General features: G+C 73.4%; 46 protein-coding genes, 1 tRNA gene, 1 other RNA gene, 1 pseudogene and 1 riboswitch. Of the genes and pseudogenes, 37 read left to right on the top strand and 12 right to left on the bottom strand.

Annotated features, from left to right (window positions below):
- Positions 1-145: 145 nt before the first annotated feature.
- From AC07AL_RS31895 to AC07AL_RS31870, 6 genes are all read left to right on the top strand, one after another.
- On the top strand, positions 146-1,282 hold the full coding sequence (locus tag AC07AL_RS31895; RefSeq protein ID WP_478319096.1) for a S41 family peptidase: 1,137 nt from the start codon (positions 146-148) through the stop codon (positions 1,280-1,282).
- Between the two features lie 43 nt (positions 1,283-1,325).
- The gene (gene smpB, locus AC07AL_RS31890; RefSeq protein WP_350881115.1) at positions 1,326-1,802 is read left to right on the top strand and encodes an SsrA-binding protein SmpB; all 477 of its coding nucleotides are present in this window, start codon (positions 1,326-1,328) and stop codon (positions 1,800-1,802) included.
- An 85-nt stretch (positions 1,803-1,887) separates the two neighbouring features.
- Positions 1,888-2,269: a transfer-messenger RNA gene (ssrA, locus tag AC07AL_RS31885) on the top strand.
- Between the two features lie 128 nt (positions 2,270-2,397).
- Positions 2,398-4,701, top strand: coding sequence for a HelD family protein (locus tag AC07AL_RS31880; protein ID WP_478319094.1), 2,304 nt, complete (start codon positions 2,398-2,400; stop codon positions 4,699-4,701).
- Positions 4,702-5,024: 323 nt separating this feature from the next.
- Complete coding sequence (locus AC07AL_RS31875) at positions 5,025-6,497, top strand: NAD-dependent malic enzyme (protein WP_063349178.1); 1,473 nt, start codon at positions 5,025-5,027, stop codon at positions 6,495-6,497.
- A gap of 509 nt (positions 6,498-7,006) precedes the next feature.
- Entirely contained in the window at positions 7,007-7,288 is a 282-nt protein-coding gene (locus tag AC07AL_RS31870) for an HU family DNA-binding protein (protein ID WP_030059737.1), read from the top strand.
- Between the two features lie 105 nt (positions 7,289-7,393).
- Here the strand turns inward: AC07AL_RS31870 and murA are convergent, their stop codons facing one another.
- Positions 7,394-8,734 carry a UDP-N-acetylglucosamine 1-carboxyvinyltransferase gene (gene murA / locus AC07AL_RS31865; protein ID WP_363587206.1) on the bottom strand — a complete coding sequence of 447 codons (1,341 nt, stop codon included), beginning with the start codon at positions 8,732-8,734 and terminating at the stop codon, positions 7,394-7,396.
- Between the two features lie 299 nt (positions 8,735-9,033).
- On the opposite strand from murA, the gene AC07AL_RS31860 reads away from it, so the two are divergent.
- The 6 genes and pseudogenes from AC07AL_RS31860 (at position 9,034) to AC07AL_RS31835 (ending at position 16,368) form a co-directional block, all read left to right on the top strand.
- Complete coding sequence (locus AC07AL_RS31860) at positions 9,034-9,618, top strand: YqgE/AlgH family protein (protein ID WP_063349180.1); 585 nt, start codon at positions 9,034-9,036, stop codon at positions 9,616-9,618.
- A gap of 61 nt (positions 9,619-9,679) precedes the next feature.
- On the top strand, positions 9,680-9,964 hold the full coding sequence (locus AC07AL_RS31855; protein ID WP_063349181.1) for a DUF3039 domain-containing protein: 285 nt from the start codon (positions 9,680-9,682) through the stop codon (positions 9,962-9,964).
- 129 nt (positions 9,965-10,093) lie between these two features.
- Positions 10,094-11,704 (top strand): beta-N-acetylhexosaminidase, encoded by a 1,611-nt coding sequence (locus tag AC07AL_RS31850; protein WP_478319092.1) that lies wholly within the window; start codon positions 10,094-10,096, stop codon positions 11,702-11,704.
- Positions 11,705-12,014: 310 nt separating this feature from the next.
- Positions 12,015-12,881: an FAD binding domain-containing protein gene (locus AC07AL_RS31845; protein ID WP_363587211.1), complete on the top strand. Its 867-nt coding sequence runs from the start codon at positions 12,015-12,017 to the stop codon at positions 12,879-12,881.
- A gap of 71 nt (positions 12,882-12,952) precedes the next feature.
- Positions 12,953-13,397 (top strand): annotated as a pseudogene (locus AC07AL_RS31840) ((2Fe-2S)-binding protein); the annotation flags it as partial.
- Between the two features lie 643 nt (positions 13,398-14,040).
- Positions 14,041-16,368 carry a xanthine dehydrogenase family protein molybdopterin-binding subunit gene (locus AC07AL_RS31835; protein WP_079135849.1) on the top strand — a complete coding sequence of 776 codons (2,328 nt, stop codon included), beginning with the start codon at positions 14,041-14,043 and terminating at the stop codon, positions 16,366-16,368.
- 96 nt (positions 16,369-16,464) lie between these two features.
- Here AC07AL_RS31835 and AC07AL_RS31830 read toward each other — a convergent pair.
- Positions 16,465-16,536 (bottom strand) — tRNA-Cys (locus AC07AL_RS31830).
- Positions 16,537-16,621: 85 nt separating this feature from the next.
- A riboswitch (guanidine-III (ykkC-III) riboswitch) is annotated at positions 16,622-16,688 on the top strand.
- 43 nt (positions 16,689-16,731) lie between these two features.
- Here AC07AL_RS31830 and AC07AL_RS31825 point away from each other — a divergent pair.
- Both AC07AL_RS31825 and AC07AL_RS31820 read left to right on the top strand, forming a co-directional pair.
- The gene (locus AC07AL_RS31825) at positions 16,732-17,046 is read left to right on the top strand and encodes a DMT family transporter (protein WP_350881126.1); all 315 of its coding nucleotides are present in this window, start codon (positions 16,732-16,734) and stop codon (positions 17,044-17,046) included.
- 116 nt (positions 17,047-17,162) lie between these two features.
- On the top strand, positions 17,163-18,620 hold the full coding sequence (locus tag AC07AL_RS31820; RefSeq protein ID WP_478319090.1) for an MFS transporter: 1,458 nt from the start codon (positions 17,163-17,165) through the stop codon (positions 18,618-18,620).
- Between the two features lie 3 nt (positions 18,621-18,623).
- Here the strand turns inward: AC07AL_RS31820 and AC07AL_RS31815 are convergent, their stop codons facing one another.
- Positions 18,624-19,916, bottom strand: a complete 1,293-nt coding sequence (locus AC07AL_RS31815) for a polysaccharide deacetylase family protein (protein WP_478319089.1) — start codon at positions 19,914-19,916, stop codon at positions 18,624-18,626.
- Between the two features lie 404 nt (positions 19,917-20,320).
- On the opposite strand from AC07AL_RS31815, the gene AC07AL_RS31810 reads away from it, so the two are divergent.
- Genes AC07AL_RS31810 through AC07AL_RS31800 form a run of 3 tightly spaced genes read left to right on the top strand, consistent with a single transcriptional unit; the run spans position 20,321 to position 24,815 of the window.
- Positions 20,321-20,965 (top strand): class F sortase, encoded by a 645-nt coding sequence (locus AC07AL_RS31810; protein ID WP_478319087.1) that lies wholly within the window; start codon positions 20,321-20,323, stop codon positions 20,963-20,965.
- On the top strand, positions 20,962-22,278 hold the full coding sequence (locus tag AC07AL_RS31805) for an alpha/beta hydrolase (protein ID WP_363628101.1): 1,317 nt from the start codon (positions 20,962-20,964) through the stop codon (positions 22,276-22,278). Before AC07AL_RS31810 ends, AC07AL_RS31805 begins: the two co-directional genes overlap by 4 nt.
- A complete protein-coding gene (locus AC07AL_RS31800) occupies positions 22,275-24,815 on the top strand; it encodes a phosphatidylglycerol lysyltransferase domain-containing protein (protein ID WP_400810313.1) in 2,541 nt (846 codons plus the stop codon). Before AC07AL_RS31805 ends, AC07AL_RS31800 begins: the two co-directional genes overlap by 4 nt.
- Before the next feature lie 74 nt (positions 24,816-24,889).
- Here AC07AL_RS31800 and AC07AL_RS31795 read toward each other — a convergent pair whose 3' ends face one another.
- Positions 24,890-25,330, bottom strand: coding sequence for an SsgA family sporulation/cell division regulator (locus tag AC07AL_RS31795; RefSeq protein ID WP_478319085.1), 441 nt, complete (start codon positions 25,328-25,330; stop codon positions 24,890-24,892).
- A 310-nt stretch (positions 25,331-25,640) separates the two neighbouring features.
- Here AC07AL_RS31795 and AC07AL_RS31790 point away from each other — a divergent pair, with 310 nt between their 5' ends.
- From AC07AL_RS31790 to AC07AL_RS31780, 3 genes are all read left to right on the top strand, one after another.
- A complete protein-coding gene (locus AC07AL_RS31790) occupies positions 25,641-27,473 on the top strand; it encodes a DEAD/DEAH box helicase (protein ID WP_363587210.1) in 1,833 nt (610 codons plus the stop codon).
- A gap of 466 nt (positions 27,474-27,939) precedes the next feature.
- Complete coding sequence (locus tag AC07AL_RS31785; RefSeq protein ID WP_350881140.1) at positions 27,940-28,590, top strand: IclR family transcriptional regulator; 651 nt, start codon at positions 27,940-27,942, stop codon at positions 28,588-28,590.
- Between the two features lie 35 nt (positions 28,591-28,625).
- Positions 28,626-29,432 carry a S16 family serine protease gene (locus tag AC07AL_RS31780; RefSeq protein WP_363620104.1) on the top strand — a complete coding sequence of 269 codons (807 nt, stop codon included), beginning with the start codon at positions 28,626-28,628 and terminating at the stop codon, positions 29,430-29,432.
- A gap of 32 nt (positions 29,433-29,464) precedes the next feature.
- On the opposite strand, the gene AC07AL_RS31775 is transcribed toward AC07AL_RS31780, so the two are convergent.
- Positions 29,465-30,025, bottom strand: coding sequence for an Lrp/AsnC family transcriptional regulator (locus AC07AL_RS31775; protein WP_350881144.1), 561 nt, complete (start codon positions 30,023-30,025; stop codon positions 29,465-29,467).
- A gap of 203 nt (positions 30,026-30,228) precedes the next feature.
- On the opposite strand from AC07AL_RS31775, the gene AC07AL_RS31770 reads away from it, so the two are divergent.
- Entirely contained in the window at positions 30,229-30,759 is a 531-nt protein-coding gene (locus AC07AL_RS31770) for a VOC family protein (RefSeq protein WP_363628103.1), read from the top strand.
- Positions 30,760-30,766: 7 nt separating this feature from the next.
- On the opposite strand, the gene AC07AL_RS31765 is transcribed toward AC07AL_RS31770, so the two are convergent.
- Positions 30,767-31,327 (bottom strand): hypothetical protein, encoded by a 561-nt coding sequence (locus AC07AL_RS31765; protein WP_478319084.1) that lies wholly within the window; start codon positions 31,325-31,327, stop codon positions 30,767-30,769.
- A gap of 144 nt (positions 31,328-31,471) precedes the next feature.
- Between AC07AL_RS31765 and AC07AL_RS31760 the strand changes: the two genes are divergently transcribed.
- The 4 genes from AC07AL_RS31760 to AC07AL_RS31745 all read left to right on the top strand — a co-directional run bounded on the left by AC07AL_RS31760 (position 31,472) and on the right by AC07AL_RS31745 (position 37,166).
- Entirely contained in the window at positions 31,472-32,176 is a 705-nt protein-coding gene (locus AC07AL_RS31760; protein ID WP_350881149.1) for a response regulator transcription factor, read from the top strand.
- Between the two features lie 17 nt (positions 32,177-32,193).
- Entirely contained in the window at positions 32,194-33,609 is a 1,416-nt protein-coding gene (locus AC07AL_RS31755) for a sensor histidine kinase (protein ID WP_363628196.1), read from the top strand.
- A gap of 335 nt (positions 33,610-33,944) precedes the next feature.
- Positions 33,945-35,540, top strand: coding sequence for a glycoside hydrolase family 18 protein (locus tag AC07AL_RS31750; RefSeq protein WP_478319082.1), 1,596 nt, complete (start codon positions 33,945-33,947; stop codon positions 35,538-35,540).
- A 225-nt stretch (positions 35,541-35,765) separates the two neighbouring features.
- Positions 35,766-37,166, top strand: coding sequence for a glycosyltransferase 87 family protein (locus AC07AL_RS31745; RefSeq protein WP_363587195.1), 1,401 nt, complete (start codon positions 35,766-35,768; stop codon positions 37,164-37,166).
- A gap of 107 nt (positions 37,167-37,273) precedes the next feature.
- Here the strand turns inward: AC07AL_RS31745 and AC07AL_RS31740 are convergent, their stop codons facing one another.
- Entirely contained in the window at positions 37,274-37,690 is a 417-nt protein-coding gene (locus AC07AL_RS31740) for an SsgA family sporulation/cell division regulator (RefSeq protein ID WP_063349195.1), read from the bottom strand.
- A gap of 446 nt (positions 37,691-38,136) precedes the next feature.
- Here AC07AL_RS31740 and AC07AL_RS31735 point away from each other — a divergent pair, with 446 nt between their 5' ends.
- Entirely contained in the window at positions 38,137-39,792 is a 1,656-nt protein-coding gene (locus tag AC07AL_RS31735) for an RDD family protein (protein ID WP_478319081.1), read from the top strand.
- Between the two features lie 128 nt (positions 39,793-39,920).
- Positions 39,921-40,691, top strand: coding sequence for an RDD family protein (locus AC07AL_RS31730; RefSeq protein ID WP_400986682.1), 771 nt, complete (start codon positions 39,921-39,923; stop codon positions 40,689-40,691).
- 42 nt (positions 40,692-40,733) lie between these two features.
- Here AC07AL_RS31730 and AC07AL_RS31725 read toward each other — a convergent pair whose 3' ends face one another.
- Positions 40,734-40,976 carry a hypothetical protein gene (locus AC07AL_RS31725; RefSeq protein WP_363587192.1) on the bottom strand — a complete coding sequence of 81 codons (243 nt, stop codon included), beginning with the start codon at positions 40,974-40,976 and terminating at the stop codon, positions 40,734-40,736.
- Positions 40,977-41,178: 202 nt separating this feature from the next.
- Between AC07AL_RS31725 and AC07AL_RS31720 the strand changes: the two genes are divergently transcribed.
- The 5 genes from AC07AL_RS31720 to AC07AL_RS31700 all read left to right on the top strand — a co-directional run bounded on the left by AC07AL_RS31720 (position 41,179) and on the right by AC07AL_RS31700 (position 45,851).
- Positions 41,179-41,925, top strand: coding sequence for an endonuclease V (locus tag AC07AL_RS31720; protein WP_363587191.1), 747 nt, complete (start codon positions 41,179-41,181; stop codon positions 41,923-41,925).
- Between the two features lie 97 nt (positions 41,926-42,022).
- A complete protein-coding gene (locus tag AC07AL_RS31715) occupies positions 42,023-42,448 on the top strand; it encodes a hypothetical protein (RefSeq protein ID WP_478319079.1) in 426 nt (141 codons plus the stop codon).
- A 44-nt stretch (positions 42,449-42,492) separates the two neighbouring features.
- Positions 42,493-43,890: a WXG100 family type VII secretion target gene (locus AC07AL_RS31710; RefSeq protein WP_478319078.1), complete on the top strand. Its 1,398-nt coding sequence runs from the start codon at positions 42,493-42,495 to the stop codon at positions 43,888-43,890.
- Positions 43,891-43,976: 86 nt separating this feature from the next.
- Positions 43,977-45,197: a S8 family serine peptidase gene (locus tag AC07AL_RS31705; protein ID WP_478319077.1), complete on the top strand. Its 1,221-nt coding sequence runs from the start codon at positions 43,977-43,979 to the stop codon at positions 45,195-45,197.
- An 87-nt stretch (positions 45,198-45,284) separates the two neighbouring features.
- Positions 45,285-45,851: a DinB family protein gene (locus AC07AL_RS31700; RefSeq protein WP_363587187.1), complete on the top strand. Its 567-nt coding sequence runs from the start codon at positions 45,285-45,287 to the stop codon at positions 45,849-45,851.
- Between the two features lie 6 nt (positions 45,852-45,857).
- Here AC07AL_RS31700 and AC07AL_RS31695 read toward each other — a convergent pair whose 3' ends face one another.
- Positions 45,858-46,298, bottom strand: a complete 441-nt coding sequence (locus tag AC07AL_RS31695) for an RNA polymerase sigma factor (protein WP_063349204.1) — start codon at positions 46,296-46,298, stop codon at positions 45,858-45,860.
- Positions 46,299-47,012: 714 nt separating this feature from the next.
- Positions 47,013-47,609 carry a hypothetical protein gene (locus AC07AL_RS31690; RefSeq protein ID WP_400810298.1) on the bottom strand — a complete coding sequence of 199 codons (597 nt, stop codon included), beginning with the start codon at positions 47,607-47,609 and terminating at the stop codon, positions 47,013-47,015.
- A 256-nt stretch (positions 47,610-47,865) separates the two neighbouring features.
- Between AC07AL_RS31690 and AC07AL_RS31685 the strand changes: the two genes are divergently transcribed.
- Positions 47,866-48,873, top strand: coding sequence for a hypothetical protein (locus AC07AL_RS31685; protein ID WP_363620079.1), 1,008 nt, complete (start codon positions 47,866-47,868; stop codon positions 48,871-48,873).
- Positions 48,874-48,954: 81 nt separating this feature from the next.
- Here AC07AL_RS31685 and AC07AL_RS31680 read toward each other — a convergent pair whose 3' ends face one another.
- Both AC07AL_RS31680 and AC07AL_RS31675 read right to left on the bottom strand, forming a co-directional pair.
- The gene (locus AC07AL_RS31680; RefSeq protein WP_363587184.1) at positions 48,955-49,545 is read right to left on the bottom strand and encodes an isochorismatase family protein; all 591 of its coding nucleotides are present in this window, start codon (positions 49,543-49,545) and stop codon (positions 48,955-48,957) included.
- Between the two features lie 289 nt (positions 49,546-49,834).
- Complete coding sequence (locus AC07AL_RS31675; RefSeq protein WP_363628114.1) at positions 49,835-51,151, bottom strand: nicotinate phosphoribosyltransferase; 1,317 nt, start codon at positions 51,149-51,151, stop codon at positions 49,835-49,837.
- Between the two features lie 141 nt (positions 51,152-51,292).
- Here AC07AL_RS31675 and clpS point away from each other — a divergent pair, with 141 nt between their 5' ends.
- From clpS to AC07AL_RS31655, 4 genes are all read left to right on the top strand, one after another.
- Positions 51,293-51,586: an ATP-dependent Clp protease adapter ClpS gene (gene clpS / locus AC07AL_RS31670; RefSeq protein ID WP_063351371.1), complete on the top strand. Its 294-nt coding sequence runs from the start codon at positions 51,293-51,295 to the stop codon at positions 51,584-51,586.
- Positions 51,587-51,709: 123 nt separating this feature from the next.
- On the top strand, positions 51,710-52,282 hold the full coding sequence (locus AC07AL_RS31665; protein ID WP_363620073.1) for a DUF2017 domain-containing protein: 573 nt from the start codon (positions 51,710-51,712) through the stop codon (positions 52,280-52,282).
- A gap of 187 nt (positions 52,283-52,469) precedes the next feature.
- Entirely contained in the window at positions 52,470-53,912 is a 1,443-nt protein-coding gene (locus AC07AL_RS31660; protein WP_478319076.1) for an amino acid permease, read from the top strand.
- A 100-nt stretch (positions 53,913-54,012) separates the two neighbouring features.
- A complete protein-coding gene (locus AC07AL_RS31655; RefSeq protein WP_478319075.1) occupies positions 54,013-54,444 on the top strand; it encodes a M67 family metallopeptidase in 432 nt (143 codons plus the stop codon).
- The last annotated feature ends 109 nt before the right edge of the window (positions 54,445-54,553 follow it).

The following is a 54,553-nucleotide window of genomic DNA, read 5'->3' as shown; positions in this document are numbered from 1 at the left end:
CCCCCCCCCCCCCCCCCCCCCCCCCCCCCCCCCCCCCCCCCCCCCCCCCCCCCCCCCCCCCCCCCCCCCCCCCCCCCCCCCCCGCCGCCGTTTCGCCCGTCGTTGCGGCCCGTCGGGCCCGGCGCGGTGTCTACACTCCGGTGCCATGCTGGAAACTCCGCGCAGGGCACGTCAGGTGGCCACCCTCAGCCTGGTGTTCGGCGTCGTGCTGATCGCCGGGGCCGCTACCGGCGCCTGGGGCGACCCGCCGCGGCGCCCGGCCGCCGGTGCCGCCCCGGTCGCGGGCGCCGCCCCGGGCCTCCCGGCGGACCCGGCCGGCACCGCCCTGTCCGAGCAGCAGGCCGAGCACCTGCTCGGGGCCAACGGCGACCGCTGGGGCGCCTACTACAGCGCCCAGGAGTATGCCGCGTTCAGCCAGGGACTGGACGGCCGCTACCTGGGCGTCGGGCTCTCGGTCGGCCGCGGCCAGGACGGCGTCACCGCGATCTCCCAGGTGGCGCCCGCAGGGCCCGCCGCCACGGCCGGGATCGAGGCCGGCGACCGGCTGCTGCGGATCGACCAGGACCAGGCCGACCACCTGCCGGTCACCGAGGTGGTGGCCCGGCTGCGCGGGCGCGACGGCGAGCGCGGGGTGGGCTCCGAGGTCACCCTCGCCGTGCGGCGCGGTGTCGGCGAGGTCCGCGAACTGCGGCTGCGGCGGGCCCTGTTGGACAGCCAGCAGGTCACCGCCGAGCAGTTGGAGAAGGGCGTGCTGCGGATCGCCGTGCGGGCCTTCACCAGCGGCGTGACCGATCAGGTGCGCGCCGCGCTGCGCGCCCCGCACACCGGTGTGGTGCTCGATCTGCGCGGCAACTCGGGCGGGTTGGTCGAGGAGGCCGCCGGCACCGCCGGGATCTTCCTGGACGGCGGCCCGGTCGGCTCGTACCAGGAGCGCGGCGAGACCCGGGAGTTGACCGCCCCGCCCGGGGGCGACCAGCGCACCCCGCTGGTGGTGCTGGTCGACGGCGGCACGATGAGCGCCGCCGAACTGCTCACCGGCGCGCTCCAGGACCGCAGCCGCGCCGTGGTGGTCGGCTCCCGGACCTTCGGCAAGGGCACCGTCCAGCAGCCCAGCCGGCTCGCCGACGGCGCCGTGCTGGAGCTGACCGTCGGCCGCTACTACACCCCGGCCGGCCGCTCCCCGGAGGGCACCGGCCTGACCCCGGACGTCCCGGCGGCGGCCGGCGAGGACGCCGACGCGCTCGCCCTGCGGGTGCTGGCCGGGCTCGGTACCCGGGCCTAAAGGGGCTGCCCCGAACCGGCCGAAGTGCGAGAATGGCCGCGCTATGGCAAAGGAAACCGGACAGAAGCTGATCGCGCAGAACAAGAAGGCGCGACACGAGTACACGATCCTCGACACCTACGAGTGCGGCCTCGTGCTCACCGGTACGGAGGTGAAGTCACTGCGCGAGGGGCGGGCCAACCTGGTCGACGGCTACGCCTACATCCAGAACCACGAGGCCTGGATCGACAACGTGTTCATCCCCGAGTACACCCAGGGGACGTGGACCAACCACGCGGCCCGGCGCAAGCGCAAGCTGCTGCTGCACCGGCTGGAGATCCGCAAGATCGAGAGCACGGTCCGCGACGCGGGCCACACGCTCGTCCCGCTCTCGCTGTACTTCAAGGACGGCCGGGTGAAGCTCGAACTGGCGCTCGCGGTCGGCAAGAAGCTGTACGACAAGCGGCAGACGCTGCGCGAGAAGCAGGACACCCGCGAGACGGCCCGTGCGGTGGCGGCCGCCCGGAGGCGCCAGCGTTAATCCGCTGGACCCTCACCCGCTGCCTCGCGTACTATGGCGGCAGCAACACGGACGGTCACCGTCCGGCTGTTTCTCAACAAAACATGGGGATGATCGGTTTCGACAGGGGATGTTGAAACAGGGGAAGCGAGCCGAGGAACGCGGCAATGATCTCGTTAACCACGTGTCGCAAAAAAATAATCGCCAACTCTAAGCGCGATTCCCAGCAGTTCGCTCTCGCTGCCTAATAAGCACCGATAGCGCTTGGGTGTCAGACCGGGGAGTTCCCGACCCGGACCCTGGCATAATCTAGGGAACTCAACCGTCCACCCGGGCTGCGAGGGTGGATGGGAAATCAAACAGCAGCTGGGCCTGTTGGCGGCTTGTCCGTGTGACTGCCAGGGCCGAGAAAATCACAGCGGACTGCGCTCGGAGAAGCCCTGAATTAACTCCACTGGACCCGGGTTCGATTCCCGGCATCTCCACCACCCCATGTTGACAGTGAAGGCCGTCCACCGCTTTGCGGTGGGCGGCCTTCACGTTTACCCCGGCTGGGGCGTAGGATCATCCGTCCGCTCGTTTTCCGGAGCCGGATTCCGCCGCTACCACCGAGGCCATGCAGAGCAACACGGACACCACCGCCGCCACCGACCGCGAGACCGCGCGCGAGCGCGAGATCGCCGGTGAGCAGCAGCACCTCGACACCGTCTACCGCCGGCTGGAGGAGAAACTCGCCGAGGCCGAGTACATCCTGGAGGACGCCGCCAAGCGGGTCCACGTCGGCACCCCCGGCGCGCTCGCCGAGCGCGACGCCCAGGTCTACCGGGCCGGCGCCCACCTCCAGCGCCTGAACAACGAGTTCGAGGACTTCCTGTTCGGCCGGATCGACCTCCAGCGGGCGGACGCCCCGGAGGAACACGGCATCCCCTCCGACACGCCGCTCGACCCGGCCGACCCGGCCGTCGCCGAGACCCTGCACATCGGCCGTCTGGGCGTGCTGGACGCCGAGTACGGTCCGCTGGTGATCGACTGGCGGGCGCCCGCCGCCGCGCCGTTCTACCGCGCCACCCCGGTCGAGCCGGGCCGGGTGGTCCGCCGCCGGGTGATCCGGTCCAAGGGGCGCCGGGTGATCGGCGTCGAGGACGACCTGCTGCGTCCCGACCTCACCCCGACCCTGAACGGCCGGGAGCTGGCGGTGGTCGGCGACGGCGCGCTGATGGCCTCGCTCGGCCGCGCCCGCAGCCACTCGATGCGCGACATCGTCTCCTCCATCCAGAAGGAGCAGGACGAGGTGATCCGGGCGGCCGCCGCCGGCGCCACGCTCGTCACCGGCGGCCCGGGCACCGGCAAGACCGCCGTGGCCCTGCACCGCGCCGCGTACCTGCTGTACCAGGACCGCCGCCGCTACGCCGGGGGCATCCTGGTGGTCTCGCCGACCCCGCTGCTGGTCTCCTACACCGAGGGCGTGCTGCCCTCGCTCGGCGAGGAGGGGCAGGTCGCCATCCGCGCGGTCGGCTCGCTGGTGGACGGCATCGAGGCGGGCACCTACGACAGTCCGGAGGCGGCCCGGGTCAAGGGCTCGGGCCGGATGGTCCAGCTGCTGCGCCGGGCGGCCCGGGCCGCGCTGGAGCTGGGCGCGCCGCAGGAGCTGAAGGTGGTCGCCCGCGGCGAGGTGCTCAAGCTGGACGCGGGCCGACTCAAGGCCGTGCGCGGCAACGTGATCGGCTCCGGCGGCACCCCGCTGAACCTGCTGCGCCCGCGCGCCCGCCGCCTGCTGCTGGACGCCCTGTGGCAGGAGGTTACCCGGCACCTGCCGAAGCCGACCGACCACTACGCCCGCGAGCAGCGCCAGGAGGAGAAGGAGTCCTTCGACGAGTACGTCTCGGACGAGGCGTCGTTCCTGGACTTCCTGGACGCCTGGTGGCCCGCCGTGACCCCGCGCCGGGTGCTCGGCACGCTCAAGCAGCACCGGCACATCAACCGGATCGCCCGCCGCGCCGTCTCCCCGGACGAGGCGAGGCTGCTGGCGGCGTCCTGGCGCCGGCTGTCCCCGAACGGCGAGGGCGCGCTGTCCGCGCACGACGTCGCGCTGGTGGACGAGCTCCAGGTGCTGCTCGGCGAGGCGGCCCGGCCGAAGGTGCGCGAGGTGGACGCGGTGGACCTGCTGAGCGGGCTGGAGGAGGTCACCACCTTCGCCGACCGCAGCTCCCGCCAGCGCGAGCGCGTCCCCGTCGAGCGCACCGAGTACGCGCACGTGATCGTGGACGAGGCGCAGGACCTCACCCCGATGCAGTGGCGGATGATCGGCCGCCGGGCCCGGATGGCGACCTGGACGATCGTCGGCGATCCGGCGCAGTCCTCCTGGCCGTTCCCGCAGGAGGCGCAGGCCGCGCTGGACGAGGTGCTGTCCGGCAAGTCGCGCCGCCGCTTCACGCTGACCGTCAACTACCGCAACCCGGCGGAGATCGCCGAGGTCGCGGCCAAGGTGCTGGCGCTGGCCGCGCCGGGCACCCCGTCGCCGACCGCGGTGCGCCGGGTCGGCGTCGAGCCGCGCTTCGCGGCCGTCGTGGACCCCGCCCCGGAGGCCTTCGGCGCGGCGGCCCGGGCGGAGCTGGAGCGGCTGCTGGGCGAGGTGGACGGCACCGTGGCGATCGTGGTGCCGATGGACCGCCGGGCCGAGGCGGCCGGCTGGGCCGAGGGCCTGGGCGAGCGGGCGGTGGTGCTGGGCAGCCTGGAGGCGAAGGGTCTGGAGTACGACGCGACCGTGGTGGCCGACCCGACCGGCATCGCCGGCGAGTCGGAGGCCGGCCTGCGGGTGCTGTACGTGGCGCTCACCCGGGCGACCCAGCGGCTGACCGTGCTGTCCGGTCCGGACGACCTGCCGGACGCGGCCGGCGTGCCCGCGCTGCTGCACGGCTGACGGCCGGTCCGCCGGACGAAGAAGGCCCCTCACCGGATGGTGAGGGGCCTTCAGACGTTAGTGACACCGACCCGCCATGCTCGCCTCGCGGCAAGTGGTCCCTCGAAGGGACGAAGGTTGGGCCCGGGGGCTTGGATCGAGCCGGTGTCCCGTCCAATGTAACGCATCGGCCCGGAGAGGCAAGAAGTTGTCGGGTCCGCACACTCAATGAACGTTATTTCTGGCTATCCCTTGGAAGGTGCGACGATCGAGGTCTAGCATGCGCAGGCGATGCCTTCAACAAAATGTTGAACCTGCCGCACGGACGGAAGAAGGAAGCGTCGATGGCGACGGTGCCCAGTGTCTCCAACTCGATCACGGTGCGGCTGGAGGTCCCGGCCCGGGGCAACGCCGTCAGTGCGATCACCACGGCCGTGGAGTCCTCCGGCGGTTCGGTGACCGGTCTCGACGTCACCGCCTCCGGCCTGGAGGCGCTGCGGATCGACGTGACGGTGGCGGCCTCCTCGGTCGCGCACGGCGAGGAGATCGTCGAGAAGCTGCGGGCGATCGACGGTGTGTCGATCGGCAAGGTCTCGGACCGCACCTTCCTGATGCACCTCGGCGGCAAGATCGAGATGTCGTCCAAGCTCCCGATCCGCAACCGTGACGACCTCAGCATGATCTACACCCCGGGCGTCGCCCGGGTCTGCATGGCGATCGCCGAGAACCCCGAGGACGCCCGCCGCCTCACCATCAAGCGCAACAGCGTCGCCGTGGTCACCGACGGCTCGGCGGTGCTGGGCCTGGGCAACATCGGCCCGGCCGCCGCGCTGCCGGTCATGGAGGGCAAGGCGGCCCTGTTCAAGCGCTTCGCCGGGATCGACGCCTGGCCGATCTGCCTGGACACCCAGGACACCGACGAGATCGTGGCCATCGTCAAGGCGATCGCCCCCGGCTTCGCGGGCATCAACCTGGAGGACATCTCCGCGCCGCGCTGCTTCGAGATCGAGGCCCGGCTGCGCGAGGCCCTGGACATCCCGGTCTTCCACGACGACCAGCACGGCACCGCGATCGTGGTGCTGGCCGCCCTCACCAACGCGCTGAAGGTGGTCGGCAAGGAGATCAGCGACATCCGGGTGGTGATGTCGGGCGCCGGCGCCGCCGGTACCGCGATCCTCAAGCTGCTGCTGGCGGCCGGCGTCGAGCACGCCACCGTGGCGGACGTGCGCGGTGTGGTCCACCAGGGCCGGGAGGACCTCAACGACAGCCTGCGCTGGATCGCCGAGCACACCAACCGCTCGGGCCGCACGGGCAGCCTCAAGGAGGCCGTGGCGGACGCCGACGTCTTCATCGGCGTCTCGGCCCCGAACGTCCTGGACGGCGACGACCTGGCCACCATGGCCGAGGACTCGATCGTCTTCGCGCTGGCCAACCCGGACCCGGAGGTCGACCCGGCCATCGCCCGGCAGACCGCCGCCGTGGTCGCCACCGGCCGCAGCGACTTCCCCAACCAGATCAACAACGTGCTGGTCTTCCCGGGTGTCTTCCGCGGCCTCCTGGACGCCCAGAGCCGCACCGTCAACACCGAGATGATGATCGCCGCCGCCCGGGCGCTGGCCACCACCGTCGCCGACGACGAGCTGAACGCCAACTACATCATCCCGAGCGTCTTCCACAAGGACGTCGCCAAGACGGTCGCCTCGGCGGTGCGCGAGGCGGCGCTGGCGGGCGTCCAGGAGAGCACGGAGCCGGCCCGTCCGACCCCGGGAATCGTCGGCACGCTCGACGCCTCCTCCTTCCCCACCGTCAAGCTCTGACCGGCGAGGCGGCCGACGTGTCGCTGATCGGTCAAATGTCCGAATAGCGGCCTTACCCGCCCGAGCCCGCCCCGAACCCTTGCGACACAAGGGCGAGGGGCGTGTTTGGGCTTGTCGTGCCTAGGGCGTACGGTAGCCCTGCACGGGGCAGGCGTGTCCGACAAGTACGGAACGTCCCCCTGGTCTTCCGGCGCGTCATCCCGACCGCCGCCCGGGCCCGGTCCGCCGGAGCCGACGGAGCGTCACACCTCCAACGGGTGGGGTTCGTTCGGGTGTCGTGGCCGGGGCCCGATTGGCTTTCTCGGGGCTGGTCGGGGCAGGATTCGTATCCAGGCAGGCGGACGGGCCTTCGACGGCACCGGCGCGCGGCATCGGGTACGGACCCGGCCTGCGACCACGCATTGCCTGCATGAGCACAGTGTGCGGACCTGCGGCCTATCCGGGTGCCCCCCGGTGGGAGTACCGATGGGCCCCCGCACACCGCAAGCGAACAGACCACAGGAGTACACATGAACCGCAGTGAGCTGGTGGCCGCGCTGTCCGAGCGCGCCGAGGTGACCCGCAAGGACGCCGACGCCGTTCTGGCCGCCTTCGCCGAGATCGTCGGCGAGGTCGTCGCCAAGGGCGACGAGAAGGTCACCATCCCCGGTTTCCTGACCTTCGAGCGCACCCACCGCGCCGCCCGCACCGCCCGCAACCCGCAGACCGGTGAGCCGATCCAGATCGCGGCCGGCTACAGCGCCAAGGTGAGCGCCGGCTCCAAGCTGAAGGAAGCCGCCAAGGGCGCCTGAACCACCCCTTGAACGCCCGAGAGGCCGGGCTCCCCTTCTGGGGAGCCCGGCCTCTCGTCGTGGGCCCGTGGGCCCGTGGGCCCGTGGCCCGGTGGGCCCTGCGGATCAGGCGTCGACCAGCTGCTCGGACGGCAGCTCGACGTGGGCGCCCAGGTCGCGCAGCTTGTCCATGAAGTTCTCGTAGCCGCGGTTGATCAGGTCGATGCCGTGCACGGTCGAGGTGCCCTCGGCCGCCAGCGCCGCGATCAGGTACGAGAAGCCGCCGCGCAGGTCGGGGATGACCAGCTCGGCGCCCATCAGCTTGGACGGGCCGGAGACGACCGCCGAGTGCAGGAAGTTGCGCGCGCCGAAGCGGCACGGGGTGGCGCCCAGGCACTCGCGGTACAGCTGGATGTGTGCACCCATCTGGTTGAGCGCGCCGGTGAATCCGAGCCGCGACTCGTACACCGTCTCGTGGACGATGGACAGGCCGGTGGCCTGGGTCAGGGCGACGACCAGCGGCTGCTGCCAGTCGGTCTGGAAGCCCGGGTGCACGTCGGTCTCCAGGGCGATCGCCTTGAGCTCGCCGCCCGGGTGCCAGAAACGGATGCCCTCGTCCTCCACCTCGAAGGCGCCGCCGACCTTCCGGAAGGTGTTCAGGAAGGTCATCATCTCCAGCTGGCGGGCGCCGCGGACGTAGATGTCGCCCCTGGTGGCCAGCGCCGCGCAGGCCCAGGAAGCGGCCTCCAGGCGGTCCGGCAGCGCGCGGTGGGTGTAGCCGCCCAGCTCGTCGACGCCGGTGATCAGGATGGTCCGGTCGGTGCCCAGGGTGATGATCGCGCCCATCTTCTGCAGCACGCAGATCAGGTCGACGATCTCCGGCTCGATGGCCGCGTTGCGCAGCTCGGTGACGCCCTCGGCGAGGACGGCGGTGAGCAGCACCTGCTCGGTCGCGCCGACCGAGGGGTAGGGCAGCTCGATCTTGGTGCCGCGCAGGCGCTGCTGGGCGACCAGGTAGGTGCCCTGCGGGTGCTTCTCGATGGTGGCGCCGAACTGGCGCAGCACCTCGAAGTGGAAGTCGACCGGACGGCCGCCGATGTCGCAGCCGCCCAGGCCCGGGATGAAGGCGTGGCCGAGGCGGTGCAGCAGCGGGCCGCAGAACAGGATCGGGATCCGCGAGGAGCCCGCGTGCGCGTCGATGTCGGTGACGTTCGCACTCTCCACGTGCGACGGGTCGAGGATCAGCTCGCCGTCCTCGTCGCCGGTCCGCACGGTGACCCCGTGCAGCTGGAGCAGTCCGCGGACCACCTTGACGTCGCGGATGTCCGGGACGTTGCGCAGTCTGCTGGGGCCCTGGCCGAGGAGGGCGGCGACCATGGCCTTGGGCACCAGGTTCTTCGCACCGCGGACGCGGATCTCGCCTTCGAGCGGGTTTCCGCCGTGGACCAGCAGGACGTCGTCGGTCATCGTTCTCGCAATCCGGGGTGCCAGAGGAGTGGGAAGGCTCCGGTAGAGAGCCGGTGGTGGACCGGTTGGTACGGGCGCGCTCGGGCCCCCGGCAAAACCGAGTCGGCACCGTAGAAGGGCGTCCACCATCCGTAGATGGTAGTGGGCGTGCCGATGGTTCCCGTGAGCCTCTCCCGTGATGGTCCTCTCTCCGGGCTCGCTCCCGCCCGCCGGAGGGGCCGTTCGGGTGTTTGTCCGGCGTGGCGGGGTTTCGATCGTTGAGGTGTCCGACCCCGGCCGTTCTGCGGGATCATGTGGGCATGACGGCGGCCCACTCGCACGCAGGACGGTCCCACACCGGCCGTCTGCTCGTCGCGACGCCCCTGCTCACCGACCCGAACTTCGCCCGGGCGGTGGTGCTGCTCCTCGACCACGACGTCGAGGGGGCGCTCGGCGTGGTCCTCAACCGGCCGACGCCGGTCGAGGTGGGCAGCGTGCTGGACGGCTGGGGGCGGTTGGTCGGGCAGCCCGCCGTGGTGTTCCAGGGCGGACCGGTGGCGCTGGACTCGGCGCTCGGCCTCGCCGTGGCGCCGGGGGAGCCGGGCACCGGCGAGCCGCTCGGCTGGCGGCGGGTGCACGGCGCGATCGGCCTGGTGGACCTGGAGGCGCCGCCCGAGGTGCTGGCCGGCGAGCTGGGCGCGCTGCGGATCTTCGCCGGGTACGCCGGCTGGTCGCCGGGCCAGCTGGAGACGGAGCTGGGGAGCGGCGCCTGGTACCTGGTGGACTGCGAGCCGGGGGACATCTCCAGCCCGGAACCGGAGCGGCTGTGGCGCTCGGTGCTGCGCCGCCAGCGCGGCCCGCTGGCGCTGCTCGCGACCTATCCGGACGACCCGACGCTGAACTGACGTACGGGCCGCCGTCGCGATACTGGCCGGGTTTCGCGGGGCGCCCATAGACTTGGCACCTATGAGCACTCTTGAGCCCGAGCGCGGCCTCGGCACCGGCACCCTGGTCGAGCCAGTCCCCCAGGTGTCCCACGGGGACGGCGACCACGAGCGCTTCGCGCACTACGTCCAGAAGGACAAGATCATGGAGAGCGCGCTCTCCGGCTCGCCCGTGGTGGCGCTCTGCGGCAAGGTCTGGGTGCCCGGGCGCGACCCGAAGAAGTACCCGGTCTGCCCGATGTGCAAGGAGATCTACGACGGCATCGGCAAGCCGCAGGGCGGCGACGACAACAACGGCGGCAAGTAGCACCGACCGCCGCGGGCCGGTGCCCGGCGCCGTTGCGCAGGGTGTGGTTGTGCACAGCGCCGTTTTGCATAGTGCCGCGTTTCCGAAGTGGTCTATGCCAGTCGTCCGGGGCGGGGGCAGGATGTCGGAATGGACCTCATTCCCGTGCCTTCGAGTGCCGTCCGCCGCCCGGACGAGGACTTCCCCCTCGACGACGCCACCACGCTGACCGCGCCGCCCGGGCTGGCCGACGCCGAGCGGTGGCTGCGCACCGCGCTGTCCGCGGCCACCGGGCTGCCGCTCGGCCCGGGCCGGCCGGGCGCGGGCATCGAACTGGTCCAGGACGACGCGCTGGCCGCCGAGGCGTACCGGATCACGGTGCGCCGCGGCCACGCCCTGATAGCCGCGGGCGGGCCGGCCGGTGCGCTGTGGGGGGCGCAGACCCTGCGGCAGCTGCTCGGCCCGGACGCCTTCCGCCGTTCCCCGCTGCGCGGCACCGGCTGGGTGCTGCCCGGTGCGGACATCGAGGACGCCCCGCGGTTCGGCTGGCGCGGTGCGCTGCTCGACGTCGCCCGGCACTTCCTGCCCAAGTCGGACGTGCTGCGCTTCGTCGACCTGCTGGCCGCGCACAAGCTCAACGTGCTGCACCTGCACCTGACCGATGACCAGGGCTGGCGGGTGGAGATCAAGCGCTACCCCGGCCTGACCGAGCGCGGCGCCTGGCGGGACCGCTCGATGGTCGGCTACCGGGCCGGCCAGCGCCGCGACGACCGCCCGCACGGCGGCTACTACACCCAGGACGACCTGCGCGAGATCGTCGCCTACGCGGCCGCGCGCGGGGTCACCGTCGTCCCGGAGGTCGACCTGCCCGGGCACACCCAGGCCGCCGTCGCGGCCTACCCCGAGCTGGGCAACACCGACGTGGTGGACACCGCGGCGCTCGGCGTCTGGACGGACTGGGGCGTCAGCCACAACGTGCTCAACGCCTCCGAGGACACCCTGCGCTTCTTCGAGGGCGTGCTGGAGGAGGTCCTGGAACTCTTCCCGTCCGAGTTCATCCACCTCGGCGGCGACGAGTGCCCCAAGGAGCAGTGGAAGGACAGCGCGGCCGCCCAGGCGCGGATCCGCGAGCTCGGCCTGGCCAACGAGGACGAGCTGCAGAGCTTCGTGATCCGGCACTTCGACCGCTGGCTGGCCGAGCGCGGCCGCCGGCTGATCGGCTGGGACGAGATCCTGGAGGGCGGGCTCGCCCCGGGCGCCGCCGTCTCCTCCTGGCGCGGGTTCGGTGGCGGGATCGCCGCGGCCAAGGCCGGGCACGACGTGGTGATGTGCCCCGAGCAGCACGTCTACTTCGACCACCGGCAGGCCGACGGCCCGGACGAGCCGATCCCGGTCGGCTTCGTGCGCACGCTGGAGGACGTGTACCGCTTCGAGCCGGTGCCCGGGCAGCTGGACGAGACCGCCGCCCGGCACGTGATCGGCACCCAGGCCAACCTGTGGAGCGAGTTCATGGACAGCGCCCGGGACATCGACTACCGGGCCTTCCCCCGGTTGGTGGCCTTCTCCGAGGTCGCCTGGTCCGACCTGCCCACCGATCCGGCCGAGCGCGACTACGCCGGCTTCCAGCACCGGCTGGAGGCGCACCTGAAGGTGCTGGACGCGCTCGGCGTGGAGTACCGCCCGGCGGACGGCCCGCACCCCTGGCAGCGCTGGCCCGGGGTGGCCGGCCGGCCGATCGAGGGCCCGCCGCCGGTGCGCTGAGCGCGACGGACTCGTTCCGGCGGGAACTTCTGAGTGGTCATCTGACGTCAAGAACAGATGAACATCTGCCCTGGTCCGGTTCGGGCCGGGGCAGATACCGCCCGGTATCCGTCCCAATCGGGCAGTCCCGTTCACCTGCCCCGAAATGATCATCGAGCATTGTGTGCCAGAGTTGCCCAACCCGGCCCGATCGCCCGTACCCTACGGGCCAGGCCGGGCTGCTGACGCGGACACCACGGCCGAAGGCCGCGGGCGGCAGCCGATCGATGAGCAAGTGGAGCACGGTGGGACCCAGGTGAACCGGACGATCATGCTGCCGGCCTCCCTCGACGAGGCCGTCGACGCGCTGGCCGCCACCCCGGCCGCGGTACCGGTGGCCGGAGCCACCGACCTGATGGAAGCCGTCAACGCCGGACGGCTACGCCCCGCCGCCCTGGTCGGCCTCGGCCGGATCACCGAACTGCGCGGCTGGCGCTACGAGGACGGCGGCACCGCCGTCCTCGGCGCCGGACTCACCCACGCCCGGATGGACCGCCCCGACTTCGCCGCGCTCATCCCCGCGCTCGCGGACGCCGCCCGCACCGCCGGCCCGCCGCAGGTCCGCAACGTCGGCACCCTCGGCGGCAACATCGTCACCGCCGCCCCGGCCGGCGACACCCTCCCGGTGCTCACCGCCCTGGAGGCCAGCGTCACCCTCGCCCGGGCCGGCGCCAGCCGCGAGGTGCCGGTCAGTCACCTGCTCACCGGCCTCGACCCGGTGCGCCCCGGCGAACTCCTCACCTGGGTGCGCGTCCCGCTGCTGCACGCCCCGCAGGTCTTCCTCAAGGCCACCGGCCGCAGCGGCCCGGCCCGCGCCACCGCCTCCGTCGCGCTGGTCCTCGACCCCGCCCGGCGCGCCGTGCGCTGCGCGGTCGGCGCCGTCGCACCGGTGCCGCTGCGCCCGCTGGAGGCCGAGGCCTGGGTCGCCGGCTGCATCGACTGGGACGGCAGCCGGGAGATCGACCCGGCCGCGACCGCCGCCTTCGGCGAGTACGTGGCCACCGCCTGCGTCCCCGACAGCTACGGCGCCGAAGGCGCCTGGGAGGCCGTGACCGAGGGGCCGAGCGCGGCCGCCGTTCGGCTGCGGCGTACCGTATCGGTGCTGGCCCGACGGGCACTGGGAAGGGCGCTGAAGTGACCACAGACCCCATCGAGACCCTCGACGCCGACCCGCTCGGCCTCACCCCGCAGGTCAGCCGCGAGCTGCGCCCGTGCGCCTCGTACACCTTGCGGGTCAACGGTTTCGAACGGCCCGTCACCGACGCCTGGATCGGCGAGAGCCTGCTCTACGTGCTGCGCGAGCGGCTCGGCCTGGCCGGTGCCAAGGACGGCTGCGAGCAGGGCGAGTGCGGGGCCTGCTCGGTGCAGGTGGACGGCCAGCTGGTGGCCGGCTGCCTGGTGCCCGCCGCGCTGGCCGCCGACAGCGAGATCAACACCGTCGAGGGCCTGTCGGCCGCCGGCGGCGCGAGCGACGTCCAGCAGGCGCTGGCCGAGTCCGGCGCGGTGCAGTGCGGCTACTGCACCCCCGGCATGGCGATGGCGGTGCACGACCTGCTCCAGCGCAACCACCGCCCGACCGAGGTCGAGGCCCGCCAGGCGCTCTGCGGCAACCTCTGCCGCTGCACCGGCTACCGCGGCGTGCTGGCCGCCGTCCAGAGCATCGCCGACGCGCGCGCCGAGGACGCCGAGGAGACGGAGGAGTCGGCCTCTCCGGCCGCCGCCCAGGCCGCCGCCCCGGTCGCGGGACAGCCCGCCGGACAGCCCGCCGGGGAAGCGGCCGCCGGACCGGAGCCGGCCGCCGAACCGCCGGTCTACGCCGACGCCGACGCCTGGATCGAGCACGTCCCGCAGCCGCCCGCCGAGCAGCCCCCGGCCGGCACCGACCAGCCGTACGGCGACGGCCAGGGCGGCTACGACACCGGCGTGTACGACACCGCCGTCCTGACGCCGGTCCAGGGCATCCCCGCCGAGACCACCGACGACCAGGTGTACTACCCGCCCCAGGGCTACCCCGAGCAGCCGTACCAGGGCACCCCCGCCCACGGGACCTACGTGCCCGGCGGCTACCCGCAGCAGAACGGCTACGACGCCGGGTACGACGCCCCGGTCTACGAACCCACCCCCGCGCACGGCACGCCGCTGCCCGGGGCCGCCTTCGACGGCACGCCCCCGCACGGCACGCCGTACGTCGCCACGCCCCCGCACGGCGCTCCGGCCGGCGGCACCGCCCCGGCCGGCGTCCCGTACGGCGCCACCCCCGCCCACGGCATCCGGCTCCCCGAGGACGACCACGCATCATGACGTCGCCTACCGACATCGGCGCAGCACTCCAGCAGGACGGCGGCGAGGGCGGCGCACCGGAGCCGTTCGGCCTGGGCAGCTCACCGCTGCGCAGCGACGCACTGCCCAAGGCGCTCGGCATCTACCCGTACGCGGCCGACCTGTGGGCCGAGGGGCTGCTCTGGGGCGCGGTGCTGCGCTCGCCGCACCCGCACGCCCGGATCAGGGGTATCGACACCGCGGCCGCGCTCGCGCTGCCCGGCGTGCACGCCGTGGTCACCGCCGCCGACCTGCCGCCCGGCCCGGACGGAACCCCGGACGGCGCCCCGGCCGGGCCGATCGTCGCCGACCGGCCGGTGCTGGCCGCGGGCGTGGTGCGCCACCACGGCGAGCCGATCGCCGCGGTGGCCGCCGACCACCCGGACACCGCCCGGCTGGCGGTCGGTCTGATCGCGGTCGACTACGAGCCGCTGGAGGCCGTCACCGACCCCGAGCAGGCCTTCACCGCCCCGTCGCTGCACCCGGACGGCAACCTGTTCCGCCACCTGCCGCTGCGCACCGGGGACCCGGACGCGGCCGGCGAGATCATCATCGAGGGCCTCTACCAGGTCGGCCGTCAGGACCCGGCCCCGCTCGGGGCCGAGGCCGGGCTGGCCGTGCCGCGCCCGGACGGCGGCGTCGAACTGCACCTGTCCTCCACCGACCCGCACGGCGACCGCGACCGCACCGCCGCCTGCCTCGGCCTGGAGCCCGACCGGGTCCGGCTGGTGGTCACCGGCGTGCCCGGGGCCACCACGGACCGCGAGGACCTCTCCTTCCAGGTCACCCTGGCGTTGCTGGCGCTGCGCACCGGCCGCCCGGTGAAGATGACCCTCACCCGCGAGGAGTCCTTCCACACCCACCCCTCGCGCCACCCCGCGCTGCTGCGCTACCGCCACCACGCCGACGCCGAGGGCACCCTGGTGAAGGTCGAGGCGCAGATCCTGCTGGACGGCGGCGCGTACGCGGACGTCTCCGCCGAGGCGCTGGCCGCCGCCACCGCGTTCTCGGTCGGCCCGTACGTCTGCCCGAACGTCTTCGTGGACGCCTGGGCGGTGCGCACCAACAACCCGCCGGCCGGGCGGATGCGCGGCGAGGGCGCGTTGCAGGCCTGCTTCGCCTACGAGTCGCAGCTGGACCAGCTGGCCGCCCGGATCGGCGTGGACCCGGTGGAGATCCGCCGCCGCAACGCGATGGCCACCGGCGACCCGATGCCCACCGGACAGGCCGTCACCTGCCCGGCGCCGGTCGGCGCGCTGCTGGAGGCCGTCGCGGCCGAGCCGCTGCCGGCCCTGCCGGTGGACGACCCGGACGCCGAGTGGCTGCTGCCGGGCGGGCCCGGTGGGGCCGGCGACCCGGCGGCGGTGCGGCGCGGGATCGGCTACGCCGTCGGCATGGTGCACATGCTCGGCGCGGAGGGCGAGGACGAGGTCTCCACCGCCACCGTGCGGGTCAGCGGCGACCACGCCACGGTGATCTGCGCGGCCGTCGACTCCGGACAGGGCTTCGCCACGCTGGCCCGGCAGATCGTGCAGACCGTGCTGGGCGTCAGCGAGGTGTACATCGCGCCGGCCGACAGCGACCAGTCCATCGCCGGTCCCTCCGCCCGTGGCCGGCACACCTGGGTCTCCGGCGGCGCCGTCGAGCGCGCCGCGCTGATGGTCCGCCACCAGCTGCTCCAGCCGATCGCCGCCAACTTCGGGATGTCGGTGGAACTGCTGCAGATCGCCGACGGAAAGATCACCTCGTACGACGGGGTGCTCGGCATGCCGGTCGCCGAGGCGCTGGAGGGCAAGGAGCTCTGGGCGACGGCCCAGTGCCGCCCGCACCCCACCGAGCCGCTGGACGAGTCCGGGCAGGGCGACGCCTTCGTGTCGATCGCGTTCTGCGCGATGCGCGCGGTGGTGGACGTGGACATCGAGCTGGGCGCCGTCCGGGTGGTCGAGATGACGGTCGCCCAGGACGTCGGCCGGGCGCTGAACCCGCGGCAGATCGAGGACCGGATCGAGGCGGGCGTGGCCCAGGGCGTCGGCCTGGCGCTGCTGGAGGACCTGCGCACCGAGGGCGGCGTGCTGCTGAACCCCTCGCTCACCGGCTACCGGCTGCCCACCGCGCTGGACACCCCGCAGGTGCGCATCGCCGCCCTGCTGGAGGAGCGGGACGTGGTCGCCACCTTCGGGGCCAAGGCGGTCAGCGCCGCCCCCGCGGTGGTCGCCCCGGCGGCCGTGGCCGCCGCCGTCCGGGCGGCCACCGGCCTGCCGGTCGGCCGGCTGCCGATCCGGCCGGAGGACGCGGTCGCGGTCTGACGGGCGGGGGCGGCGGCTTCGGCCGACCGCCCCGGAAATACCGGAAACAGGAATTGCCGGTCGACGGAATGTCGACCGGCAATTCCATTTCCGGCGAGGCCATGACGGGAATCGAACCCGTGTACACCGCTTTGCAGACGGTTCCCTAAGCCACTCGGGCACACGGCCAGTGAATTCATAGTGGCGGAATGCGCGGGGGGCCGTCAACGGCGGAATGTAAATTCTGTATGGCGGCTTGTGCTACGGTCGGAACCAGGTGGTCGGTTGCCCGGCCGCCCCGGACGAGCGCGTCGTACCCGGTGACGACAAGACGGCGCAGTTCAGCGGCAATCCGGCCGCTGTGGACTGCGGAGGTAGGCCGTCATGGCATGGCTCGTTCTGATCATCTCGGGTGTCCTGGAGACCGTGTGGGCGGTGGCCCTGGAGTCGTCCAAGGGCTTTTCCCGGCTCACCCCCAGCCTCGTCTTCGGTGTGGCCCTGCTGCTGAGCATGGGCGGGCTGGCGTACGCGATGCGCACCATTCCGATCGGCACCGGCTACGCGGTCTGGGTCGGCATCGGTGCGGTCGGCACCGCGCTCTACGGCATGGCCGTCCTGGGGGACGCGGTGACGGCGGCCCGGATCGGCTGCCTGCTGCTCATCGTCTCCGGCGTGGTCGGCCTGAAGGTGCTCCACTGACCGCCGCCTGAGCTTGGCCCGCCCTTCCCCCGACCCCGGTCCTAGGCCCAGCGACCTAGCTGGTCACCGACTCGGGTCAGGGGTCATGAAGGCAGACGGCCCTTACGATGTTACGTATGACCACTGCCTCCCCCACCTCGGTCGACTCCGCCTCGATACCCTCCGAACTCGACCCAGGTGGCGGGGTCCTCAGCGGCCGCTACCGCGCTCTGACGCTGGGGATCGTGTCGGTGGTCCTGGTGATCGCCTTCGAGGCGACCGCCGTCAACACCGCGATGCCGACCGCGGCCCGCCAGCTGAACGGCATCGGGCTGTACGCCTTCGCCTTCTCCGGCTACTTCACCACCACGCTGTTCGCGCTGGTCGTCTCCGGGCAGTGGTGCGACCGGCGCGGGCCGATGCAGCCGCTGTTCACCGGCATCGCGGTGTTCGGTGTGGGCCTGGTGGTGGCCGGGACGGCGCCGGGCATGTGGGTGTTCGTGGCCGGGCGGGCGATCCAGGGCCTGGGCGGCGGGCTGGTGATCGTCGCGCTGTACGTGGTGGTCGGCCGGGCCTACCCGGAGCGGCTGCGGCCGGCGGTGTTCGCGGCCTTCTCCTCGGCCTGGGTGCTGCCCTCGATCATCGGGCCGCTGGTCTCCGGCGCGATCACCCAGCACCTCGGCTGGCGCTGGGTGTTCCTGGCCGTGCCGGTGCTGATCCTGCTGCCGCTGGCCGTGATGGGCCCCGCGCTGACCCGCTCCGAGCGGGAGCACCCGGTGGCCAGGGGCTCGGACTTCGACCGCCGGCGCACCCTGCTGGCCGCGATGGCGGCGCTCGGTGCCGGCCTGCTGCAGTACGCGGGCGGGCGGCACGACCTGATCGGGCTGCTCCCCGGGATCGTCGGGGCGGCGCTGCTGGTGCCGGCCGTCCTGGGGCTGTTGCCCGAGCGGACCCTGCGGGCAGGGCGGGGGCTGCCGGCGGTGATCCTGCTGCGCGGACTGGCGGCCGGGGCGTTCCTCGGGGCCGAGGCCTTCGTCCCGCTGATGATGACCACCGAGCGCGGCCTCTCGCCGACGATGTCGGGGCTCACCCTGACCAGCGGCGGGCTCACCTGGGCGCTGGGCTCCTGGCTACAGGGGCGGCCGGGAGCCGAGCGCTACCGCGAGGCGATGATCCGGGGCGGGTTCGTGCTGACCACGGTGGCGATCGCGGGCGCCGCGCTGGTGCTGGTCCCGGCGGTGCCGGCCTGGGTGGCGGCGGTGGCCTGGGGCGTCGGCGGCATCGGGATGGGACTGACGGTCGCGAGCGTCAGCGTGCTGATGATGAAGCTCTCCGCGCCGGAGGACGCCGGGGTGAACTCGGCGGCCCTGCAGATGAGCGACGCGCTGGGCAACGTCCTGCTGACGGGCCTGGCGGGGGTGATGTTCGCGGTGCTGGGCGGCGGCTCGCTCGCCGCCGCCCACGAGGGCGCCGGGGCCACCGCCTCGTCCGGGGCCGCCGGCTCGCCCGGGGCCTTCGCGGTGATCCTGCTGGCCATGGCCGGCGTGGCGCTGCTGGGGGCGCTGCTCGCCGGCCGGGTCCGGGCCAGGTCCTGAGGGTCAGCCGGCAGCGGCGGCGGAGGGCACCGGCGGTGCCCCGGGGGTGCCGAGGAAGGCCTCCCAGCCGCCGGTCGGCGCCTGGCCCGGGGCGAGGCCCTGGAGCTTGCGCAGCACCGCCGGGTCCTGGGCGTCCAGCCAGTCCACCAGTTGGCGGAACGAGACCAGCCGGACCTCCGGCTTGTCCGCGATCGTCCGGAGCACGTCCTCGACGGCGTTCATGTAGATGCCGCCGTTCCACTCCTCGAAGTGGTTGCCGATGACGTACGGCGCCCGGTTGCCGTTGTAGGTGCGGTCGAATCCCAGCAGGTAGGAGTCGCGGGCCTGGGCCTGGAAGCCCGGGTAGAGCGCCGGGTCGGCCTTGGTGTTGGGGCCGCACTGGTTGTACATGATGTTGTAGTCCATCGACAGCACCTGGAAGGTGTGCCCGGGGAAGGGGATGGACTGCAGCGGGAGGTCCCAGAGCGCACCGCCCTGGATCTTCTGCGGCCACACCTGGGTGCCGTTGCCGCTGCTGTCGTAGCGCCAGCCGCGCTTGACCGCGGTGGGCAGCAGGTTGCGCTGGCCCTCCAGGCAGGGGGTGCGGCTGCCGATCAGCTCCCTGCGGTAGTCGAAGGGCAGGGCCGGCAGGTCGGTGAAGCCGGTGTTGGTGCGCCAGTTCGTCACGAAGTCCATGGCCTGCTGGATCTCGCTGTCCCACTCCTCCGGGGACCACTTGCCGACGCCGGTGGCGCCGCAGAAGTGGCCGTTGAAGTGGGTGCCGATCTCGTGGCCCTCCAGCCAGGCCGCGTGCACGTTCTCCAGGGTGTCGTGGATGTGCTGGTCGGTGAGGTAGCCGATCTCGGAGGCGCCGACCTTGTGCTGCGGGGGGCGGTAGAGGTCCTTCTTGGACTCGGGCAGCAGGTAGAGGCCGCTGAGGAAGAAGGTCATCGAGGCGTTGTGCTCCTGCGCCAGCCGGCGGAAGCGGGCGAACAGTCCGTTGTCGAGTTCGCCGGCGCCGTCCCAGGAGAAGACCACGAACTGCGGCGGCCGTTCGCCGGCCTTGAGCCGCTCGGGGGTGGGCTGGTGGGGCTGGGCCCCGGTGTCGGAGGTGGAGCCGTCGCCGATCAGGACGGCCTGCTGCTCGGCGGCGTCCGTGGGGCCGGCACTCTGGTCGACGGCCGCGCCGGTGGGAGGGACGGCCGAGCCGATCATCGGCTTCTTGCTGTCGGCGCTGTTGCTTCCGCAGCCGGTCGCCAGGGTGGCGGCGGAGGCCGCACCGGCGGCCAGCAGGGTGCGGCGGGAGAGAGCGGCCATGGTCACTCCGTTCATGAGGCGTTCGGCAGGCGTACAGGCGTGCGGAAATCCGGTCGGACAAGTGGGGTGATAGAACCCGTGACCGGGTCAGCATGGCAGCTGGGCTCGATCGGTCGGCCAGGCGCCACTGGCGGTCTTCATCGATCGCCCGATTGACGCAACCGGACCGACCCCCCGCGCCGTCGAAGCTCGTACCGAGGCGTTCCGGTGGCGCCGTCACCTGGGAAACGGCCGTCGCGTTCCGTCACCGGATGCCCACTGGGCGCACGGATTCGGGCGGTTGCCCTGCCGATCGGGGGGTGTCATTACGCCCATCGTGTGGACGTGCTTTAAGGTCCGATCCGATTGAATTGTTTCCCAGGAAACTCCCAGGATCGGGAATCCGTCGGTAGAGGGGAGCGCCCGTGGGCGTCCAGCAGAGCAGGAGCCCGTGGCCGGGCACCCTGGCGGCCGGTGCCGCGCTGGTGCTCGGTGCCTGGCTGCTGCACGACGGCGGGCAGGGCGTGCTGCCGCCCGCCCCCGGCAGCACGCAGACGCTGTCCGGCTTCGCCCCGGTCTCCGTCGTCCCGCCGCTGGGCCCCTCCGACCCCATCCGCATCCGCATCCCGGCCGTCCGGCTGGACGCCCCGGTCACCGCGCTCGGGCTCGACCCCGACGGCCACCTCCAGGCCCCGCCCGAGGCGGACCGCAACCTGGCGGGCTGGTACCGCGGCGGAGCCAGCCCCGGGCAGCGCGGCACCGCCATCCTGGCCGGGCACGTCGACAACAAGGCCGGCCCGGCCGTCTTCTACAACCTGGGGGCGCTCCGGCGCGGAGACCGGATCGAGATCGCCCGCGCGGACGGCGCCGTCGCCGTCTACCAGCTGTACGCCATCGAAGTGCACGACCGAAAGGACTTCCCGGACGACCGGGTCTACCGCCAGGCCGCCGACGCTCAGCTGCGGGTCATCACCTGCGGCGGCGCGTACAGCGCCGAGCACGGCTACGAGGGCAACGTCGTCGCCTACGGCTTCCTGGCCGACACCACCCGGCCGGGCAAAGCCGCATGACCACGCTGACCCTCGCCACCCGTTGGAACCCGATCGACTGGCCGCTCACCCACGGCCCGATCCCGTACGCCGTGCTCGCCGCGGGCTGGGGGTCGCTGGTCCTGCTCGCGTTCTCCCGCCACGAACGCTGGCGGGCCCCGCGCCTCTTCGGCGCCCTGATGCTGGCCGGAACGCTCACCGCCCTGGTGAAGCTCGGCGTCGACGGCTGGTGGCACCCCTTCCCGGAGGGCACACCGGACTTCGTCCTGCGCTGGATAGCCGTCGCGCTGTTCGCGATATCCCTGGTCTGCTTCCGCGCGCCGCTGCTCGCCGTCCGCCGCCGGCTGCTGGCGACCGGAGCCGCCGTCCTGGTGCTGCTGATGGCCGCCTCGCAGGTCAACCGGGGCTTCGACCAGTACCCGACCGCCCGGGCCATGCTGGTGCCCGGGGTCCAGGCGCTGACCACGGGCAAGGTGGCCAGCACCGTCGCCGCCACGCCCGGCAAGCCCGTCGAGGAGCTCTGGCACGCGCCGCCCGGCCTGCCCGCGAAGGGCACCCTCTCCACGGTGACCATCCCCGGCACCAAGTCCGGCTTCACGGCCCGCGACGGGTACGTCTACCTGCCGCCCGCCTACCAGGCCAACCCCCGGCCGCTGCTGCCCGTCGTGGTGCTGCTGCCCGGCCAGCCCGGCGCCCCGGTGGACTGGATCACCTCCGGGGCCATCCAGGAGACCCTGGACGCCTTCGCCGCCGACCACCAGGGCCTCGCCCCGATCGTGGTGGTCGCCGACCCCACCGGCAGCCCGTTCACCAACACGCTCTGCATGGACTCCCGGATCGCCAAGGCGCACACCTACCTGGCCACCGACGTCCCGGACTGGATCCACCACAACCTGCAGACCGCCACCGGCCGGGGCGCCTTCGCCATCGGCGGGCTCTCGCTCGGCGGCACCTGCTCGCTCCAGCTGGCCGTCAACGCGCCCGGGGTCTACGGCACCTTCCTGGACATCTCCGGCCAGGACGAGCCGACCCTGGGCGACCGCGGCGAGACCGTCGACAAGGCCTTCGGCGGCGACGAGGCCGCGTTCGACGCCGTCGACCCGGTGCACGTCATGGCCCGGCAGAAGTTCCCCGACACCGCAGGCATGTTCGTGGTCGGCGCCAACGACCCGGACTTCCGACCCATGCAGGAGAAGGCCTATGCGGCGGCACAGGCGGCCGGAATGAAGGTCGGCTACCAGACCATCCCCGGCTGGCACAGCTGGGTCGTGTTCCGCCAGGCCTTCGAACAGAACCTGGCCTGGCTCTCCCAGCAGACCGGGCTGATCCGGTGATCCGGCTCCCCGCGGCCCCCGCGCCGGCCAAGGAGCAGGAGTGGCCGTCGGACCGCGCGCCGGTCGCCGGGACGCCGGAGCCGCGCCCGCAGCGGGCCTGGCGGGCGACCCGGACGTTCGGCGTGTGGCTGCGCTCGGCGCCGCTCACCCTGGTGCTGCTGGCCGGGCTCTGGGCGCTCGGCGCGGCCACCGGCAGCCTGGCCCACGGGCCGTCCGAGCGGCTGCTCGACCGGGTCGGGGCCGGCGTGCCCACGCTCGCCGAGGGCCACTGGTGGACGCCGTTCACCTCGCTGTTCTGGTGCTCCGGCCTGGGCTCGTACGTGTTCACCAGCCTGCTGCTGGTCCTGGTCGGCCCGGCCGCCGAGCACCGGCTCGGGTGGCTGCGCACGCTCGCGGTGCTGGTCGGCGGGCAGCTGGCGGGCACCCTGCTCGGCACCGGGCTGATCGCGGTCGGCTCCCGGGTCGGCGAGCAGTGGACCGTCTCGGTGGCCGACCAGACCTCGGTCGGCCCCGGTGTCGGCCTGTTCGCGCTGGCCGGGGTGCTCGGCTACCGGCTCACCGTGCTCTGGCGCCGCCGGCTGCACCTGCTGGTGCTGCTCGCCCCGCTGGTCATGACGCTGTACGTGGGCCACCTGCAGAGCGTCCAGCGGTGCGCCGCCGCGTTCGTCGGGCTGGGCGCCGGCGCGCTGCTCGCCCGGGGCGGGCTGCACCTGCGCACCCACCGCTCCTCGCACTCCGAGACCCGGGTGCTGGTGGCGCTCTGCCTGGTCGCCGCCGCCCTCGGCCCGCTGATCGCCTCGCTGTACGACAACGCCAGCGGGCCGTTCAACACCTTCTCCGAGCTGTACTTCTCGCACCGGCTCAGCCCGGAGGAGGTGGCCGACTTCTGCGCGCTGTCGGCGCACGACTGCGCCCGCGCGCACGCCGTCGAGCGGATCTTCGACACCCCGGGCCGGCTGATGGCCGCGCTGTTCCCGGCGCTGCTGCTGGTCCTGGCCGAGGGGCTGCGCCGGGGGCTGCGGCTCGCCTGGCGGATCACCGTCGCCACCGAGCTGCTCTGGGCGGCGCTGCTGGGCTGGCTGTACCTCGACTCCGGCCCGGTCAGCGGCGACGTGGTCCAGTACTTCGTCGAGGCGCTGCTGCTGCCGCTGCTCACCCTCGGCCTGCTGCTGGCCACCCGGCAGCGCTTCCGGCTGCGGCTGGCCGGCCGGGCGGTGCTGCGGCTGGGCGCGCTGCTCGGCGGCGCCGCCCTGGCGGCCTCGGCCGCGTACGTGGGGCTCGGGCGCCTCGCGGCCGACCAGTTCGAGCCGGGGGCGAACATCCGCCGGCTGCTGCACGGGCTGCCCGCGCAGTTCCTGCCGCCCGCCTACAACGACCTGCTGCCGGACTACCCGATCGCGGTCGGCCCGGTGGCGCTGTTCCTGGAGACGTACTGCGGGCTGGCGTTCTGGGTGGTCGCGCTGACCGCGCTGCTGCTGGCCTTCCGCCGGCCGGTGCTGCACACCGACGCGGAGGCGGCCGCCCGGGCCAGGGCGCTGCTCACCGCGTACGGCGGCGGGACGCTGTCCTTCATCACCACCTGGGACGGCAACCACTACTGGTTCGACGAGGAGGGCCGGGCGGCCGTCGCCTACCGGGTGCACAACACGGTGGCGCTGACCACCGGCGACCCGTTCGGCGCGCCGGAGGCCCGGGCCCGGGCGGTGGCCGGGTTCGCCCGGTTCTGCGACCAGCGCGGCTGGACCCCGTGCTTCTACAGCGTCTCCCCGCAGACCCGGGAGGCCGCCGCGCAGCTCGGCTGGCGCTCGGTGCAGGTCGCCGAGGACACCGTGGTGGCGCTGCCCGAGCTGGCCTTCACCGGCCGCAAGTGGCAGGACATCCGGACCGCGCTGAACAAGGCCGGCAAGCAGGGCATCACCGCCGAGTGGTGGTCCCACCACGAGGCGCCGCGCGCGCTGCGGGACCAGATCCGGGCGATCTCCGAGGAGTGGGTCTCCGAGAAGGGCCTGCCCGAGATGGGCTTCACGCTCGGCGGACTGGAGGAGCTGGACGACCCGGACGTGCGGGTGCTGATCGCGGTGGACGAGCAGCGTGTCGTGCACGGGCTGACCAGCTGGATGCCGGTGTACGAGAACGGCGTGCCGGTCGGCTGGACGCTGGACTTCATGCGCCGGCGCTCGGACGGCTTCCGCGGCGTCAACGAGTTCCTGATCGCCTCGGCCGCGCTGGGCTTCAAGGAGGAGGGCGCGCGCTTCCTGTCGCTGTCCGGCGCGCCGCTGGCCCGCTCCGGGCAGGACGAGGAGCCCTCCGGCCTGCAGCGGATGCTGGACTGGATGGGACGGGTGCTGGAGCCGGTGTACGGCTTCCGCTCGCTGCTCGCGTTCAAGGCGAAGTTCCAGCCGGAGTACCGGCCGATGTACATGGCCTACCCCGACCCCGCCGCGCTGCCGAGCATCACCAGGGCGATCGGCAAGGCGTACCTGCCGCACCTGACGCCGGCGCAGGGCGTCCGGCTGATGCGCAGGCTGTCGGGCTGAGGCGCCCTGGGCCCCGGACCCGGGTGACGGCCGGAAGCGCGCTGACGCCCCCGGACGCCGGCCCCGCGCGCCGCTCAGCCGAGCAGCTCGGCGAGCGCGCGGTCGGCGTCCAGGTGCAGGTGCTCCTCGCCCTCGGGGACGAGCAGCCGGCTGCGCCACAGGAAGCGGCGCAGGTCGGTGGTGTCGAACTGGAGCAGCGCGGTGCCCTCCGGCGCCCGCAGCTCGACCATGGTGCGCCGGCCGACCGTGGGCCGGACGTGGACGTCGCCGACGCCGGCCGGCAGCTCCAGGCCGGCCGAGAGCAGCTGGCGGGCGAAGACCCAGACGATGTCGTCGGCGCCGTCCGAGCCCGCGCCGCCGTCCGCCGGTTCGTCCAGCGAGAACTCGGCGGGAAAGGCCATCCGGACGGCGAGCGGGTCCTCCGGCAGGTAGCTCAGGAGCACCCGCAGCCGGACGGAGCGGTGCAGCGAGAGGATCAGACGGGCCTGGACGGTCTCTTCGGCGGCGGTGTGCACGGCGAGTCCCTTCGGGTCGGTGTGAGGCCGGTCGACAAGGGGGAGGGTTGGGGCGGCCTCACCCTGGTGAGAGTCCCGGGACCGGCCGTGATTACTCGGTTTCGGAATCGATCGGATGTGATCCGGGTCACGTCGATTTCCGGCCGCCCGGGCCCGGCGCGGAGCCTCGCCTGGCCGCCCCGACGGCGCCGGGCCGGTACGCTGGGCGGGTTGTCCGATCGCCGCCCTTCCGCGGGGCGGGGCTGAGAAACCGCCCCTGACCTGCGATGATCCCCCCTCGGAGACCGTGAGTACTGCCGCCGCCTCCTCGATGCCGCTGTTCTCCGACGTGCCGGAGCCGCAGGCGCCCGCCCGGGGCGCCGGACCCGCCGCGTCCGCCGCCTCGCACCACCTCTCGCCGGCCTTCCCCGGCCGCGCCCCCTGGGGCACCGCGGGCAAGCTGCGGGCCTGGCAGCAGGGCGCGCTGGACAGGTACATCGAGACGCAGCCGCGCGACTTCCTCGCGGTCGCCACCCCGGGCGCCGGTAAGACCACCTTCGCGCTCACCCTGGCCTCGTACCTGCTGCACAACCACCTGGTGCAGCAGGTGACCGTCATCGCGCCGACCGAGCACCTGAAGAAGCAGTGGGCCGAGGCCGCCGCGCGGATAGGCATCCGGCTCGACCCGGCCTACTCCTCCGGCCCGCTCTCCCGGGACTACCACGGCATCGTGGTCACCTACGCGGGCGTCGGGGTCAACCCGATGCTGCACCGCAACCGGACCGAGGCGCGCAAGACCCTCGTGATCATGGACGAGATCCACCACGCCGGCGACTCCAAGTCCTGGGGCGAGGCCTGCTTCGAGGCCTTCGAGCCGGCCACCCGCCGGCTGGCGCTGACCGGGACGCCGTTCCGCTCCGACACCAACCCGATCCCGTTCGTCCAGTACGAGGCCGGCGGCGACGGCATCCGCAAGTCCGTCGCCGACTACACCTACGGCTACGGGCACGCGCTCGCCGACCACGTCGTCCGCCCGGTGATCTTCCTCAGCTACAGCGGCAACATGCGCTGGCGCACCAAGTCCGGTGACGAGCTGGAGGCCCGGCTCGGCGAGCCGATGACCAAGGACCTGATCGCCCAGGCCTGGCGCACCGCGCTGGCCCCGCAGGGCGAGTGGATCCCGTCCGTGCTGCAGGCCGCCGACCGGCGGCTGTCCGAGGTCCGCAAGGCGATCCCGGACGCCGGCGGGCTGGTCATCGCCACCGACCAGAACACCGCGCGCGCCTACGCCAAGATCCTGCGCGAGATCTCCGGCGAGAAGGCCACCGTGGTGCTCTCCGACGAGACCGAGGCCTCCCAGCGGATCTCCGACTACGCGGCCGGGGACTCGCGCTGGATGGTCGCGGTCCGGATGGTGTCCGAAGGCGTCGACGTGCCCCGGCTGTGCGTCGGGGTGTACGCCACCTCGATCTCCACCCCGCTGTTCTTCGCCCAGGCCGTCGGCCGCTTCGTGCGAGCCCGCAAGCGCGGCGAGACCGCCTCGGTGTTCCTGCCCACCATCCCGACGCTGCTCGGCTTCGCCAACGAGATGGAGGTCCAGCGCGACCACGTGCTGGACCGGCCGAAGAAGGAGGGCGAGGGCCTCTTCGACGAGGAGGACCGGCTGCTCGCCGAGGCCGAGCGGGCCAACGACGGGCCGGACGGCGCGGGCGGCGACGAGTTCTCCTACGAGGCGATCGGCTCCGACGCGGTCTTCGACCGGGTGCTGTACAACTCCATGGAGTTCGGCATGCAGGCCCACCCGGGGAGCGAGGAGGAGGACGACTACCTCGGCATCCCGGGCCTGCTGGAGCCGGACCAGGTGCAGATGCTGTTGCAGAAGCGCCAGCACCGGCAGATCCAGCGCAGCAAGGGCAAGCCCGCCGAGGAGGCCGACCTGCTGGAGCTGCCGGCCGAGCAGCGGCCGGTCGTCACCCACCAGGAACTCCGGGAGCTGCGCAAGGAGCTGAACGCGCTGGTGGCCGCCTGGCACCACCGCACCGACCAGCCGCACGGCACCGTCCACAACGAGCTGCGCCGCCAGTGCGGCGGCCCGCTGACCGCGCAGGCCACGGCCAACCAGCTGAAGGCGCGGATCGCCAAGATCCGCGAGTGGGCGAAGTAGCCGCGGCAGGCGGGCAGGCGGGCAGGCGGGCAGGCGGGCCGGGCAGGCGGGTTCGGGAACGGGCTCGGAAACGGGCTTGGAGTCAGCCGCGGAATCAGGCGCGGGAACGGCACGGCGCGCGGCCGCGGGCCGGCCGCTCCGTTCCCGCGTGTCCGGACTCCGGAGCGCGGCCGGACCCGCGCGCCGGCGGGCCCGGAGAAATGCGGGCATTTGTCCCGGTTCCGTCGCGCTGTTGAAGTCGATCACGCCCGAATTTTGGACAACCACTTCCGTCGCGACATTTCCTTCACTACCTTTCCCCCACGCTCTTCCACCGGGCAACCCCCACAGGACGGGCGCCGCAGGACCGCACGCACGTCAAGGACGACACCGCGAGCGGTCCGAGCGCGGCCACCCCACCTGCGCGCGACACCGAACCCGGTCCGGCGCCGCCTGCCCCGCGAGCGCCGCGGAAAGGATGCCCGTCGTGACTGCCGAGACCTCCCAGACCCTGGACCGTGGAGTCCGGGTCCTCAAACTCCTCGCCGACTCCGAGCGCGGGCTCACCGTCACCGAGCTGGCCGCCCGACTGGCCGTCAACCGCACCGTCGTCTACCGGCTGCTGGCCACCCTGGAACAGCACGGCCTGGTCCGCCGGGACATCGGCGGCCGCGCCCGGGTCGGCCTGGGCGTCCTGCGCCTGGCCCACCGGGTGCACCCGCTGCTGCGCGAGGCCGCGCTGCCGGCCCTGCGCAGCCTGGCCGAGGACCTCGGCGCCACCGCCCACCTCACCCTGGTGGACGGCAACGAGGCGCTGGCCGTCGCCGTGGTCGAGCCGAGCTGGACCGACTTCCACGTCGCCTACCGCACCGGGCTGCGCCACCCGCTCGGCGAGAGCGCGGCCGGCCGGGCCATCCTGGAGGCGCGCACCTTCCCCAGCCAGCGCCGGCCGGAGCAGGGTTTCGTCATCACCCGTGCGGAGGAGCAGTCCGGGGCCTGCGGCGCGGCCGCCGCGCTGATCGGACTGAGCGGCATCGAGGGCAGCGTCGGCGTGGTGATGCTGAACGGGCTGGTCCCCGAGCGGGTCGGCCCCCGGGTGGTGGAGGCGGCGACCGAGGTGGCCGACGCGCTGCGGTAGGCCGGCACGGGCCCCGGTGTGTTTGGATTCCCCTTGTGTCCGACACCAAGCTGCCCAAGGCCCTCACCTCCCCGCGGACCCGCGCGCTCACGCTCTGCGGGGTGCTGGTCGCCGCGCTGTTCGGCGTGGCCGCCTTCGTCCCGCTGCCGTACACGCTGACCTGGCCGGGCCTGACCGCGGACACCCTCGGCACGTACAAGGACAAGCCGGTCCTCACCGTGACCGGGGCGCCGCTGCGCACCACCGAGGGCGAGCTGCGGATGGTCACCATCTCGGCCACCAACCCGGGGGAGAAGACCACCTTCTGGCGCGCGCTCCAGGCCTGGTTCGACCAGGACGAGGCGGTGCGCCCGACCGACACGGTCTACCCGCCGGGCAACCCGGCCAAGGCCGAGGAGCAGACCGCCCAGCAGATGGCCGAGTCGCAGAACAGCGCCACCGCCGCCGCGCTCGGCTACCTCCACCTCTCGCCGGACCAGGTCAAGGTGAAGGTCGACCTGGGTGACGTCGGCGGCCCGAGCGCCGGGCAGATGCTGGCGCTGGGCATCATCGACAAGCTCGCCGGCGACGGCAAGGGCGGCGACCTCACCGGCGGGCTCACGATCGCGGGCACCGGCACCATCGACGACCAGGGCGTCGTCGGCGCGGTCGGCGGCGTCCCGCTCAAGACCCAGGCGGCCGCCCGGGACGGCGCGACGGTGTTCCTGCTGCCCAAGGACGAGTGCACGGACGCCAAGGTCAACACGCCCAAGACGCTGCGCCTGGTACCGGTCGGCACGCTCGGCGAGGCGGTCTCGGCGCTGGAGGCGCTGAAGAGCGGCGGCGGCGTCCCCAGCTGCTGACGGGGGCGGAGGCCTCTGCCGTCGCGCGGGCCCTACTCGGCGGCGGCCTGGTCCACCAGCGGCAGGATGCGGTACGGCACCGGGTTCTCCAGCGCGATCGCGGTCGCCGAGCGGACGATCCCGTCGAAGCCCACCACCCGGTCGATCACCCGTTGCAGATCGGCGTTGGAGCGGGCCACGATCCGCACCATCATGTCCCCGGCCCCGGTGATGGTGTGCAGTTCCAGCACCTCCGGCACGTTCGCCAGGTGCGTCCGGACGTCGGCGCCCTGGCCCTGGGAGATCTCCAGGGTGGCGAAGGCCGTCACCGGGTAGCCGAGCGCCGCCGGGTCGACCTCCGGGCCGAAGCCGCCGATCACCCCCTTGGCCTGCAACCGGTCCAGCCGGGCCTGCACGGTGCCCCGGGCGACCTGGAGCCGGCGCGAGCACTCCAGCACCCCGATCCGGGGCTCCTCGGCGAGCAGCCGGATCAGCCGGCCGTCCAGCGCGTCGATCGAGTCGTTCCCGCCGCCCGTCCCGGGGGCGGCCGAAGCGCCCGGCGGGGCGGGGGAGTTGGGCGAGCCGGGGGAGCTCGGGGACTGGGCGGGGGGCATCGCGGCTCCGTCCTCCGGTGGGCATTCTGTACAGCGGCGCCGCCGATTCTCCCGCCCCGACGCACAGCTTGACCAGGAGGAAACGGAACAGTTGCGCGCCGGTCGGCTCGGCGCCACCCTCCAGCCACAACGCCGTGCGCCGGGCCCCACACCGGCGCACGGTCGCACCCGCCGTGGTCCGCACGCCTACCGGGAGGGCCGTCATGACCGACACCGCCGCCGAACCCGTCCTGCTCGCCGCAGGAGCCGGACAGTCCGACCCCCTCCCGATGGGCCGCGCCGACGCGGTGGTCTTCGCGGTCGGCGACGCCGAGCGGGCCGCCCGCCGCTACACCGCCGCGCTCGGACTGCGCTGTACCGCGTACGCCGGGCCGGAGACCGGGGAGCCGGAGACGGTCTCGTACGTGCTGGACGCGCCCGGGACCAGGATCGTGCTCACCTCGCTGGTCCAGGTGATCGGCCCGCGCGGCCGGGAGCTGGCCGCGCACCTGGCCCGGCACGGGGACGGGGTGCTGGACCTCGCGGTGAGCGTGCCGGACGTCTTCTACGCCTACGACTACGCGGTGGACCGGGGCGCCCTGTCGCTGGCCGAGCCGTACGAGGCGCGGGACCGCTTCGGCACGGCGGTGCTCGCGACGATCGGGGTGCCGGGCGGGACCAGGCACACCCTGGTCGACCGGTCCGGCTACGCCGGGCCGTACCTGCCGGGGTACCTGCCGTTCGAGACCTGGTGAGGGGGGCTCAGCGGATGGCCGTCTCGACCACCGGCGGGTGGCCGTTCCAGTAGACGAAGACCGAGTTGGCCTGCTCGCCCTTGGTGAAGTCCACCCGCATCCACTGGTCGCCGTTCCACACCTGCATCTGCCAGCCCGGGTCGGGAGTGGCGGAGACCAGCGAGGCCTTGTCGGGGCGGATGTCCAGGGCGACCTTGCCGCCCGGCACCGGGTAGCTCTTCACGGAGGACACCGCCGTGGTGGTGGCGGCGGGAGCGGGGCGGCGGGTGGCTGGCGGGGAGGCGGCGGCGAGGGTGGTGGCGGGGGCCGGCCCGCGCGTCGTCGTGGCGGCGGTCGGGGAGGCCGGTGGTGGGGTCGGGGTCCCGGTCTGGGTGGCCGACCGCGCCTGGTCGGGGGTGACGGTCGCGGTGTGCGGCGTGCCGTCGGCCCTCGGCGAGGGCAGCGGCAGGGCCGTGGGCTGCTCGAACGCGGCACCGGTCAGCACCGCGTGCACGCCGAGCCAGGACAGCGCCACCGCCGCCCCGGTGGCCGCCGCCCAGGCGCCGAGCTGTACCAGTCCGTTCCGCATCGTCCGCTCATCCTGCCGTATTCCGGGCCTGCGCAGCCGGGCAGCCCCGTTATTAGTCAGGGGAGTTGCACAATGTCCGGAGGCCGCCCGGAGGCCACCCCGAGGTACAGACCACTGCCCGTCGATGGCGTACCGTGCAGGGCCATGGCAACAGTGCTCGTGGTCGAGGACGACCCTTTCGTACGCTCCGCCCTCATCCGGCACCTGACCGACACCGGTCATGCGGTCCGCAGCGTGGGCACGGCACTTGAGGCGCTGCGGGAGGTTGCCCAGGTCGGCTGTGACCTGGTGATCCTCGACCTGGGACTGCCGGACCTGGACGGCAGCGAGGCACTCAAGATGATCCGGGGCCTGACCAATGTGCCGGTGATCATCTCGACCGCCCGCGACGACGAGGCCGAGATCGTCCGGCTGCTCAACGACGGCGCCGACGACTATCTGGTGAAACCTTTCTCCGGGGAACACCTCAGCGCCCGGATGGCCGCCGTGCTGCGCCGGCTCGGCGGCGGCGCCGCCCCCGTCGCCCAGGTGCTGCGGGTCGGCGGCCTCGCCATCGACCTCCAGCGCCGCGAGGCCTCGCTGGACGGGCGGCTGCTCGACCTGACCCGCCGTGAGTTCGACCTGCTGGCCTTCCTGGCCGGACGCCCCGGCGTGGTGGTGCCGCGCAAGGAGATCCTGGCCGAGGTCTGGCAGCAGACCTACGGCGGCGACCAGACCATCGACGTCCACCTGTCCTGGCTGCGCCGCAAGCTCGGTGAGACCGCCTCCAGCCCCCGCTACCTGCACACCGTCCGGGGAGTCGGGGTCCGGCTGGAGGCCGCCGGGGGACTGGCGGAGCACCGGACATGAGGAGGTTCGGGCGCTCGCTGCGCTGGGCCCTGATCAAGGCCGCCGTCGCCGGGACCACCATGGTCGCGCTGGCCTTCCTCATCCCGCTCGGCCTGATGGTCCAGCAGACCGCCCGGGACCACGCCTTCACCGCCGCCGAGCGGCAGGCCGCCGCGCTCGGCCCGGCCCTCGCCATCACCACCGACCAGATCGCCATCGACCGAGCCCTGGCCAGCACCGACGCCGGCGGGCAGGGCAGGATGGCGGTCCACCTGCCCGCCCCGGCCGCCCCGGACGCGCTCCCCGGCCCCGGCGGCCCCGGCGGGCCCACCATCGGCGAGGCCCGGGCCGCCGCCGGCGACGTGTCCACCGCCGGAGGCCAGGGCCGCTCCTTCACCGTCGAGGTGCCCGGCGGCTACGCGCTGCTCCAGCCGGTCGCGGTGGACACCGGACGCACCGCCGTGGTCGAGGTGTTCGTCGCCGACGGCGACCTCACCCGGGGCGTCTCCACCGCCTGGCTGGTGCTCTCGGGCGTCGCGCTCGGCCTGGTCGCCATCTCGGTCCTGGTCGCCGACCGGATGGGCGGCCGGATCGTGGCCTCCGCCCGGCGGCTCGCCGGCGCCGCCCGCTCGCTCGGCGCCGGCAACCTCGCCGTACGGGTCCCGGTGGACGGCAAGCAGGCCGCCGGCAGCCCCGAGGAACTGCGCGAGGCCGCCCACGCGTTCAACACCATGGCCGACCGGGTGGTCCAACTCCTCGCCGCCGAACGGGAACTGGCCGCCGACCTGTCCCACCGGCTGCGCACCCCGCTGACCGTGCTGCGGCTCAACGCCGCCTCGCTCGGCGAGGGCGACGCCGCCGACGCCACCCGGCACGCGGTCTCCCAACTGGAGCGCGAGGTCGACCAGATCATCCGCTCGGCCCGCCGCGACCCCGAGGACGTGCCCGCCGTCGCGGTCGGCTGCGACGTCGCCGAGGTGGTCCGCGAACGGGTCGGCTTCTGGTCCGCGCTGGCCGAGGACGAGGGCCGCTGCTGGCAACTGGCCGGCGCCGACCGGGCGACGCCCGTCCCGGTCCAGCGCGCCGACCTGGCCGCCACCGTCGACGCGCTGCTCGGCAACGTCTTCCGGCACACCGCCGTCGGCACCGCCTTCTCGGTGGACGTGCTCGCCACCGAGACCTCGGTGATCGTCCTGGTCGGCGACGCCGGCCCCGGCTTCAGCGACCCGGCCGCCGCCCTCAAGCGCGGCGAGGGCCACGGCGGCGAGGGCTCCACCGGCCTCGGCCTCGACATCGTCCGCAAACTCGCCGAGTCCACCGGCGGCGACCTGGCGCTCGGCCGCTCCGCCGTGCTCGGCGGCGCCGAGGTCCGGCTGCGGCTGCGGACCCGCCCGGACGGCACCCCCGCGCGGGCGGGGCGGCGGCGCGGCCGGGGCGCGCTGTTCCAGAAGTGACCGCTTCCTCGGCTGTTGCCTCGGCCGCTTCCTCGATCGCTCCCTCAGCCACTTCCTCGACCGCTTCCTCGATCGCTCCCTCGACCTCGGCCGAGGCCCGGGGAACCGTGGTGGCCGGTCTTCGTGCGCGCCTGACGCCCTGTCGGCTTCGGGATCTTCCTTAAGCGCGGCCTAAGGGAGTTCTTCCCCTCGCTCAGCCCGCCGGTTCGGCCCCCCGGCCGCCGCTAGCGTCGGTCGCGCCGGTCACCCGACCGAGCCGGGCCGGCCGCCCGGACGTCCGCACGCACCCGCGCCCGGACCGCGGCCGACCGACGGCACCCCGGAGGTAACGCGCCATGACCACCCAGCCCAACCGCCGCCCAGGCCGCCGCAGGCGCAGCCGCAAGGGCGCGATCGTCGGGGCCTCGGCGGTCGCCGCCGCCCTGGTCGCGGGCGGTGTCGTCGTCCTCGCCTCCTCGGCCAGCGCCGCCTCGCTCGGCGCCGTCTACAGCCGGACCAGCAGCTGGGACTCCGGCTACACCGGCCAGTACCTGGTCACCAACCCGGACAGCGGCCCGATCGAGGACTGGACGCTCAGCTTCGACCTCCCGGCCGGGGCGAAGATCGACTCGCTCTGGAACGCCACCTTCACCGCCGCCGGCCAGCACGTCACCGTCAAGCCGGAGGCGTGGAGCAAGCGGCTGGAGCCGGGCAAGAGCGTGGTGGTCGGCTTCGTCGCCCAGGGCGCCGGCGCCGCGCAGGCCGAACCCGGCAACTGCCTGATCGACAACACCTCCTGCAAGGCCGGTGACGGCACCGCGCCCACCCCCTCGGGCCGCCCCACCACCACCGCGCCGACCAGTCCGGTGTCGACCGCTCCCAAGCCGACCGGGACCGGCACCGCCACCGCGGCCCCCTCCCCCACGGGGACCGCGGGTGCCACCCCCTCGGCGAAGCCGACCACCCCGGCGCCGACCCCCACCCCGACCGCCACCCCCACGGCGACCGGTGTGCCCGTACCCCCGGCCGGCGCCGGGGCCGGCTTCGCCCCGTACGTCGACACCTCGCTCTACCCGCCGTACGACCTGGTCGCCACCGCCAAGGCCACCGGGGTCAAGAACTACACCCTCGCCTTCGTGGTGTCCGGCGGCGGCTGCCAGCCCAAGTGGGGCGGCGTCAGCGACCTGTCCGCCGACGCGGTGGCCGCCCAGATCGGCGCCCTGCGGGCGATCGGCGGCGACGTCCGGGTCTCCTTCGGCGGCGCCAACGGCAGCGAGCTGGCCCTCGCCTGCGGCTCCACCGCAGACCTGGCCGCCGTCTACCAGAAGGCCGTCGACGCCTACGGCCTGACCAGGCTCGACTTCGACGTCGAGGGCGGCGCGATCGCCAACACCGCCGCCAACACCCGCCGCGCCCAGGCCATCGCCCAGCTGCAGAAGAACGCCGCCGCCAAGGGCAAGGCGCTCGACGTCTCCTTCACACTGCCCGCGCTGCCCTCCGGCCTGACCCAGGAGGGCGTCAACCTGGTCGCCGACGCCAAGAACAACGGCGTCGCGATCGGTGCGGTCAACATCATGGCCATGGACTTCGGCGACGGCGTCGCCCCGAACCCGCAGGGCCAGATGGGCAAGTACGCGATCGCCGCGGCCACCGCCACCCAGGCCCAGGTCAAGAGCGTGCTCGGACTGGACGACGCGGCCGCCTGGCGCAAGGTCGCCGTCACCCCGATGATCGGCGTCAACGACGTCGCCAGCGAGGTCTTCACCGTCGCCGACGCCAAGCAGCTCGCCGACTTCGCGGCGTCCAGGCACCTCGCGTGGCTGGCCATGTGGTCCGGCACCCGAGACAAGGCCTGCGACGGCGGGGCCAAGGCCTACGCCGATGCCAGCTGCAGCAGCGTCGTCCAGCAGCCGCTGGACTTCACCCGGGCCCTCGGCGCCTACACGGGCTGAGGCACGGGGCCGCTGAGGCCCTGAGCCCCTGGGGCCACTGAGGCCGCTGAGGCCGCTGAGGCCCTGAGCCTCCCCCCGGTGGCCTCGGCCGTCCGTGCTCCGCCCGCAACGGAGTACGGCCGGTCGGGGCCCATTCGTCACCCTGCGTGACTACCTGTGCCCAGGCCCGGTCGGCCCGCATCCGGTATCGTCGGCGATTGGTCGAGCGGTGGACGGAGTGGACTGGTGACAGCGGTGCAAGACGAGCGCAGCCCGGTGCGGACCGCACCCGACCCCGCGCCCGCCCCCCTGTCGGACCGGCTGCGGACCGTGCTCGGCGCCCCCGTCCGCGCGCTGCGCGAGGCCCCCCGTCGACCGTTGCTGGCCGCCTCGGCCCTGGCGCTCCTCTCCCTGGTCGTGTACGCGGTGGTCCGCCACTTCGTCAACACCTCGATGGTCGACATGATCGTCTACCGGGCCGAGGGTGCCGCCGTGGCCAACGGCACCGACCTGTACGCACTGCGCGTCACCGAGTGGAACCTGCCCGCGACCTACCCTCCGTTCGCGGCCATGCTGTTCGTGCCCACCACCTGGTTCCCGGTCCCGTTCCTCCGGGTGGCGATCACTCTCGGCAACCTCGGGCTGCTCGCCCTGTTGACCCACCTGTCCTTCAAGCTGGTCGGCTGGCCGCGCCGCGAACTGCGGCCGATCGGCGTCATCCTGGTGACCGGCCTCGGCGTCTGGCTCGAACCCGTCTTCACCACGCTCCGGTACGGCCAGATCAACCTCGCGCTCGCCTGCCTGATCCTCTGGGACCTCACCCGTTCGGACGCCCGCCGCAGCAAGGGCATGGCGATCGGCATCGCCGCCGGCCTCAAGCTCACCCCTGGCCTGTTCGCCGTCTACCTGCTGATCACCGGCCGGGTCCGGGCCGCCTTCGTGGCCGGCCTCACCTTCCTCGGCACCTTCCTGATCGGCGCCGTCGTCCTGCCCGACGCCACCTGGGGCTTCTGGACCAAGTACCTCTACGACTCCTCCCGGGTCGGCAAGACCGAGATCGTCGACAACCAGTCGCTGCGCGGCGCCCTCGCCCGGCTGCTGCACACCGCCGACCCCGGCACCCTCGCCACCCTCGCGGCCGGCCTGGTCGCGGTGGCCGGCCTCGCCGTCGCCGCCTGGGCCCACCGCAGCGCCCGCTGGCTGCCCCGGGCCGAGGCCTGGGGCGTCTGCTGCGCCGCCGTCACCGCCGTGCTGATCTCGCCGATCAGCTGGACCCACCACTGGGTCTGGTGCGTGCCGGTGCTCGTCCTGCTCGCCACCGAGGCCTCCGTCGAGCACGCCCGTCCGGTCGGCGTCCGCCGGTTGCGCTGGCGGGCCGCCTTCTGGGCGACACTGCTCGCGTTCCTCTCCTTCGCGATGTGGGCCGCCAAGCCGCTCGGGCCGGCCGTCCTCCACATGGCGCCGCTGCGCCAGCTGCCGACCTCGGTCTACCCGTGGGTCGGGCTCTGCTTCCTGCTCGCCGCCGCCATCCGGATAAGGGCCAGGCGACGCTCCGCCGGGGCACCGCTGGTCCGGCTGCCCGGACAGCGCGACGGCGGTGGCCCGGACGCCACCCGCGGCCGTCAGCAGGCCCCCGCGGCCCGCTGAGCCGGCGGGGGCGCGGCTCCCGTCGCGTCGCGCGGTCCCGGCAGGGTGCGTGCTGTGGCCGGCCGGTGCGTTCGCGGTCGTGCGCGTGCTGGTGGTCGTGCGCGTGCTCACGCAAGCAGGTCCGCGAGCGAGCCGTCCATGTCCAGCGCGGCCATCTCGCTGCCCGGCGGGACCAGCCGGTGGGCCCGCTCCAGCCAGGCCGCGACGACCGGCAGCGGTGCCTCCAGCAGGGCGTCGCCGGCCGGGGAGCTCAGCGCCAGGCAGAGCACGCTGCGCCGGCCCGAGCGGGTCGGCCAGATCCGCACGTCGCCCTGGCCGCACGGCCGGAAGGTGCCCTCGACCAGCAGCTCGCGGGCGAACACCCAGGTCACCGGGGAGCCGGTGTCCAGGTGGAAGGTGATGTGCACCGCGTACGGGTCGTGGCTGCCGTAGGACAGCCGGGCCGGGACGGGGACGCTGTGCTCGGGGGAGAGCACCAGGTTCAGCTCCAGTTCGTGCTCGACCACGCTGGTGGGGCGCTCCATGATCGTTTTCCTCTCGGCCTTGGGTTCCTGCCCGGTTCCGGGCCCGGTGACCTTTGAGAGGGCGGTCCACGCCGGCTCTTACACACGTTTCCGGGATTTCTTCGGGAAGTTCGACGAGGGGTGTGGTGAGGCGACGGGTGGTGAGGCGCGGGGTGGTGAGGCGACGGGTGGTGAGACGCGGGGTGGTGACCGGTGGGGACCGCGGCGCGCGGACGCCCGCCGCGCGCCGGGACGGTTCGGCCGCCCTTACCCCGGAGGGCCCTCCGCTGTCCGGTGATTGACCAACTTTCCGTCGGCACCTCGACGAGGCACTACCCTTTGTTACTGTCCGGCGACTGTCCGCCTACCGGCGGTGCCCCCCACCCACGCGCGCCGGACGGCTCGCGGGTGCGCCGGGCGGGCGTGCCGTGTCGGCCCCGCCAGGACCCGCCAGGAGAGAAGACCCCATGACGGACCGCCCCTTCGCCGGCGCCGGCGACTCGGCCGTCGGACCCGAGCCGGGTTACTACCCCGACCCCTCCATCCCCGGCTTCGTCCGGTACTGGGGCGGCTCGGCCTGGGTGCCGGGCACCAGCCGGCTCGCACCCGCCGAGGGCGAGGTGCTGGATCCGCCCCGGTTCGCGTCCCGGCGGCCCGCCGCCGGCGCGGCGGGGACGGCGCGGGCGGTGCCGCCACCGGCGGTGCCGGAGGCGGCCGTTCCGGAGGCGGCGTCCCCGGAGCCGTCCTGGGGCGGGACCGCGCACGGCGGGGGTGGGGGCGGGGACACCGGGCCGGTGTACTTCGACCAGACCGCGGGCGGGGCGAAGTTCGTCCTCGGGTCGCGGGTGGCGGAGGTGATCGGCGGGCCGGTGTTCCGGACGGTCGGGGAGCCGGAGGCGTCCGAGAACCCTGAGGTGTCCGGGATGGCTGGGGTGCCCGGGGTGGCTGGGGCGTCCGGGCCGGAGATGGCGGAAGTCGAGGTGCCGGTCTTCGGCGAGGCGGTCCTGGGCGAAGCGGTCCTGGGCGAAGCGGTCCTGGGCGAGCCGGTGGTCGAGGTTTCGGCGGTCGGGGGTGCGGCAGGCCAGGGCGAGGTGGAGGAGCTCGGCTGGCAGGCCGTTCCGCAGGCGCAGCGGGGGCTGATGGAGACGGGTGGCGAGCCGCACCGGGTCTCCTGGGGGGTGCTTTCGGGGGCGCCCGACGGGGAGGAGGGGCGCGTGAGGGAGGTCCGCGCTTCGGTTGCTGTTCCGGCCGGGGCTTCGGCCGGAAGGCCGGCCGCCGCTTCGGTCGGGGTGGAGGTGGCCGCCGCCTCCGGAGCGCCCGCGACCGTCCCGGCGGCGGTGGCGGTGCGGGAGGCGCCGTCGCCCGTTGCGTCGCCCGTCGCGGCGTCCGTTCCGGCGGCTGCGCGCGGGGCCGGGCGTGCCGTCGAGTCCGAGTCCGCGTCCGAGCCCGAGCCCGCCGTACCGGCCCCGGCCCCGGCCGCCGCCGGAGCGGTTCCGGTCCGGGCTCAGGGCCGACCCCCCGCGCCTGCCGCGCCCGCCGGGTCGCTGCCGGTCGTGCGCCCGGCCCGGGAGGCCGTCGCGCGGCGCCGACCCGCCCCGGCCGCGCCTGCCCCCACCGTGCCCGCCTCCGTGACGCCCGCCGGACTCGGACGTCGGCTGGCCGCGCGCGCCGTGGACACCGTCGTACTCCTCGTGGTCGCCGTCGCCGCCGGAATCCCGCTCGGCCGCTCGGCGTCCGAGCACCTCCAGCAGAAGCTCGATCAGGCCAGGATGGCCAGTTCCCTCACCCGGCGCCAGGTCCAGGTCTGGCTGGTGGACGACGTGGTGCTGGGGAAGGTCGCGGTCCTGCTCGGCATCCTGCTCTTCGTCAGCCTGCTCTACGAGGTGCTGCCGACCGCCCGTACCGGCCAGACCTTCGGCAAACGGCTGGCCCGGATCCGGGTGGCGGACGCCGCCGCCCCCGGCGCCCGGACCAGGTTGAGCCTCGGCCGCTCGCTGCTCCGGTGGGCAGTGAGGCAGCTCGGCCTGCTGCTGCTCGTCGGCCTGGTCTGGCCCGTGTTCGACCGCCCGGCCCGGCGCGGCTGGCAGGACCGGGCCGCCCGCACCCGGGTGGTCCGCGACTGAGGCCTCCCGGCGTGGCGGTCGGCTCCCGGCGCGGAGGCATCATCCGGAGCGGAGGCGTCGTCCGGCCCTGGCGGCAAAACGGACATAATGTCCCAAACGGCGAGAATGTGTGATGTTCTACTCGACGGATGAGCACTCACGACCCCTCAGGCTCCCAGCCGGAGGGGGGCGGCCAGCCCTCCTTCGACAAGCAGTCCCCGCAGCCGGGCGGCGGCACGCCGGAAGACCGGCCGTCGGACCCGAACCCGCCGCCCGCCCCGCCGCCCGCCGACGGCCCGTCCGACGGCACCTCCGACACCCCGTCCGACGGCCCCGGCGCGTACGGCGGCACCTACGGCGGCCCGACCGGCGGCCAGAGCCCGCCCGGTGGCAGCCCCTACGGCCAGAACCCCTACGACCAGCCCCCGCCCGGCTACGGAACCCCCGGCTACGGAACCCCCGGCTACGGAACCCCCGGCGCCGGGCCCGTCCCCGGCATGCCGCCGATCGGCAGCTGGCCCAGGCGCATCCTCGCCCGCCTGATCGACTACCTCCTCGTCCAGGCCGTCGCCGTGATCGTGGTGGCCCCCTTCGCCGACTTCGGCAACCGCTCCGGCGAGGTCGGCGCGTTCTGGCTCGGCTGCGGCATCTACCTCCTCTACGAGGGCCTGATGCTCGGCCGGGACGGCCAGACCCTCGGCAAGAAGGCGATGCACGTCCGCGTCGCCATGCTGATCGACGGCAACAAGCCCACCCAGGGCGCCGCCTGGACCCGCGCGGCCGTCTACATCCTCCCGGCCGTGATCTGCTGCGCCGCCTTCTGGTGGATCATCGACGGGATGTTCGGCGTCTTCGACAAGCCCTACCGACAGTGCATCCACGACAAGGCCGCGAAGACCGTGGTGGTCACCACCGACTGACCGGCCGAGCGGGCTGCGACGCCCGGCGGCGGACTGGCGTTGCTAGCGCTGCCGGGCGTACTCGTGTCCGGCCGGGGCCGGGGAGGCCGCTCCCGCCCTCGCCGCCGACCGGCCGGACACGGCGAGCGACAACACCGTCACCACGGTGCCGAGCGCCAGGGCGAACCCCTCCAGCACCGCGACCTCCAGGACGCCCGAGGCGCCCGAAACGGCCAGCAGCGCCACAGTGGCGGCGACGACGGTGAACGAGCCGAGGCAGTACTGGGCGGCGGACGGACGAGGCATGGCGGGGGGTCCTTCGCACGTCGGGGGGAACGAGCGGGAATGGCGCCGGTCCCAGAAGTACTGCCCGGCAAGGGAGTTCGGTAAGTCCAGGCTAACCCGCCGGACCGGGAGCACGGGGGGCGCACAGGCTCACCCCGGGGTCGTCCGCCCCTCGGTACGGTGAACCCGACCGCGCCCGCCCCACCCACCCGGGGGAACACCCGTGCCCATCCCCGCCGACTGGCCCACCACCGAAGCCCAGGCACTCGCCGAACAGGAACGCCTGCGCCCCCTCGTCCAGACCCATGACTCCGACGACCCCGACGGTTCCGGCTCAGGTTCCGGTTCCGGCTCCGGCGGTGGCGGGGTCGGGCGGCTCATCGCCGGCGTCGACGTCGCCTACGACGACGAACACGACCTCGTCGCCGCCGCAGCCGTCCTCCTCGACCACGACACCCTCGCCGTCGTCGAACAGTCCACCGCCGTCGGCCGCATCCCCTTCCCCTACACCCCCGGACTGCTCGCCTTCCGCGAACTCCCCGCCGTCCTCGACGCCCTCGCCGCCCTCACCCGCACCCCCGACACCGTCGTCTGCGACGGCTACGGCCTCGCCCACCCCCGCCGCCTCGGCCTCGCCAGCCACCTCGGCGTCCTCACCGGCCTGCGCACCCTCGGCGTCGCCAAAACCCCCTTCACCTTCCACCACCACGACCCCGACACCCCCCGCGGCTCCACCACCCCGCTCACCGACCCCGCCACCGGCGAAGAAGTCGGGCGCGCCCTCCGCACCCGGCCCGGCGTCAAACCCGTCTACGTCTCCATCGGCCACCGCATCAGCCTCGACACCGCCGTCCGCACCACCCTCCAACTCGCCCCCCACTACCGGCTCCCCGAAACCACCCGGCACGCCGACTCCCTCTGCCGCCGCGCCCTCGCCGACGCCCTCCACGCGAGGACGCCTGCGAACTGACCAGGTACCAGGCGGAATTCGGGCCCCGTGTGTTAGACATGAGACACCGGGGCCCAACCCCGGCAGCGACCCACGGACGCACGGGGGAGGCGCCGAAATGGCAACAGGAACCGGTACGACCGGAGGTGCCGGCCGGGGCTACCGCGTCGAGGTCGAACAACTCCGCGCCTTCGCCGCCCAAGTCCGGCTCCTCCTCGCCGAATTCCAGCACCACGCCGACGGCACCGGCACCCACGGGCGCAGCGGCATCGGCAGGACCGCCTTCGGCACCTTCGCCGAAGCCACCGAGATCCACAACCGCTACAACACCATGCGCGACGGCCTGCGCGACGTCCTCAACCAACTCCAACAAGCCGTCGGCGAAGCCCAGAAGAACGCCGAACTCACCGCCACCACCTACGAAGAACACGACCAGCACACCGCGAAGAAACTCAAACTCGGCGACGACGGCTGGTCCGTCGCCGACCCCTCCGCCAGCAGCAAGGCCGCCTACGAGCACACCGTCGCCCCACCCGCCCCCTGACCCCCGGCCACCACCGGCCGAGCCCGAACGGAGGCGACCCCCCCATGGCCTACACCGACTTCACCACCTACAGCCACGCCCAACTCCGCACCATGGCCCAGGCCCTCAACCCCGGCGAAGTCATGGCCGCCGGCGACCCCTGGCGCCACGCCGCCGACACCCTCAAGGCCATCCGCGCCACCCTCACCCGCGCCAGCACCGAAGCCGCCGTCACCTGGGAAGGCGCCACCAGCGACGCCTTCCACACCCGCATGCTCCACCTCGCCGACAGCATCAACAACGCCGCCTCCTACGCCAACGACGCGGCCAACACCCTCCACAACATGTCCGAGGCCATCGCCAAGGCCAAGCGCGACATGCCCGAGGAACCCAGCACCTGGGAAAAGGTCAAGGACACCGTCGGCGACGGCGTCTCCTCCGTCTTCGGCGGCGACGACGAACACATCCCCGTCGCCGACCGCCGAAAAGCCGAAGCCGCCACCGTCATGCAAACCCTCGCCATGCACTACCGCATCGCCACCCCCACCCTGAAGCCGCCACCGAACCTGCCAACGCTGCAGAAGTCGGGTGAGACGCGCGACGTGACACCACAGGACGATCCGGCCGGGGCGGCGGCGGTGGCGAGCGCGATGATGTCGGGAACCTCGATCGGCGTCGTGGGAACATCAGGGCGGGTGACGACCAGCCCACCACCGCAGGGTCCGAAGTCCTCCGGATCGGCGATGCCAGCCCGCTCCACGTCGAGGAGTGCGTCTGTTCCGACCGATTCGGGGATCAAGGGCGGCGCGGCGCAGACTCCGCCGAAGCCCCTGGGCTCGGTGAACCACGGCCCGGGTGCAGGCATCGCCGACACGCCGGCGGTCATCCCCAACAGGACTGTGGCCACCACCGCCCTCCCGGGAACTCACGTGTCCGGGGCGGGTGTTGTGCCGCCTGGTGGTGCTGCGGGCGGCCTCCTGGGAAGCAATGGCGGGCAGGGGATCTCCAATCCCGCAGGCCCGGCGGCTGGTCTACCGGTCGGCCCCGGCATCGGCCAGGCCAAGGTCGGATTCGGCGGTCGGGAACTCCCGGGCGGTGACAATCCGGCGGGCGGCCGTGGACCGGGTGGGGGCATCGGAGGTCGAGGTGGCTCCGGTGCCCGGCCGATGGGTGGGTCTACAGGCCGACCTGGTGGGATCGTCGGTGGGACCGCAGGGCCGGTCGAGGGCATGCGCGGCAAGCAGGCGTTCACGGAAGGCGGTTCCGGCCTGGGAGTCCGGAACCGGCCCAGGGGCGAACCCGGTGCTGGCGGCCCTGGCGGTATGGCCCCCGGCCTGCCGCCCACCGGCGCGCAACGGCACGATAAGGGCCGGGAGAAGGGCCGTCGGAGGCCCGACTACCTCGTTGAGGACGAGGAGACCTGGGCGTCGGACAAGCCGGCCAATCCGAACGTGGTGGAATGAGCCCGGTCCTGAAGCGGACGGGTGATCTGATCGCGTCCCGCGGATCGGTGATCTGCGGGACGCCTCGCTGAGTGGGGTGACCAGGCTTGACGAGCCGCCGGTTGGCGCGTGGTACAGCGGCCCTTGCCGCCGGGGCATTGATCTGGAGTGTCGCGACACCGACGGCATCGGCGGATCAGATCAGAGACAAGCAATGGGCCCTGAAGGCCTTCGAGGCCGAGACGAAAGTCTGGACTGTCAACCAGGGCGAGGGCGTGATCGTCGGAGTGGTCGACAGTGGGGTCAACCCGGACCACCAGGACCTCACCGGACAGGTGCTTGCGGGGGGTGACTTCTCCGGTACGAACACGGACGGTCGTACCGACGGCGACGGCCATGGCACCGGGATGGCGAGCCTGATCGCAGGGCACGGGCACGGTGCACAGGCGGGGGTCATGGGCTTGGCGCCGAAGGCGAAGATCCTGCCGGTGAAGGTGCGGACCGACGGCGGGAATCAGGACGTCCAGCAGAACGGCCTCGCCGAGGCGATCCGCTTTGCCGTGGACCACGGTGCGAAGGTCGTCAACATGTCGGTCGGGGGGACGTCGAGGTTCGACTCCCCGGCACGTGAAGCCGTCAACTACGCGGTCTCCAAGGACGTCGTGCTGGTCGCCGCCACCGGGAACAACGGCGACAGCCTGAGCGGTGTCCAGTACCCGGCGGCCTTTCCCGGAGTGGTGGCGGTAGCGGCTGTGGACTCCACGGGCAGAGTTTGGGACCGCTCGACGCCGGGTGCCGAAACGACACTCGCCGCGCCCGGTGTGGAGATCTACCAGGCCACGGCCAAGTCCTCGTCGAGCTACGGCGTGGGCAACGGCACCTCGGATGCCACCGCCTACGTCTCCGCCACCGCCGCGTTGATCCGGGCGAAGTATCCGGAGCTTTCGGCGGGGCAGGTGATCAATCGGATGATCAGGACTGCCACGCCGCCGCAGGACGGGTCGGCGGTGCCGGGGAGCAGGTACGGCTTCGGGGTGCTGGCGCCGGCGAAGGCGTTGGAGGCCGATCCGGGGGTGGACGGCGGGTCTCGGGAGAATCCGTTGGTGGGGCGGGCGGAGTCGCGGGGGGCTGCGGGGGACGGGGTGACGGAGCCGCCGGGTGGCGAGGCCGTGGTGCCTGCGGCTGGGGCCGGCGGGGGCGGCGGGGGCGGCTGGTTCGGGGTCGGGGTTGCGGTGGGGGTGGCGTTGTGGGGGGTGCTGGTCGGCGGGGTGGTGGCGGTCGTGGTGTGGGTGGTGCGGGTGCGGCGGCGCAGGGGTGCGGGTGGCTGAGGGCTGCGGGCGGGGTGGCAGCATTTTGGTGGCGGTTGGCGTCCTTGCCGCTGGTGGGGCGGGTGGTGGGGTGGCCATGCTGGGGTCATGAGTGCTTCTGAGCGTGGCGTGGATCCGGTGGGTGTGGTCGTGCCGGACGGCAAGGACTGGACGTGGGTGTTGGAACGCCCGTGTCCGGATTGTGGGCTGGACGTTCCGGCGGTGGTGCGGGAGGACGTCGCGGGGATGGTCCGGGCCAATGCGGAGGCCTGGGTGGCGTTGTTGGCCGGGGCCGAGGAGGGTTTGCGTCGGCGGCCGCGGCCGGGGGTGTGGTCGGGGCTGGAGTACGCGTGCCATGTCCGGGACGTGTTCCGGCTGTTCCGGGTCCGGTTGGACCTGATGCTGGCCGAGGACGACCCGCTGTTCCCGAACTGGGACCAGGACGAGACGGCGGTCGCCGAGCGGTACGGGGAGCAGGTGCCGGCGGTGGTGGCCGGGGAACTGGCGGCGGCCGCGGAGGCGCTGGCGGCGGCGTTCGGGCGGGTGGCGGGCGAGCAGTGGGGGCGGACCGGGGGCCGTAGTGACGGGGCACGGTTCACGGTGGAGTCGTTCGCCCGTTATCTGATCCACGACCCGGTGCATCACTTGTTCGACGTGACGGGTGAGCGGGTCTGAGGGGGCTCACCAGCCGGAGGCCTCCCACAGCATGGTGCGCCGGAGCCGGCCGGCGACGCTGGCGGTGTCGGTGCCGATGACGTCGGCGATCTCGGGGGCGGCGAGGCCGACGACGTAGTGCAGGATCGCCAGGTCGTCGTCGGCGGGGTGGCGGTCCGGTGCGGCGGGCACGTGCCGGGTGTGGTCGGCGACGGTGCTGCGCAGGATCTGCCAGGCGTTCGCGGTGGGGTTGGAGCTTCCCAGCAACTCGCGCCATTGGACGGCGATTTCGGCGAACGCCTGTTGGACGGCGGTGGCCGCGCTGCTGTGCTCGGTCAGCCACACCCGGGCGTAGCTGAGGTACCGGGGGCGGTGGAGTTCGCAGAAGGCGGCGAACTCCAGTGGTACGTCCTCCGGTTCACCGGGCCTCGGGGGCGGCTCGGCGGAACTCGCGTGACGGTTGGTCATCTCGGCTTCTCGGAAAGGGAGATGGGTGGCTGACGGTCGATCATCTGCGCTCACTCTACGATATGCCCTCGGTGCGCTGGGTTACCAATCGGATTGAATGCCCGGAACCCGCCGCCGCTCGGCCGGTTCCGGTGTCGACCGGTGGGGCGTGGTGGTGCGGCGGTGGTGGGGCGGCCGGGCGGGGGATCGGTGGGGGAGGGTGGCGCAGTGGTGCGGGGGGTGTAGTTGCGAGCGCGTCGCGGCTGGTCAGGGGGTGCAGAAGGGCCGTGGTTGCAGGACGGTTGATGTGCCACCGTAGGGCTTATGGAGGCTGGCGTCCACGCCCACGGCGCGAAGCTGCGGCCGCACAACCGTCCGCGCAACCACACCTTCGGTCGCGCCCGTTCCGGCGTGGCGTGACGGGCCGGGTGGACTCCGACGTGCATGTCTCCACCGGGGGCGCGCAGCCCGGGTGCGGGCGGTGGGTGCGGACGGTGGATGCGCGCGGTGGATGCGAGGTGGACGCGCTGCGCGCCGAGGTGGGCGTGGCAGCAGGGGTGGTGGGTGGGCGGTGCGCTCGCCGTGGCGGCGGCGCACCGGGTGGCCGAGGGGGCGGAGCAGGCGCTGATCCGGACGGTCCCGCGCCTGCTGGCCGCCACCGTGCACGTCGGCCACGCCTCGGCGGCCTGGGGCCGTCCGGCCCGGGGGTCGAGGCGCGGGTGGGGTGGTCTGCCGTCAGGACTGCGGTCGGGCCTCCGTCGGGGAGAGGCGGTCGTCGACGGCGCTGCTCCGTTCGACCTGGGCGGGGAAGGACTCGATGGCCAGCCGCCGGGCGAGTTGGGCGGCGGTGGCGGCTGCGACCGCAGTCGCCGCAGCGGCCTCGGTGGCAGCCTCCTCGCGTTCGCACCGGTGCGCGGCGCCGCTGGGGTGCCCGGCGGTGGCAGGGTGTGCGGTGCCGGTGGGGTGTCCGGTGGCGGGGTGTCCGCCGGCGGTTCGTCGGCGGCGGCCGAGCGCGGTGCGGGCGGCGTGTTCCTCGGCCGCCTGTCTCGCGGCCAGGTAGGCCTGGACGGCGGCCATGCCGTAGACCGGCTGGATGAGCTGGTGGCCTTTGAAGAAGGGTCTGGCCGGGGCGAACCCGGCGGCGACCACGAGGTCGCGGATCTCGGCTATCTCGGCCTCGCTGCGGGCGGTGAAGCGGACCTCCCAGCCCTTCTTGTACGTATGGCCCTGTTCGCCGCTGCGGCGGGCCGGGTCCGGGCGGCGGACGTATCCGGGCAGACGGCCAAGGCGGAGCTGGGCCGCGCGGAGGCCGGCGGTCTCGTCACGTGACATGACGCAAGCCTAGGCAATTCCCGGGGCGGGTTTGACGCCTGAAGGGTCTCCCGGCGTATGCCTTTGGTCACTCTGGGTCAGGCGGCCTGGTGGGCGATCGGGTTCGATCAGATATGACAACCTGACGACCGTCAATTACTCCGATTGAGTGAGGGTATGGGGACTTTAGTGCGAGCTGATCCCGGTTTCGCGACGGTTGGGTAACAGTGCGTCAGGTGGCCGGTGGCGGGTCGGAGCGGTTGGGGATGGTGTCCGCATGAGCTACCGGATTCCCACGCCGCCGCCGTCCCTGGAGGAGCTGGCGAAGCGTCAACAGAACGTCGTCACCGCGAGCCAGTTGCGCGCCCGGGGCGTGCCGGCCCGGGTCATCACCGAGCACTGCCGTCGCGGCGGGCCCTGGCGGCGGCTGCTGCCCCGGGTGTACCTGCTGCAGTCCGACGGGCCGACCCCGGAGCAGCGGATGTGGGCCGCCCTGCTGTACGCGGCGCAGAACGGTCGCGAGGAGGGCCGCCGCGAGGGCGCGGTGATCACCGGTGCGGCCGCGCTCGCGCTGTACGGATTCGCCGCGGTGCCCCGGCTGCCGGCGGTGACCGGGGTGGACGTCCTGGTGCCCCGCCAGCGTCGGCTGAAGGACGCCGGGGAGGTGCGGATCCGGCGCACCGAAAGGGAGTTGGTGGCCCGCTCGGTGCACGGCCTGGCCTGCGCGCCGGTCGCCCGGGCGGTCGCGGACGCGCTGTGCGAGTGGACCGCGGAGGAGGGTGGCACCCCGGTGCCGGTGCGGGCGCTGCTGCGCGAGGCCGTCTCGCGGCCCGACGGCCCGTGCACCGTACGGGAGTTGGCGTCCGAGCTGACCGATTCCGGGCTGACCGGCGAGCCCCGGGTGCGCGCGGCCCTGGACGAACTGCTGGCCGGTGAGCGGGACTTCGTCCTGGAGCGGGTCGGCGAACTGGTGGACGAGTGCCTGCTGCCCGTCCCGCTGGTCGGCCCCGAGCTGCGGATGCGCGGCGGCACGTACATCGCCGTCCCGGACCTCTACTGGCCGGAGCAGGGCGTCGCCGTGGAGGTGGACTCGGACCTGCGCTGCGTCAGCGAGGGCGAGGCCGCCTGGGTGCGCGGCGGCCAGCACCGGATGGAGTACCTGGGGATCCGGGTGGTGTACGTCTCCGGCGCCCGGCTCGCGGCCGACCGGGACGCGGTCGGCGCCGAACTGCGCGAGGCCCACCGGGTGGGCGGTTCGGACGTGGTGGAGTTGATGGTCGGTTAGCTCCGGGCCGGATCCGTCCGCCCCCGGATCCGGGGCCGCGCCCGAGCCGCGCCCGGGGCCGCTCCCGAACCGGAGCCGGTGCTACGCCCGAACCACCGGGGCGCCGACCAACTCGACCCCGGCGGCCCGCAGTTCGGCGAGCGCGGCGGTGGTGGTCGCCGGCGCGACCCCGGCGGTGAGGTCGAGCAGGACGCGGGTGGTGAAGCCGGCCCGGGCGGCGTCCAGGGCGGTGGCCCGGACGCAGTGGTCGGTGGCGATGCCGACCACGTCGATCTCGTCGACCTGCCGTTCGCTCAGCCACTCCACCAGACCGCGGTTGTTCTCGTCCAGCCCCTCGAAACCGCTGTACGCCGCCGAGTAGGCGCCCTTGTCGAAGACCGCCTCGACCGCACCGGAGATGACGGACGGGGCGAAGTTGGGGTGGAAGCCCACGCCTTCGGTGCCGGCCACGCAGTGCACCGGCCAGCTGGTGACGTAGTCGGGCTCGGTGGAGAAGTGGTCGCCCGGGTCGATGTGGTGGTCGCGGGTGGCGAGGATGTGCTGGTAGCCGGGGGAGGACTCGGCGATCAGGTCGGTGATGGCGGCGGCCACCTCGGCGCCGCCGGCGACGGCCAGACTGCCGCCCTCGCAGAAGTCGTTCTGCACGTCGACGACGATCAGTGCCCGGTGCATGGCTCGCATCCTCGGATGTGGGGGGCGGCCGTGGTGGCGCCCTGGTGGGGGGAGCCCTCGGGAGTACTCGGCCCGCGGCGGGGCTCGGGGGTTCTCGGGGAGCTCCGGGGGAACTCTACGGCTGACTCTAGGGAGTGGCGTGCGGGGGCGGAAGGCCTGGGGCGGACCCCGGGCCGGCGCCCGGCGCGAACCGGCGAACCGCGGCGAACCGCGGTGAACCGGTGAACCGGCGGACCGGCGGACGGCCCCGGGGTCGTCCGCCGGTCCGCGCGGGTCGGCCGGGGCGGGGTCAGAGCACGAGTTCGGTCGGCAGCACCGGGTCGCCCTTGGAGAGCTGGGTGGCCGACAGCGGCAGTGCGGCCCGGGCCCGGATGTGCCGTTCGCGCGCGGCGGTGAGCGGTTCGCGGCCGACGGCCCGGCCGGCCCGCACCAGCGGCACCTGCATCAGGTGCGGCTCCAGGTCGGCGGGGACCGCTCCGGTGCCGACCACCTCGGCCTCGGCGACGCCGTCGGCGTCGGGCCGGCGGGCGGCCCACTTGCGGCCGCCGATGCTGGTCTTGCCGCCGGCCGCGCGCTTGGCCACCGGCACCAGCGGCCCGTCCGCGCTCTCGGCGCGGGCGACCAGCTTGTAGACCATCGCGCAGGTCGGGTGGCCGCTGCCGGTGACCAGGCTGGTGCCGACGCCGTAGCCGTCCACCGGGGCGGCGGCGAGCGCGGCGATGGCGTACTCGTCGAGGTCGGAGGTGACGATGATCCGGGTCTTCGTGGCGCCGAGGTCGTCCAGCTGGCGGCGGACCCGGTGGGCCAGCAGGGTGAGGTCGCCGGAGTCGATCCGGACGGCGCCCAGTTCGGGGCCGGCCACCTCGACGGCGGTGCGGACGGCCTCGCGCAGGTCGAAGGTGTCGACCAGGAGCGTGGTGCCCTTGCCCATGGAGGCGATCTGCGCGCGGAAGGCGTCCCGCTCGCTGTCGTGGACGAGGGTGAAGGCGTGGGCGGCGGTGCCGGTGGTCGGGATGCCGTGGGTGAAGCCGGCCTCCAGGTCGGAGGTGGCGGCGAAGCCGGCGACGTACGCGGCCCGGGCGGCGGCGACGGCGGCCTGCTCGTGGGCGCGCCGGGCGCCCATCTCGATCACCGGGCGGCCGCCGGCCGAGGCGGTCATCCGGGAGGCGGCGGCCGCGATCGCGGAGTCGTGGTTGAGGATCGAGAGGATCACCGTCTCCAGGATCACCGCCTCGGCGAAGCTGCCCTCGACGGTGAGCAGCGGCGAGCCGGGGAAGTAGACCTCGCCCTCGGGGTAGCCGTGGATGTCGCCGGCGAAGCGGTAGTCGGCGAGGTAGCGCAGGGTGTCGTCGTCGACCACGCCCTGGCCGGCCAGCCAGTCGAGCTGCGGGGTGGTGAAGCGGAAGTCCTCGATGGCGTCGAGCACCCGGCCGGTGCCGGCCATGACGCCGTAGCGGCGGCCGCTGGGCAGGCGGCGGGTGAACACCTCGAACACGGAGCGGCGGTGCGCGGCCCCGCTGCGCAGGGCGGCCTGCAGCATGGTGAGCTCGTAGCGGTCGGTGAGGAGCGCGGTCGAACCGGCCGCGCGCACTGAAGTGGCGTCCATGCGGATGATGCTACTACCACTTAGCGTCAGAGTGACGATTTCTCGTGCTGCGAGCCGGGCCGGAATCGCCCGGGGATCCCCCGGATGGCAGCATGGGGCTGAAGAGGCGTGGACGGACTGCGCAGCGAGGAGGATCCGGCGGTGAGTGTCGCGCCCGTGGAGATCGAGCGCCCGGAGGTCGAAGGACTACCGGTGGTGGAGCCGGACACGCCCTGGGTGACCATCGTGCACAACGACCCGGTGAACCTGATGAGCTACGTCCAGTACGTCTTCCAGGCCTACTTCGGCTACCCGAAGGACAAGGCCAGGAAGCTGATGATGGAGGTGCACACCAAGGGCCGGACGGTGGTCTCCAGCGGCTCCCGCGAGGAGATGGAGCGCGACGTCCAGGCGATGCACGGCTACGGCCTCTGGGCGACGCTGCAACACGACTGACCGCGGCACGACTGACCGCCGCACGACTGACCGCAGTGCGACCGGCGCAGTGCGGACCGCGGCGCGACCGGCCGCGGAGCCGGTACCCCACCCGAGACGACGAAGACGGGCTGACCGATAGACATGGCTGGGTTGTTCGAGAGTGCCGGCGGCGGGAGCGCGGCGATCGCGCTGGACGAGGTGGAGGCCTCCATCCTGCGCTCCCTGGAGGTGGGGATCCTGCAGCTGATCGGGCCCGGCCCGGGCGGGGACGGCGGCGATCCGCTGGCCGCGCTGTTCGCCGAGGGCCCGACCGAGGCGCCGGCCAACCCGATGCTCGCCCGGCTCTTCCCGGACGCCTACGGCGACCCGGCCGGGCCGGAGAACGAGGAGAGCCGGGCCGCCTCGGGCGAGTTCCGCCGCTACACCGAGGTGGACCTGCGGACCCGTAAGCGCGAGGACGCCCTGCACGTCGTCCGGATGCTCGACCGGCTCGGCGGTGAGGGCGGGGTGGTCAAGCTGGACCCCGCCGACGGCCTGCGCTGGCTGGGCGCGCTCAACGACCTGCGGCTGACCCTGGGCGTCCAGCTGGAGGTCAGCGAGGACGACGAGGAGCTCTACGAGCTGCCGGACGAGGACGACCGCAAGCCGCTGGTGATGGCGTACGTCTGGCTGGGGGCGCTCCAGGAGACGCTCCTGGAGGCGATCGCGGACTGATCGTGCCCGCTTCCGGGCAGGCCCCGGTCGATTCGTCCAATATGTGGACGGACGGCCGGGGCATTTCTCTTTAAATCGGGCAAAACATAGCAGGTCATGCTCAAATAACGCTCAGATGAACACCGCTATCCGAACCCTGCGTGGTACGACTTCTCCACCCCACGAGACCCACCCAGGACGGTGCACCATGGCCGAGCAGCTGTACGACGACGTGGTCGACGCGAAACCGGACGAGGAGGGCTATCACCGGGGGCTGGGAAGCCGCCAGATCCAGATGATCGCGATCGGCGGTGCCATCGGCACCGGACTCTTCCTCGGCGCGGGCACCGCGATCTCCCGGTCCGGCCCGAGCCTGATCCTCTCCTACGCCGTCGCCGGCGTGGCGATCTTCGTGATCATGCGCGCCCTCGGCGAACTCCTCACCTACCGCCCGGTCTCCGGCAGCTTCGCCGAGTACGCACGCGAGTTCCTCGGCCCCTTCGCCGGCTACGTGACCGGCTGGACGTACTGGCTGTTCTGGGTGGTCACCGGCATGGCGGAGACCACCGCCGCCGCCGTGTACGTGAGGTTCTGGGCGCCCGACATCCCGCAGTGGGCCAGTGCACTGACCTTCCTGGTGATCCTCTACGCGGCCAACCTGATCTCGGTGAAGCTGTTCGGCGAGATCGAGTTCTGGTTCTCGATGGTCAAGGTCACCGCCATCATCGGCATGATCCTGATCGGCATCGGGGTGCTCACCCTCGGCTTCAGCAAGGCCGGTGACACCGCGTCGATCACCCACCTGTGGCAGGACGGCGGCTTCTTCCCCAAGGGCATCGGCGCCACCGTGATGACGCTGCAGATCGTCATGTTCGCCTACCTGGGCGTCGAACTCGTCGGCGTCACCGCCGGGGAGAGCGAGAACCCCGAGAAGACCCTGCCGCGCGCCATCAACACCCTGCCCTGGCGCATCATGCTGTTCTACATCGGCGCGCTGGTGATCATCCTCTCGCTCGTGCCGTGGACCGAGTTCCAGCCCGGCGTCAGCCCGTTCGTGGCCGCCTTCGGCAAGATCGGCATCCCGGCCGCGGCCGGCATCATCAACTTCGTGGTGCTCACCGCCGCGCTCTCCTCCTGCAACTCCGGCATGTACTCCACCGGCCGGATGCTGCGCGACCTCGCCCTGCGCGGCCAGGCCCCGGGGCAGCTCACCAAGCTCAACACCCACCGCACCCCGGCCTTCGCGATCACCCTCTCCTGCCTGCTGATGGGCGTCGGCGTGGTGCTCAACTACCTCGTCCCGGCCAAGGCGTTCGAGTACATCACCTCCGTCGCCACCGTCTGCGGCCTGTGGACCTGGGCGGTGATCCTGATCTGCCAGATCCGCTACCGCAAGGCCTGGCGGGCCGGCCACCTGCCGCCGCCCACCTTCAAGGCGCCCGGCGGCGCCTGGACCAGCTGGACCGCGCTCGCCTTCCTCGCCCTGGTCGTGGTGCTGATCGCGTTCGACGCGGACAACCGGATCTCGCTGTACGTCTTCCCGGGCTGGGCCGTCCTGCTGGTGATCGGCTACCAGGTGCTCAAGCGCCGCAACCCGAGGGCCGCCCACGGCGTCGCCCACGACCACCTGCACGTGCGCAACGGCGGCTGAACCGCCGGGACCTGGCCGCCGCGCCCAGGTGGCGGACACCCGGTGACCGCGCTCCGGACGCCCCGGCGGACACCCGCCGGGGCGTGGCTATCCTGACCGCATGCTGACCATCACCCGAGAACTCCGCGACCGGATCGTGGCCCACGCCCGCGCCGACCACCCGGACGAGGCCTGCGGCGTGGTCGCCGGACCGGCCGGCAGCGGACGGCCCGAGCGGTTCGTCCCGATGCTCAACGCGGCCCGCTCGCCCACCTTCTACGAGTTCGACTCGGGCGACCTGCTCAAGCTCTACCGCGAGATGGACGACCGCGACGAGGATCCGGTGATCGTCTACCACTCGCACACCGCCACCGAGGCCTACCCCTCGCGCACCGACGTGAGCTACGCCTCCGAGCCGTTCGCCCACTACGTCCTGGTCTCCACCGCCGACGGCAATGGCGAGGACGACCCGTTCCAGTTCCGCTCGTTCCGCATCGTGGACGGCGAGATCACAGAGGAAGACGTCCAGGTCGTCGAGGCCCACCCGGCCTGACCAGCACCCACCTGGGCGCGGGGGGGGGGGGGGGGGGGGGGGGGGGGGGGGGGGGGGGGGGGGGGGGGGGGGGGGGGGGGGGGGGGGGGGGGGGGGGGGGGGGGGGGGG

The sequence above is a fragment of the Kitasatospora sp. NPDC043949 genome, from assembly GCF_056435365.1.
This window is presented reverse-complemented; position numbering and strand designations above follow the sequence as displayed.

Excerpts from the sequence above, each read along its gene's own strand:
- AC07AL_RS31895 (WP_478319096.1), top strand. The coding sequence starts at position 146 with ATGCTGGAAACTCCGCGCAGGGCACGTCAGGTGGCCACCCTCAGCCTG.
- smpB (WP_350881115.1), top strand. The coding sequence starts at position 1,326 with ATGGCAAAGGAAACCGGACAGAAGCTGATCGCGCAGAACAAGAAGGCG.
- AC07AL_RS31880 (WP_478319094.1), top strand. The coding sequence starts at position 2,398 with ATGCAGAGCAACACGGACACCACCGCCGCCACCGACCGCGAGACCGCG.
- AC07AL_RS31875 (WP_063349178.1), top strand. The coding sequence starts at position 5,025 with ATGGCGACGGTGCCCAGTGTCTCCAACTCGATCACGGTGCGGCTGGAG.
- AC07AL_RS31870 (WP_030059737.1), top strand. The coding sequence starts at position 7,007 with ATGAACCGCAGTGAGCTGGTGGCCGCGCTGTCCGAGCGCGCCGAGGTG.
- murA (WP_363587206.1), bottom strand. The coding sequence starts at position 8,734 with ATGACCGACGACGTCCTGCTGGTCCACGGCGGAAACCCGCTCGAAGGC.
- AC07AL_RS31860 (WP_063349180.1), top strand. The coding sequence starts at position 9,034 with ATGACGGCGGCCCACTCGCACGCAGGACGGTCCCACACCGGCCGTCTG.
- AC07AL_RS31855 (WP_063349181.1), top strand. The coding sequence starts at position 9,680 with ATGAGCACTCTTGAGCCCGAGCGCGGCCTCGGCACCGGCACCCTGGTC.
- AC07AL_RS31850 (WP_478319092.1), top strand. The coding sequence starts at position 10,094 with ATGGACCTCATTCCCGTGCCTTCGAGTGCCGTCCGCCGCCCGGACGAG.
- AC07AL_RS31845 (WP_363587211.1), top strand. The coding sequence starts at position 12,015 with ATGCTGCCGGCCTCCCTCGACGAGGCCGTCGACGCGCTGGCCGCCACC.
- AC07AL_RS31835 (WP_079135849.1), top strand. The coding sequence starts at position 14,041 with ATGACGTCGCCTACCGACATCGGCGCAGCACTCCAGCAGGACGGCGGC.
- AC07AL_RS31825 (WP_350881126.1), top strand. The coding sequence starts at position 16,732 with ATGGCATGGCTCGTTCTGATCATCTCGGGTGTCCTGGAGACCGTGTGG.
- AC07AL_RS31820 (WP_478319090.1), top strand. The coding sequence starts at position 17,163 with ATGACCACTGCCTCCCCCACCTCGGTCGACTCCGCCTCGATACCCTCC.
- AC07AL_RS31815 (WP_478319089.1), bottom strand. The coding sequence starts at position 19,916 with ATGGCCGCTCTCTCCCGCCGCACCCTGCTGGCCGCCGGTGCGGCCTCC.
- AC07AL_RS31805 (WP_363628101.1), top strand. The coding sequence starts at position 20,962 with ATGACCACGCTGACCCTCGCCACCCGTTGGAACCCGATCGACTGGCCG.
- AC07AL_RS31790 (WP_363587210.1), top strand. The coding sequence starts at position 25,641 with ATGCCGCTGTTCTCCGACGTGCCGGAGCCGCAGGCGCCCGCCCGGGGC.
- AC07AL_RS31775 (WP_350881144.1), bottom strand. The coding sequence starts at position 30,025 with ATGCCCCCCGCCCAGTCCCCGAGCTCCCCCGGCTCGCCCAACTCCCCC.
- AC07AL_RS31770 (WP_363628103.1), top strand. The coding sequence starts at position 30,229 with ATGACCGACACCGCCGCCGAACCCGTCCTGCTCGCCGCAGGAGCCGGA.
- AC07AL_RS31765 (WP_478319084.1), bottom strand. The coding sequence starts at position 31,327 with ATGCGGAACGGACTGGTACAGCTCGGCGCCTGGGCGGCGGCCACCGGG.
- AC07AL_RS31760 (WP_350881149.1), top strand. The coding sequence starts at position 31,472 with ATGGCAACAGTGCTCGTGGTCGAGGACGACCCTTTCGTACGCTCCGCC.
- AC07AL_RS31750 (WP_478319082.1), top strand. The coding sequence starts at position 33,945 with ATGACCACCCAGCCCAACCGCCGCCCAGGCCGCCGCAGGCGCAGCCGC.
- AC07AL_RS31740 (WP_063349195.1), bottom strand. The coding sequence starts at position 37,690 with ATGGAGCGCCCCACCAGCGTGGTCGAGCACGAACTGGAGCTGAACCTG.
- AC07AL_RS31735 (WP_478319081.1), top strand. The coding sequence starts at position 38,137 with ATGACGGACCGCCCCTTCGCCGGCGCCGGCGACTCGGCCGTCGGACCC.
- AC07AL_RS31730 (WP_400986682.1), top strand. The coding sequence starts at position 39,921 with ATGAGCACTCACGACCCCTCAGGCTCCCAGCCGGAGGGGGGCGGCCAG.
- AC07AL_RS31725 (WP_363587192.1), bottom strand. The coding sequence starts at position 40,976 with ATGCCTCGTCCGTCCGCCGCCCAGTACTGCCTCGGCTCGTTCACCGTC.
- AC07AL_RS31715 (WP_478319079.1), top strand. The coding sequence starts at position 42,023 with ATGGCAACAGGAACCGGTACGACCGGAGGTGCCGGCCGGGGCTACCGC.
- AC07AL_RS31710 (WP_478319078.1), top strand. The coding sequence starts at position 42,493 with ATGGCCTACACCGACTTCACCACCTACAGCCACGCCCAACTCCGCACC.
- AC07AL_RS31700 (WP_363587187.1), top strand. The coding sequence starts at position 45,285 with ATGAGTGCTTCTGAGCGTGGCGTGGATCCGGTGGGTGTGGTCGTGCCG.
- AC07AL_RS31695 (WP_063349204.1), bottom strand. The coding sequence starts at position 46,298 with ATGACCAACCGTCACGCGAGTTCCGCCGAGCCGCCCCCGAGGCCCGGT.
- AC07AL_RS31690 (WP_400810298.1), bottom strand. The coding sequence starts at position 47,609 with ATGTCACGTGACGAGACCGCCGGCCTCCGCGCGGCCCAGCTCCGCCTT.
- AC07AL_RS31685 (WP_363620079.1), top strand. The coding sequence starts at position 47,866 with ATGAGCTACCGGATTCCCACGCCGCCGCCGTCCCTGGAGGAGCTGGCG.
- AC07AL_RS31680 (WP_363587184.1), bottom strand. The coding sequence starts at position 49,545 with ATGCACCGGGCACTGATCGTCGTCGACGTGCAGAACGACTTCTGCGAG.
- AC07AL_RS31675 (WP_363628114.1), bottom strand. The coding sequence starts at position 51,151 with ATGGACGCCACTTCAGTGCGCGCGGCCGGTTCGACCGCGCTCCTCACC.
- AC07AL_RS31665 (WP_363620073.1), top strand. The coding sequence starts at position 51,710 with ATGGCTGGGTTGTTCGAGAGTGCCGGCGGCGGGAGCGCGGCGATCGCG.
- AC07AL_RS31660 (WP_478319076.1), top strand. The coding sequence starts at position 52,470 with ATGGCCGAGCAGCTGTACGACGACGTGGTCGACGCGAAACCGGACGAG.
- AC07AL_RS31655 (WP_478319075.1), top strand. The coding sequence starts at position 54,013 with ATGCTGACCATCACCCGAGAACTCCGCGACCGGATCGTGGCCCACGCC.